The organism is Enterococcus sp. (assembly GCF_022711995.1).
GTDB lineage: Bacteria > Bacillota > Bacilli > Lactobacillales > Enterococcaceae > Enterococcus_D.
The window spans coordinates 1-57,671 of sequence record NZ_JALAHI010000075.1 but is presented as its reverse complement, the minus strand read 5'-3'; the positions used below and the strand labels follow the sequence as shown (position 1 = coordinate 57,671).

The window sequence follows — 57,671 nt, the reverse complement described above, 5'->3', positions numbered from 1 at the left end:
GCAATAACGAATGGCAGCATATGAGAAACACCATTCATCAAGTCTTTGTAGATTCGTTGACCAACGGTTCCATCAGCCGAAGCTTCTTCCGCCACTGTTTGACCAGTGCTATGAAAGACTGGGGCATCGCCGCTCAATGCTTCATTAATCAGTTGTTCCGTTTTACGAATCCCGTCACTCACCGGCCGATTCACTAGATGTTTGCCATTAAAGCGATCCATTTCAACTTTTTTGTCTGCAGCAACGATGACACCAGCTGCCCGAGAAATATCCTCTTCGGTTAAGCGATTTTTGATTCCTTCTGAACCATTTGTTTCAACCTTGATATCTACGCCTAGTTCTTTGGCTTTTTTCTTCAATGCATCTTCCGCCATATAAGTATGGGCAATTCCGGTAGGACAGGCAGTTACAGCAACAAGGTATGGCCGGTCACCGGCTGGTTCGGCGGCAGTATCAACTGTCGATTCTTCTTTTTGTGCTTCTGCATCGGCAAAGAGTTGTTGGACGGCCTCCGCAGTAGTGGCATTCTTTAATTGTTCAACAAATTCTGGATCCACCAGTTGACGAGAAAGAGCAGCCAATGCTTGTAGATGAGTATCATTCGCTCCTTCAGGTGCAGCAATCATAAAGAAGAGGTAAGTAGGCTGGCCGTCTAGCGCTTCGTAATCCACACCTTTTTTACTTTTAGCAAATAAAACAGTGGCTTCATTGACGGCTTGATTTTTGGCATGAGGCATGGCGATTCCATCACCAAGGCCAGTAGACGTTTGAGCCTCACGGGCTAAAATTCCTTCTTTGTAGACAGTTATATCTGAAATACGACCAACTTCATAAAGTTTGGCCACCATTTCGTCAATGGCTCCTTGTTTATCTGTTGCTTGCAGGTCCATGATCATGGCATCTTTTAATAGTAAATCATTGATTTTCATTGTTTATCCTCCTTAGATTAAGTCAAACGATCTTTTCAATGACGACTTCTGGTAATAATTCTTGAATGAATGCAGCAGTTGCTAAGTCATCTGAAAACGCAGTGGCACTTCCACAAGCGACGCCCCATTTGAAAGCTTCCAGTGCATTTTTTGTTGCTGTATATTGGCCAATAAAGCCAGCAATCATAGAGTCGCCTGCACCAACTGAATTTTTCAAAGGACGCTTCAGAACATTCGAGCGATAAATTTCATTTCCTGTAAAGAAAAGGGCCCCATCACCGCCAAGAGAAACGATCACATTTTTTGCGCCATCGGCGATTAGTTTTTGGCCATAAGGCAAAATATCCTCAAAAGAATGGAAGGTGGTTTGATACAGTTCTGCTAACTCATGATTGTTTGGTTTGATCAGCAGTGGCTGGTCCGGCAATGCGGCAATTAACTCGGATCCGGTTGTGTCAATAACGAATTCAGCACCAGCTTCTTTGACAATAGTGATCAATTCTTGGTAATAATCTGTGGTTAGCCCGTCGGGTTTGCTGCCAGAAAAAATCACGATATCTTCTTTTGTAAGTGCCGATAACTTCCGCTTCAATTGCTGGCTTTCAGCGTCTGTAATCGTAGGTCCTAACCCGTTGATTTCGGTTTCTTCACCGGATTTTAATTTAATATTGATCCTTGTATCGGCAGCAACTTGTGTAAAATCTGTCGTGATTCTTTCGTTGATCAACCACTCTTCGATAAAACGTCCCGTGAAGCCACCAATAAAACCAATTGCAGTGGAGGGAGTCTGGATTCGCTGTAAAATACGAGAAACATTGATTCCTTTTCCTCCGGGAAGCTTAAAGTCTTGTTTCATTCGATTGAGTTCCCCTAATTGTAATGCATCGACGTGGACGATATAGTCGATGGATGGGTTTAATGTAACAGTGTAAATCATTCGGATACCTCCATAACAGTTGTTTTTGAACGGAATTTTGCCAGATAGCTTTTTGGACAGAAATCTGTAATGATCTCTGCATTTTCAATCGTTGAAACTTGGGCAAAAGTAGTTTGCTGAAATTTAGAATGGTCGACTAATACATACGCTTTTTGACTATTCTCCAGCGCAATTTTTTTGATCATTGCTTCTTCAGGATCCGGGGTAGTAAAACCAGCCTCTAAGTGGGCACCATTCATACCAATAAAACAGCGATTGAAACGCAACTTTCTTAATTGCTCACTGGCACCACTTCCTAAAACCGCATTGGTGCTGATTTTGATGGTTCCTCCTAGAATCAGGGTCTCGATTCCTTGATCAATCAATAAGGATGCATGTTTGACAGAGTTGGTGACCACCTTCAAATCGGAGATAGTTGATAGAAAAGGAATCATTTCAAGCGTGGTTGTTCCGGCATCTAAGTAAATGACTTCTTCGTTTTTGATCAAAGAAACGGCATATTGGGCGATTTTTTGCTTTTCGGCTTGGAATTTTTGGGTTTTTTCTTTCATATTAGGTTCAAAACCGAGTTGCTGAACTTTTTTTGCCCCTCCATGGATCCTTACCAAGGCATTTTGGCCTTCAAGCTCTTGCAAATCACGACGAATCGTTGATTCAGACGCCTGTAATTGCTGAATCAACTCACTGACTTTGACAATTTCAGATTCTTCTAAAAGGGCCAAAATCCTTTGATGGCGCTCTTCTGTAAGCATTTACATCACCTCTTCAATTGTTATGATAGCACAAAAAACGGTCATAATCAATCACAAACAGTTAAAAACGGTCAAAATGTAAGGTGGTGAATGTTTGAAACGGTCAAAAATAGTCGGCGATTAGGTCAAACGAAGGATTAGATGAGCTAATGTTTGACAAGAATGACTATTATTTGGCTTAATTGATTTAAGGGGGGAATTATATGAAAAATGAAGTGATACTTCAAGGCTTCCAATGGGACTTGCCAGCAGATAGTCAACATTGGAACAAATTGAAAGAAATGAGTAATCAACTAAAAAATTATGGTTTTACAGCGGTATGGTTGCCTCCTGCGTATAAAGGCACAGCTGGCGCTGAAGATGTTGGTTATGGCGTCTATGACTATTACGATCTTGGAGAGTTTGACCAAAAAGGATCGGTGCCGACCAAGTATGGAACCAAAGATGAATACCTTGCAGCGATCAAAGCATTGCAAGAGCAAGGATTGAAAGTATACGCCGATATCGTGTTCAATCATCTAATTGGTGCCGATGAAAAAGAAACGGTGCCTGCGGTCAAGTACAGCTGGGACAATCGCAATAAACCAATAAGTGATGAAGAAGAAATCGAAGCTTGGACGAAGTTCACTTTCCCTGGAAGAAAAGGGAAGTACAATGATTATATATGGACATGGAAGAATTTTTCGGGGGTTGATTATGATGATCGGACCAATGATCACGCACTGTTCAACTTCGCCCAAAAAGGATGGGAAGACCAAGTAGATGACGAAATGGGCAACTATGATTACCTCATGGGGTGCGACTTGGATATGGAAAACCCCGAAACCATCGAGCAGCTGGATAAGTGGGGCAAATGGTATCAAGAGCTGACACAGGTCGATGGTTATCGATTGGATGCGGTCAAACACATTGAGTTTAATTATTATGTCAATTGGCTTTTAAATCGCCGGGAAGAAAAAGGCGAGGATTTGTTTGTGGTGGGAGAATATTGGTCCGGTGATCTGCCAAAACTAGAAGAGTATTTAGATTCTTCCGGAAATCTGATCCATCTGTTTGATGTGCCATTGCATTACAATTTTTACGAAGCATCTCATTCAAATGGTGCGTATGATATGAGTCAGATTTTCGCCGGCACATTGACCGCTTCTCGTGAAGACTATGCGGTGACTTTTGTTGACAATCATGACACACAAGTCGGGCAAAGTTTACAATCTTGGGTCGATGGTTGGTTTAAAGTGCATGCTTATGCGTTGATCTTGTTACGAAAAGCTGGAGTACCAGTTGTATTTTGGGGTGATCTATTCGGCATTCCTGAACAAGGTATTGAACCCGTTGGGGAAGATCTGGAAAATCTAATGAAATTACGGGAAAAAATCTCCTTTGGAAATCAAGTGGATTATTTCGATGACCCTAATTGTATTGGTTGGGTACTGACAGGCGATTATGAACATGAATTGTCTGGCTTGGCGGTGGTCATGACAAATGCGCAAGGTGCTGAAAAAGAAATGACCATCAGTGCATTTCATGGCGGGGAAACTTATGTGGATATTTTGAAAAATAATGAAGCAAAAGTCGTTTTAGATGAAACCGGTAAAGGGGTCTTCCCGGTCAACGATGGTCAAGTTTCTATTTATGTAAATGAACGCTTAGTGGAAAAATTTTATAGCTGATGTTCAATAAATGCTTAGCAGGATAGTCTTCTGCTATTGTACGGCAATCAGAGTCGAAGGGACAAAGCTGCAGATACCAGATCTGTTGCTTTGTCCCTTCGTTTTTTCGAATCTTGATCGTCGGATGTCCTTATTTCAGTTGTTGCTCGCGGTACTAAGTAAGCGGCCCATTCGCTAAATAGCTGATTTTTTTCTTTACTTCTGACACGCTGTTGGAATCTGTTAAGATCAGCAAGGCATCGCCGACCTTCATGATAGTGTCTCCGCGGGTCAGAAGTTCATTTTCGCCTCGACGGATCGAAACCAGCAACATGTTTTCTGGCCAAGGAAAGTCGCGAACAGCCATTCCGTCAAATAAGCTTTCAGCAGTCACAGGGTATTCAATCACTGTTTTGGTTCCTCGGATATTCACTGTTGGTTCTTTGTGCATTTTTTCCAGTAGGGATTCGTAGATTGGATGCCCCCCGAGGCCATCTACTACGATATAGGCAACTAAACTGACTAATCCTAAGGGCATCAAGTGATTGATGGAGCCCACCATTTCAGTGACTAGAATAATCGCTGTTAGCGGGGCTTTCCCAATGGCTGTAAAGTAACCAGCCATAGCTACGATCACAAAATTTTTGACATAAATAGGGTCCAAACCGAATGATTGAACCAAAAACGTGCCAAAGATCGCACCGATGATTGCGCCCAATGTTAAAATCGGTAAAAAAATGCCGCCGGGAAGACCGGCTCCATAAGAGATCATAGAAAAACAATAGCGCAAAATCAGCAACAGAATCAAAAACAGCAGAGGAGCCCCGGTTTCTCCTAACGTCAGAATAATTTGATTTCCACCGCCTAAATAGTCTGGTAAAAATAGACCGATTGGAATAATCAATACAAAAGGAATCAATCCATACCAGTCAGAGGGAATAGGGAGTTTCCCATACCATTTTGGCAAGGACAGCAATGTCCACTGATAAAATCTTCCCAAGACACCCAATAAAATTCCTAAAATCACTAACGTGCCATAGTATTTCAGCGGGAGGTCACTGATCTTTCCTTGATAAAGGACTGGTTTCAGACCAAAAAAATTCAAAGAGACAAAGTTAGCGGTAATCACGGAAGCAAAAGATGTCAGCCATACAAGAGGTGAAAAGGAATGATGGATCTCTTCTAAAATGAAAAGCAAACCAGCAATCGGTGCATTGAAAGCTGCAGAAAGACCAGCGCTGGCGCCGCTGGAAATCAAAATCTTTTCTTCTGACTTTGGTCCCTTAAAGAATTGGCTAAGACCTTGTCCGACTGCGGCACCCAGTTGGATGGATGGCCCTTCTCGTCCTAAGAAAAGACCGGAACCAACAGAGAGAATGCCCCCAACGAATTTTTTCCAAAGGACAGGAAACCAGGGGTAATCAATCTCGCCGCTTAATTTTCCTTCAACTTGCGGGATACCGCTGCCTTTGATCTGCGGCTCGGATTTTACTAATAAGATCACAATGATTGCTAGAATGATCGAAAATAATAGCCATAAGATAATTTGCAGTGGATGATCAGCAAGATACCGATAGAGGTCCACCACCTTTTCACTTACAAGCTCGATCGCCAAACGAAATAAACTAACGACGATCCCTACAAACCCACCGACTAGGATTCCTTTGCCAATAAATGCTAGACGGGTGGTATCTAAATAATGGATTTCATGTTTCTTCATCGAACTCCTCACTTTCCTTATTTAATTTAGCCCTTTTTTGAATAGATAACAAGGAATTTTTTTGAAGAACAAAAAGGAAAATTTTAGCAACTTTTCAATGCGTTCGGTTTTCCCTACAATCGGATAATGCTATAATTGAATGGATTGAGAAAGAAAGGATGGTTAAAACCATGTCATCCAAAAGTGAATTACTTGCGAACATGAACCCACGGCAAAAAGAGGCCGTGATGCAGACAGAAGGACCTCTATTGCTGATGGCCGGAGCCGGTAGTGGCAAAACGCGGGTCTTGACCCACCGAATCGCTTATTTGATTGAAGAAAAAAATGTCAATCCTTGGAATATCCTTGCCATTACTTTTACTAACAAAGCGGCAAGAGAAATGAAAGAACGGGTGAATCAGCTGCTGGGATCTGGCGGAGAAGACGTCTGGGTCTCGACGTTTCACTCGATGTGTGTCCGGATTTTACGAAGAGACGTTGATCGGATCGGCTACTCGAAAAACTTTACGATCATTGATTCCTCTGAACAAAATACGTTAATGAAACGAGTTTTAAAAGAGTTAAATATCGATCCTAAAAAATACGATCCTCGGTCTATCTTGGGAGCCATTTCCAATGCGAAAAATGAATTGTTGACACCGGCAGATTATGAAAATCAGCAAGGTAGTTTATTTGAGCAGATCGTGGGTCGTTGTTACGCACTTTACCAAAAGGAATTGAGAAACAATCAGTGTATGGATTTTGACGATTTGATCATGAATACCATTCGCTTATTTAAGGAAAATGAAGATGCACTGCAGTTCTATCAACGGAAATTCCACTATATTCATGTGGACGAATACCAAGATACCAACCATGCACAATACACCCTCGTTAATTTATTAGCGGCTCGCTTCAAAAATCTTTGTGTGGTTGGGGATGCGGACCAAAGTATTTACGGTTGGCGGGGTGCCAACATGCAGAATATTTTAGATTTTGAAAAAGATTATCCTGATACAGCGGTGATTTTGTTGGAACAAAATTATCGCTCCACACAGACAATTTTGAATGCGGCGAATCAGGTCATCAAAAATAACCGTAACCGTCCAGATAAAAACTTATGGACGGAAAATACAGCTGGTGAAAAAATCACTTACTATCGCGGCGACAGTGAACGGGATGAAGCACGGTTTATCGTCAGTGAAATGCAAAAACAGATCGCGGATAAAGGTCGAAAATATGGCGATTTTGCTGTCTTGTATCGGACCAATGCCCAATCTCGGGTGATTGAAGAGATGTTGTTGAAAGCAAATGTCCCTTATACAATGGTGGGGGGACGCAAATTCTATGATCGGAAAGAAATCCGAGATATCTTAGCGTACCTTTCGGCAATAGCCAATCCTAGTGACTCCCTCAGTTTGGAGCGAATCATCAATGTGCCTAAACGTGGTATCGGAGCGACTTCTGTTGAGAAACTTCGAGAGTTTGCTTCTCTTCATGAATGGTCGCTACTGGAAGCAGCGATGAATGTCGATTTAGCCAATATCTCAGGAAAAGCTGGGAAAGAGCTAGGTAGTTTTGGGGTGATGATGGATCAGTTTGCCCAAATGATTCCTTATTTATCAGTAACAGAACTAACCAAAGAAATTTTGGATAAAACCGGATATAAACAAGAGCTGATCAATCAAAACAATCTTGAATCTCAGTCCCGATTAGAAAACTTGGAAGAATTCCTGACGGTTACACAAGAGTTTGACAAACGCTTCGAAGCACAAAATGAAGATGATGCCGATGCACCGGAGGAAAAATTGAGTATCTTTCTTAACGATCTCGCATTGCTGTCAGACGTTGACTCCTATGAAGAAGAAAGCAGTCAAGTAACATTAATGACATTGCATGCGGCTAAAGGGTTGGAATTTCCGGTGGTCTTTTTAATCGGATTAGAGGAGAATATTTTCCCATTGTCTCGAGCCCTGATGGAAGAAAGCGAATTGGAAGAAGAACGTCGCTTAGCCTATGTGGGTATTACCCGTGCGGAAGAAGAATTATTCTTGACGAATGCATTTTCTCGAACCCTTTATGGGCGTACACAGTATAATCGGCCTTCTCGCTTTGTCGAAGAGATCGAGCAAGATCTCTTGCAGTCTTTAGGAGAAAGAAGCCAACCAAAGAAAGCAGCGACACCGTTTCAACCTAAAGTCTTCAAACCAACCTATACACAGCCCCGCCAAACCACTGTGTCGTCGAAACAAACCACGACGGCAGCGGGAAATCAATGGCAAGTGGGGGAAAAAGTCAATCATAAAAAATGGGGTATCGGTACGATCGTTCGAACCACTGGAGCAGCACAAGATCTTGAATTAGATGTTGCTTTTCCCCAACAAGGAGTAAAACGGCTGCTAGCTGCCTTTGCTCCAATCGAAAAACTATAAGGAGGAATCGAAATGGCTGTGCCATCAACTGAAGCGCAACAACGAGCGGAAGAATTAAGAACCACTTTGAATCAATATGCTTATGAGTATTACGTGAAGGATCAGCCGTCTGTCGAAGATTATGTCTATGATCAGCTTTACAAAGAACTGGTTCAATTAGAAACGGATTACCCTCAGCTGGTAACAGAAGATTCTCCAACGCAGCGGGTCGGCGGAATTGTGTTACCAGGATTTGAAAAAGTCGTTCACGATATTCCTTTATACAGTTTAAACGATGTTTTTGATAAGGAAGAAATCATTGCCTTTGATGCCCGGGTGCAAAAAGCTCTTGGCCGCGCAGTGGATTATGTCTGTGAATTAAAAATCGATGGGTTATCGATCTCGTTGAAATATGAGAATGGCCGGTTTGTCCGTGGCGCCACCCGGGGTGACGGAACAGTCGGAGAAAATATCACCGAAAACTTAAAGACAGTCAAATCGATTCCATTAAAGCTGAAAGAACCAGTCTCACTTGAAGTCCGGGGCGAGTGTTATATGCCAAAAGCCTCCTTTATTCGTTTAAACCAAGCACGAGAAGAAGAAGGACAAGAAGTTTTTGCCAATCCGCGAAATGCGGCTGCCGGGAGTTTGCGGCAATTAGATACGCGTATTGCTGCCAGCCGGAATTTAAGTACATTTTTATATACACTGGCAGATTTCGGCCCGATTGAGGCGCACGATCAATTCTCAGCGCTTGATGAATTGGACAGCTTAGGATTTCGCACAAATCATGAACGACGGTTATGCCGCACCATCGATGAAGTCTGGGCCTACATCGAAGAATTTCACGAGAAACGCAGTGAACTGCCTTATGAAATCGATGGTGTTGTCATCAAAGTCAATGCTTTTTCTGATCAAGATGCCTTGGGCTTTACTGTCAAAGCGCCTCGCTGGGCGGCTGCCTATAAATTTCCCCCAGAAGAAGCAGAAACAATCATTGAAGATATTGAATGGACTGTTGGCCGAACCGGAGTGGTGACACCAACTGCGGTCATGACACCGGTTCGAGTGGCTGGAACAACCGTGAGTCGTGCCAGCTTGCATAATGTCGACTATATTCGTACGAAAGACATTCGCTTGAATGATTCTGTGATTATCTATAAAGCAGGCGACATCATTCCAGAAGTAGCAAATGTATTGACAGACAAGCGACCAGCCGACAGTGAACCTTATCCGATTCCTACCCACTGTCCTATCTGTGACAGTGAATTGGTCCATTTAGATGAAGAAGTAGCATTACGCTGTATCAATCCGAAGTGTCCTGCACAAATGAAAGAAGGATTGAGTCATTTTGTCTCTCGGAATGCGATGAATATTGAAGGGTTAGGGCCACGAGTCCTTGAACAAATGTATGAAAAACATTTAGTGGCCGATGTGGCAGACTTGTATTATTTGACAGAAGAACAATTATTGACATTAGACAAAATCAAAGAAAAGTCAGCCAATAATATCTTGTCAGCCATTGAAGCCAGCAAAGAAAATTCCGTTGAACGCTTGATTTTTGGTTTAGGGATTCGTCATGTGGGGTCCAAAGCAGCAAAAATTCTGGCGGAGCATTATCGCAATTTGCGTAATCTAAGCAAAGCGGACGAAGAAGAAATCGTTTCTTTAGATACGATTGGACAAACCATTGCGGATAGTGTCGTCACTTATTTCCAAAATGAAGAAGTCCATGATCTTTTGGATGAGTTGGAGAATGCCGGAGTCAATTTCGATTATCTTGGTTTAAAAAATGAGGAGCTGGCCGCTGTTGACTCACCTTTTAAAGACAAGACCGTTGTCTTAACAGGAAAGTTGACGCATTTTACTCGGGAAGAAGCAAAAGAGAAAATCGAGAACCTTGGCGGCAAAGTAACAGGAAGTGTCTCGAAGAAAACGGATATCGTCGTAGCAGGAGAAGACGCCGGCAGTAAGTTGACCAAAGCGCAAAGCTTAGGCATCACCGTTTGGGAAGAAAATCAAATGGTGGCAGCGATCGAAGGGAGCCATACCCATGAAGATTAAACACTTATTGATCGTTGCGATGTCGTTAAGTGTTTTATCTGGTTGTGGGAATCTCAATAAAGGAATCACGAATATCAACGAAGGAGAAGAAACGGCCAGTGGCAATATTACTACAGGTCGTGTCGATAATTCGGTCTATCAAGCGTTGATGACCGATGGTAAGTACCAGCCCAGCACTGCCAGAGGGTTAAATGCTGAGCAATTGAACAGTGGCTTCAATCAAGCCAATTTTGAGAATGGCTTGCTGAGGTTGTCCAAGAAGACTTTTTCTGTCGATACGTGTTACTTCCAAGAAGGTCAAAAAATCCCTGCCGATACCATCAAGAGTTGGTTGAAACGAGTGTCAGATGATAACCCGCAAGGATTAAATCCTGCAGGTTCCGATCAGCCGCTTATTTTCCAACAATTGATGGAGCAGGATTTTATTAAAGAAGATGGCAAAACATTAGCAGGGATCAGTCTGGGATTTGCCTTTAACACTGTCTACTATGGCAGTGAAAAGACCATCAATATCTCTCGTGATGAATGGATGGCAAACGCCCGAAAAACGGTCAATGCTGTTTTGACACAAGTCCGAAAAATCAAAGGCTTGGAGCAGGTGCCTATTGTGATCGGTTTGTTTGAACAAGCGCCGAAAGATGATATCGCCGGCGGCAATTATGTATATCACGCAGTGAGTCAAGATGGAGGAACGACCATTGATCAATACGAGGAAGTAGAAGAAGCACACATCACGTTGCCGGTAGCGTCCGGAGATACCAATGATGCTACCGACGATGGTTTGGACAATAAATTCAAAACATTTCGTGATGCCATTCTCGGTTTCTTCCCCGACTTGAGTGGTGTGACCGGCAATGCCTATTATGTAGATGGCCAACTGCAAAAACTTGTGTTGAAAATCGAATCAAACTACTATAGTAGAACAGAGCTGACAAGTTTTACTCAGTACAGTGCCAAGCAAGTCGAAACAGTCTTTAAAGATGTTCCCGGTGAGATTGAAGTTCAGGTGGGCTCTTTAGGAAATCCGCAAGCTTTTATTTCCCGTAAGGATGGACAAGAGAAAATCGAGACCTACATTTTCAATTAAGTATGATAATTTTCAAAATGTATTTCATGATTGGCCGGAAAAGTGATACAATACATTGGAAAAACGTAAACGTATTTTTATGGATGCGAGAAAGAGGAGGATTTTATGGCGATAAGCGAAGAACAAGTCAAACACGTTGCCAAACTAGCAAAACTATCATTCTCAGATGATGAACTACATGAGTTTACCTCTCAGTTAGGGAAAATTATTGATATGGTAGAAACCTTAGAAGAAGTGGATACAGAAGGTGTACCATTTACATCAAACGTTGCGGAAACGATCAATGTGATGCGGGAAGATGTCGCAACTGAAGGCTGGGATCGTCAAGAATTAATGCGCAATGTACCGGAATCAGAAGATGGTTTCATTAAAGTACCAGCAATTATCGATAATGGGGAGGCCGGTGCGTAATGACAGAATTAGTAAGTAAAAGCTTAGAAGAACTCCATAACCTACTTGTCTCCAAAGAAATTTCTGCTGTCGATTTGACAACAGAAACTTTTGAGCGTATCAGAGTAACTGAACCAAAAGTGGATTCATTTATTACTTTAAATGAAACAAAAGCCTTAGAATTAGCCAAAGCCCTTGATGAAAAAGGCATTTCTGAAAGCAATGTTTTAGCAGGAATTCCAATTGGGATCAAAGACAATATCGTAACGAAAAATCTATTGACGACAGCTGCATCAAAAATCTTGGCTAACTTCGATCCGATATATAATGCAACAGTTATGGAAAAAGTCTACCAAGCAGATATGATACCTGTGGGTAAATTGAACATGGATGAATTTGCCATGGGTGCAAGTACGGAAACTTCTTACTTTAAAAAAACCAAGAATGCCTGGGATCATACCAAAGTTCCTGGCGGTTCTTCAGGTGGTTCTGCTGCTGCAGTAGCTGCTGGACAAGTACCAGTTTCACTTGGTAGTGATACTGGGGGTTCGATTCGCCAACCTGCTTCCTTCAATGGAATCGTCGGCATGAAACCAACTTACGGTCGCGTTTCACGTTTTGGTCTGATTGCATTTGCTTCTTCATTGGATCAAATTGGTCCAATGACCCGCACAGTCAAAGATAATGCTTTGGCACTGTCAGCCATTAGTGGATTTGATGCCAAAGACAGCACATCAGCTGGTGTTGCGGTACCAGATTTTGCGGCAGGATTGACCGGTGATATCAAAGGCATGAAAGTAGCATTACCTAAAGAATACATGGGTGATGGGATTCAGCCGGGGGTTCGTGAAGCGGTATTGAAAGCGGCAGAGACCTTCCGTGCATTAGGTGCAACAGTTGAAGAAGTCAGCTTGCCTCATTCTAAATATGGCGTTTCTGTCTACTATATTATTGCTTCTTCTGAAGCAAGTTCGAACTTGCAGCGTTTTGACGGGATCCGTTATGGCTACCGTTCAGAAAATGTCAAAAATCTAGACGATGTCTATGTCAACTCTCGCAGCGAAGGCTTCGGAGAAGAAGTAAAACGTCGAATCATGCTTGGAACATTCTCATTAAGTGCTGGTTATTACGATGCTTACTTCAAAAAGGCCGGACAAGTCCGTACATTGATCAAACAAGACTTTGATAAAGTGTTTGCGGAGTATGATTTGATCATTGGCCCTGCGTCGCCAACCGTTGCTTTTGGGTTGGGAGAAAACATCAACGACCCAATCACGATGTATATGAATGACATCTTAACAATCCCAGTTAATTTGGCTGGCTTACCAGGAATGTCTATTCCAGCAGGATTCTCTGAAGGATTACCAGTTGGGTTGCAAATCATCGGGAAACATTTTGATGAAGCAACGATGTATCAAGCGGCTTATGCGTTTGAACAAGCAACTGATTTTCATACGAAAAAACCAGTGATTTTAGGAGGGAATAACGCATGAACTTCGAAACAGTCATTGGGCTTGAAGTCCACGTAGAATTAAAAACCAACTCAAAAATCTTTTCACCGGCACCCGCACATTTTGGTGCCGAACCAAACAGCAATACAAATGTGATCGACTGGGGCTATCCTGGAGTCTTGCCAGTGATGAATAAAGCGGCACTAGAGTTTGGGATGAAAGCAGCACTTGCGTTGAACTGTGAAATTTCAAAAGATACTCACTTTGACCGCAAAAACTATTTCTATCCAGATAATCCGAAAGCTTATCAAATTTCACAATTTGATCAACCCATCGGTCATGATGGCTGGATCGAGATCGAAGTAGCAGGCAAAAAGAAAAAAATTCGTATCGAACGGGTCCATCTTGAAGAAGATGCCGGAAAAAATATGCACGGCATCGGCGGCTATTCCTACGTCGATTTGAATCGTCAAGGAACACCGTTGATCGAGATCGTTTCTGAAGCAGATATGCGTTCCCCAGAAGAAGCTTATGCTTATCTGGAAGCTTTACGCTCGATCATCCAATTTACCGAAGTCTCTGATGTTAAGATGGAAGAGGGCTCTATGCGTTGTGATGCCAATATCTCTTTGCGTCCTTATGGTCAAGAAGCATTTGGTACGAAAACCGAATTGAAAAACCTAAACTCCATGTCCTTTGTTAAAAAAGGCTTGGCATTTGAAGAAAAACGTCAAGCAAAAGTATTGCTTTCTGGTGGTGAGATCCAACAAGAAACCCGTCGTTTTGATGAGACCACCAATAAGACAATCTTGATGCGGGTCAAAGAAGGTTCTTCTGATTACCGTTATTTCCCAGAACCAGATATTCCTAAATTTGTCATTGATGATGAATGGATCGAACGGGTTCGTCAAACATTGCCGGAATTACCGCAAAAACGTCGCCAACGGTACATCAACGAGCTTGGGTTGCCGGAATACGACGCGATGGTCTTGACACTGACCAAGGAAATGTCCGACTTCTTTGAAGCAACCATCGATGCAGGAGCAGATCCAAAACAAGCCTCTAACTGGCTAATGGGAGAAGTTTCTGCCTACTTAAACAGCGAAAAATTAGAACTAGAAGAAACAAAATTAACGCCGGACAACCTTGCAGGAATGATCCAGCTGATTGCGGATGGAACAATCAGTTCGAAGATTGCTAAAAAAGTCTTTAAAGAGTTGATCACCAATGGTGGCGATGCAAAAGAAGTTGTCAAAGCCAAAGGATTGATCCAACTATCCGATCCAGCACAACTGCTGCCGATGATCAATGAAGTTTTGGATAAGAATCAACAATCTGTTGATGACTTTAAAAACGGAAAAGATCGAGCGGTTGGTTTCCTAGTTGGACAAATCATGAAAGCAACAAAAGGGCAAGCCAACCCAGGTGTGGTAAATAAATTACTCCAAGAAGAATTGGCAAAACGATAAGAGGCGAAATATGAAAAGAGCCAGAGTCATTTATAATCCGACATCAGGAAAAGAACTGATTCGCAAACAGCTTGCCGATATATTGGAAGTGTTGGAAAAAGCCGGCTATGAAGCTAGTGCTTTTGCCACCACTCCAGCACCATTTTCTGCTCGTGATGAAGCGAATCGAGCTGGGAAAGCAGGATTTGATCTTGTTGTTGCAGCTGGAGGAGACGGAACGATCAACGAAGTAGTCAACGGGATTGCTCCGCTAAAAAAACGTCCTAAGATGGCGATCATACCCGGCGGTACTACCAATGACTATGCCCGAGCACTGAAAATTCCCAGAAACGATGTCAAAGCGGCAGCAGAGGTCATTCTAAAAAGACAAACGATCAACATGGATATTGGAAAAACGGATCGGGATTACTTTATCAATATCGCTGCCGGTGGGCACTTGACTGAACTAACCTATGATGTCCCTTCAGAATTGAAGAGTGTGTTTGGTTACTTGGCTTATCTCGTCAAAGGGGCGGAATTATTGCCGCGGGTCAAGCCAATCAAGATGCACTTTAAGTATGATGACGGAGAATATATTGGTGGTGCTTCTATGTTCTTTCTAGGATTGACCAATTCAGTGGGTGGTTTTGAACAAATCGCCCCCGATGCGAAACTTGACGATGGGAAATTTTCGTTGATTATTGTAAAAACAGCGAATATCTTTGAAATCGTTCATCTGATCGCATTGATGATGAACGGCGGCAAACATATCAATGATCGCCGCCTGATCTATACCAAGACGTCTAAGTTGGAAGTGGATGCCCCCGAGGCAAAAGATCGGTTGATGATCAATTTAGACGGTGAATACGGTGGCGATGCCCCGATGGTCTTTACCAACTTGCATAATCATATTGAATTTTTTGCTAATTTAGATCAAATTCCAGATGATGCAGTCGTTGGCGACTCTTATGAAGAAGTCAGTCAAGGCTTTATCAAAGAAGTGGAACGCTTAGCAGATGAAGATATCAATGGGGATGGACTTATCGGAGGCAAACAAGAAAATCAGTCATAAACCAAAAAGAACAAGAAGCCTAGCTTCCTGTTCTTTTTTGAAAAGGTGAAAAAATTGCTGATGTGGACAAATCAGCCATGATTTTTTTCGTAAAGGCTATTGGATCAATCTTTTCTATTTTTCCAGAAGCAAAGAAACAAGGGGGATGTTTCACATTTAACTCTTGTTTCACGAGGTATGTGGAGAAATAGTCACAACAACTTTAGGAAAAAGCGAATGAAATTCAATTTTTTAAAAAAAATTAGTCGAAAATCCATTTCTTTTGCTAGCAGAATTTTTTTTATGTTCGTAATTTGTCCTTCGATTAAAGAAATCCTACTATGCCAAATCGCTTTAGAATATGCTATAATAATGAAACTAAGAAATGGGGGAACTAGAATGGGGCATATTGATTCAGAAATGGCATTGAATCTGCTTTTAGAAGATGCCGAACGAATCAAACGATTGATTCGCAATCAAGAAAATAGTTTGTGTATTGCTCAATGTAAAGCATTTGAAGAAGTTGTTGATACACAAATGTATGGCTTGTCACGACAAGTTGCCTTTGCAACACGCTTGGGCATCGTAGACAATGCAGTGGGCCAACAATTGATGGCTGATTTGGAAAAAGACTTAAATCAATTGTATAGTGAAGTCTATGAAGAGAAAAAATCTACTGAAATTGGCAAGGAGGCATAATCTTGCCAGAAAAAGTTAAAAAAAGACACCTTTTAGATTATAGCATTCTATTGCCTTACCTTATTTTGTGCGTAACTGGTTTGATGATGGTTTACAGTTCAACCTCCTATGTGGCAATGACCGCAAATCCACCGTCGACTTCATTGTCCTATTTGATCAATCAAAGCATTTTTTGGGTTTTGAGTCTGATCATCATCACGGTCATGTATAAGATGAAGACAGATGTTTTTCGTAATAAGAAATTTGTCCAAATCGCCATGATCGTCATTTTCTTTCTGCTGATCGCTGCCTTTTTCTTTGAAAAAAGAAATGGGGCTTATGGCTGGCTCAAAATTGCTAGTTTTTCCGTTCAGCCAGCAGAATACTTGAAATTTATTATTATTTGGTTTTTGTCGGTGACATTTTCCTATCGGCAAGAAGGCATTCAAGAAGACTTTCGTGGCACTGTCCAACGGCCTATGCTGATCGTGTTGGCCTATACAGCAATCCTAGCTTTTTATCCGGACTTCGGAAATGCGGTGATTATTGTCATGCTGGCGTTTGTCGTTTTACTGTCTAGTGGATTGAATTATCTCTATACATTGATATTGGGGGGCGCAACAGTCGTTTTTGGTTCGCTGGCGGTGATGCTCGTCAATTTGACGGGAGGGAAATTCCTGCCTGAATATATCTACAATCGTTTTGCTATTTTCACGAATCCTTTTGCCGATGAATTTGATAAAGGGCATCAAATGGTCAATGGCTATTACGCCATGTTTAATGGTGGGTTATTTGGCCGCGGATTAGGAAATAGTATTCAAAAGCGGGGCTTCTTGAAAGAAGCGCATACCGATTATATTTTTTCGATCGTGATGGAAGAACTTGGTTTGATTCCTTCAATCATTTTATTAGGAATTCTTTTTTATATGGTAGGCAGAATGTTCTTGATTGGGATTCGCTCAAGAGATTCTTTTAACTCGATGATGTGCATCGGGATCGGGACATTGTTCATGTCACAGATTTTTATCAATTTAGGCGGGATCACTGGATTGATTCCGTTGACCGGGATTACCTTTCCATTTTTGAGTCAAGGTGGATCAAGTTTGTTAATGCTGTCGATTTGTGTCGGCTTTATTTTGAATATCAGTGCAGAAGAAAAGAGGAAACAATATAGTTTGAATTATTGATCAATGGAATGGAGTGGTATGATGAAAAAAGTATTAGTCGCTAATCGTGGAGAAATCGCGATTCGAGTTTTCCGTGCCTGTGCGGAGCTGGGCATCAAAACAGTAGGGATCTATGCTGCCGAAGATGAGTATTCCGTTCATCGGTTTAAAGCGGATGAAGCCTATCTTGTTGGTAAAGACAAGCGCCCTATCGAAGCCTATCTAGATATAGAAGACATTATTCGCACCGCGAAAAAATCCGGGGCAGAAGCGATTCATCCCGGTTACGGATTTTTATCCGAGAATTTAGCGTTTGCGCAACGCTGTGAAGAAGAGGGCTTGATTTTTATTGGTCCTTCAACACACCATCTGGATATTTTTGGCGATAAAATCAAAGCCAAGACGGCAGCCATCGAAGCCGGTATCCAATCCATTCCTGGTTCAGACGGACCAGTCGACACCATTGATGACGTTTTGCTCTTTGCTGAAACCCATGGGTATCCTGTGATGATCAAAGCAGCTTTAGGTGGAGGCGGCCGCGGCATGCGGGTCGCTCACAATGAAAAAGAGGCTCGTGACGGCTATGAACGGGCAAAAAGTGAAGCAAAAGCGGCATTTGGCAGCGATGAAGTCTATGTAGAAAAATATATCAGTAACCCAAAACATATCGAAGTGCAAATTTTAGGTGACAGCCATGGAAATGTCGTTCATTTATTTGAAAGAGACTGTTCGGTGCAACGACGCCATCAAAAAGTAGTAGAAGTGGCCCCTTGCGTGTCAATGGATGCTGCGCAACGGGAAAAAATTTGTCAGGCTGCGGTCCAACTGATGAAACATGTCGGTTATATCAATGCCGGAACTGTTGAATTTTTAGTTGAAGGAGACAACTTCTACTTCATTGAAGTGAATCCTCGGGTTCAAGTGGAACATACGATCACTGAAATGATCACCAACTTGGATATTGTAACGACACAACTTTTGATTGCCCAAGGGAAAGATTTGCACAAAGAAATCGGCATTCCTAAACAAGAGGATATCCATTTTGAAGGAGTGGCGATCCAGTGTCGTGTAACGTCGGAAGATCCAGCCAATAACTTTATGCCTGATACCGGAAAAATCGATACCTATCGTTCACCCGGTGGCTTTGGTGTACGGCTAGATGTCGGCAATGCCTATGCCGGTGCAGTGGTCACCCCTTATTTTGATTCACTGCTGGTAAAAGTGTGTACCCATGCCGCTTCTTTTGATCAAGCAATTCAAAAAATGATGCGTTGCTTGAAAGAATTTCGGGTTCGTGGGGTCAAAACCAATATTCTCTTTATGCGTAATGTAGTTTCCCATCCACAATTTCGTTCCGGAGAAGCGAAAACAACTTTTATCGATAATACACCAGAGTTGTTTGAGTTTCCTCGCATTCGCGACCGTGGCAATAAAACCATGAAATATATTGGTGAAATCACTATCAATGGCTTTCCAGGCATTGAAAAGCAGAAAAAACCATTCTACAACGAGCCAAGAATCCCTCAGCAGATCGAAACACTGCCTGATTTTGTTTCGGCAAAAACGATTTTGGATACACAAGGTGCTGATGGGGTCGTTCGCTGGATCAATCAGCAAAAGAATGTCTTACTGACCGATACGACTTTCCGTGATGCGCATCAAAGCTTACTCGCTACGCGTGTACGTACGCAAGACTTCAAAAAGATCGCTGCATTGACAGAAGAGGGGATTCCTCAATTGTTCTCCAGCGAAATGTGGGGGGGCGCTACTTTTGATGTCGCTTACCGCTTCCTAACAGAAGATCCATGGGAACGTCTGCGAATGTTCCGTAAGAAAATGCCAAATACATTATTACAAATGTTATTCCGCGGCTCCAATGCAGTGGGGTATTCCAACTATCCCGACAATGTACTCGAAGAGTTCATCAAAGAATCGGCAGCACAAGGAATTGATGTTTTCCGCATTTTCGATAGTTTGAATTGGATTCCGCAAATGGAAAAAAGTATTCAAGCGGTCCGAGATGCTGGCAAAATTGCGGAAGCTGCAATTTGTTATACAGGGGATATCAATGATCCTACCCGTCAAAAATACTCTATCGACTATTACAAAAATATGGCCAAAGAACTACAAAATCTCGGAGCGCACATTATTGCGATCAAAGATATGGCAGGATTGCTGAAACCACAAGCGGCGTATCGTTTGATTAGTGAATTGAAAGCCAGCATTGATGTACCGATCCATTTGCACACCCATGACACAAGTGGAAATGGTATTATTACTTACTCGGCTGCCACCAAAGCAGGGGTCGATATTGTCGATGTCGCGATGTCTGCTGTCAGTGGAGCGACTAGCCAGCCAAGTATGAGCAGCCTGTATTATGCATTAGTCAACGGTGCCCGCTGTCCAGAGATCAATGTCGATAACATCCAACAGTTGAACCATTATTGGGAAGACGTTCGTATGTATTATCATCCTTTCGAGAATGGATTGAATGCCCCACAGACAGAAGTATACAAACACGAAATGCCTGGTGGTCAATATTCCAATCTGCAGCAACAAGCAAAAGCAGTGGGACTTGGCGAAAAATGGGACGAAATTAAAGAAGTCTATCATGAAGTCAACATGATGTTTGGTGATATCGTTAAAGTGACGCCTTCATCCAAAGTGGTTGGGGATATGGCTCTTTTCATGGTTCAAAATGGGTTATCTGAACAAGATATCTATGAAAAAGGCGAAACATTAAGTTTCCCAGAATCAGTGGTCACATTCTTCCAAGGTGAACTAGGTCAACCAGTCGGTGGGTTTCCAAAAGAATTGCAACGAATCATTCTAAAAGGTCGTCCGGCGTTCACAGAACGTCCTGGAGCCTTTGCTGAACCGGTAGATTTTGAAAAAGTCAAAGCTGAATTAGCAGAAAAAATCGGCTATCAACCAAAACCAGAAGAAGTTTTGAGCTATTTGATGTATCCGCAAGTCTTCTTAGACTACCGCAAAGCGTATGAACAGTTTGCGGATGTCAAAGTCTTAGATACGCCAACCTTCTTTAACGGCATGCGTTTGGGTGAAACCATCAACGTGGAGCTTGAAAAAGGAAAAATCTTGATCATTCGCTTAGATGAAATCGGCGAACCAGATATTGAAGGCAATCGGACCCTATTCTTTAACTTGAATGGGCAACGTCGAGAGATCTTAGTCAAAGATCATTCAATCATCAGTTCGGTTCAAACGAAGCGCAAAGCTGAACCAACTAATAAAGAACAAATTGGCGCAACGATGTCGGGATCTGTCCTACAAGTCTTGGTTAAAAAGGGCGATCGCGTAGCGAAAGGACAAACCGTGCTGGTGACGGAAGCAATGAAGATGGAAACAGCGATCGAAGCGCGTTTTTCAGGTGTAGTAGAACATATTTATGTCACAGAAGGAGAAGCAATCCAATCTGGTGATTTGCTGATCGAAATCAAAGAGAAGTAGGAAGTAGGTCTTGAAGATGAAACGAAGAGGAGTATTATTTTGCTGCATGTTTATTTTGGCGCTTGTTCTCGTCTATTTGCAGCCGGTATTTTTTCAACCCGTTTCACATTCAAGACCTGTTCTTGATAATCCGGTGAAAGCACCGACCAACTTAAATTATGAACCTATCAAAGCCGATGGCTTAGCAAAAGCCATCGGTGAATCTCTTTCTGATTTTGAAGAAGAGTTTGGCTCTCCAATCAGAACCTATCGTACAGGATATGATTTTGAAGTTCGTGTGTATAATCATCTGGATGACCAGCAATATCTTGAAATCAATACCGACGGCGAAAGTGTTCAAGCCATCAAAGTGATTGGTCAAGGCGGCGCCTCATTAGCCCCATTTTCAATTGGAATGACTATGACGGATCTGACAGAGATCACGATGATCTACCCGAATTTCACATTGAAACAAAATGATCGCTCGGTTAGTTTTGAACTGATGGAACAAGATATGAACTATCGCCCATTAGTGGCATTTGATAATGGGACTTTTGCCGTTTTGTTTTTTGATCAAACCAATTCTGAATTAGTGGCTGTTGCTTACCTAGATCAGGCGACATTGCTGAAATTGTCACCGTATCAATTAACAGAAGGGGAACTGTTGACGTTTCAAGAGTCGCAAACTGTAGATCAGGAAACAGCAGACCTTGAAAAAGAAACACTGGCCTTTGTCATCATCGAAAAGGTACGGAATCAAAAGGGACTGGAAAGTATGGGAATGTCATTAGACACCCATAAAGAGGCAAAAGAGCTTGTTCAAGAAATTACGAATAACCTTTCGGATCATTTAACCTCACAACGGATTCATGCTTACCAAAAAGCGTTAACTTCAGAGCGTACCAGTAACTTCACGTTGACCCCAGAAGAGTGGCGAGACATTCTAAAAGAAAAAGAGATCGACACGACGTCAACGATCTTTGAAGCACCGGTCTATGATCCAACATTTACGATTCTTTCTTGGTACAGTGATCCTACGATCTATCCTGCGTTGTCCAATCAAACCCAGAAGATAGGAATTGCTTTTTCTAAAGAAAATATGGTAGTCTTAATCCAAGAAGACGAGAATGAACACACAGAGGATAGCACATCAGATGATTTATAATGACCATTTATATGCAATTGAAGACCAAATTGAACAATTAGTTGATCGTATCAAGGATTGTCAGCTATTTCACTCTTATTGCACCAACAAAGAAGTGATGTATCAAGACAAAGAAGTACAGGAATTAATTGATTCATTTGTACATAAAAAGGCTGATTTTGAGAAAATTGCTGCTTACGGTACTTTTGCCCCCGGGTATAAAGAGCAGCAGCGCGCTTTACGCAAAGCAAAAAGGGCGCTGGATCTGCATCCGACTGTCGGTGAATTTCGACACAGTGAGAATCAGCTGCAAACTTTGCTTGATGAGATCACTGTGTCAGTTGCTGATTGTTTCTCCGCAGAAATCAAAGTGGATGCGGGGAGTCCTTTTTTTCAAGCAAAATCAACATGTGGAGGAAGTTGTCATGCAAGAGGAGACGAAAGAAACATTTGAGATCCAAAAACGGCGAGGGTTGATCGTCTGGGTCTACAGTTTACGCCAACTAAAAAATTTACGCAGATTCGGATTTGTTCATTATGTGTCACGTAAAATGAAATATGTAGTCATGTATTTGAACGAAGAAGACTATGAAATGAAAAAAAATAAAATCGAACAATTTCATTTCGTTCGGCAAGTGGAACCTTCGTATCGCCCAGATGTCGAAATGAATTTTGCGGAAAAAATCGGTACCAATGCTGCATATCAAGTTAAGGACGATGGCTTTGATGTAGAAGAAAAAAATACGACGATTCGACTGGCAGAAAATGTATAACGAAAATCAGGGTGCCAATCGCACCCATTTTTGTTGCACAAAAAATGCCGACTGTCGGAAACAATGATTTTTGTAAAAGAAACTTTGGTACATTGGAGGAACGCTTATGCGTGTTGTTGCAGGAGAGTATCGCGGAAGAAAACTAAAGAGTTTGAGCGGGGACAATACCCGACCAACTACAGACAAAGTAAAAGAATCGATTTTCAATATGATTGGCCCATATTTAGATGGAGGGCAAGTGTTGGATTTGTTTGCAGGCAGTGGTGGACTAGCTATTGAAGCTGTCTCTCGGGGAGCTGAACACGCCATTTGTGTCGACCGCAGTTATCCAGCCATCAAGATCATACGGGAGAATATTGCCATCACAAAACAGCCTGAGAAATTTACTGTCTTAAAAATGGATGCCAAGCAAGCACTAAAAGAGTTTGCTGCAAATCAGCAGCAGTTTGATTATCTCTTTTTGGATCCCCCTTATGCCAAGCAAGAACTGGTTTTACAACTGGAACAAATGCTGGGAGATGGGATCTTGGCCCCTCAATCAGTGGTGGTCTGTGAGACGGCAAAAGAAGTCGATTTGCCGGAAACTGTTGGCACATTGGTCCAAAGTAGACGACAAATCTACGGCATTACTGCAGTCACGATCTATAGAAATGAGGGATAAGATGAAAAAAATAGCGTTATTTCCTGGCAGTTTTGATCCATTGACTGCAGGTCACGTCGATCTGATCGAAAGAGGTGCGCCGCTTTTTGACGAGTTGATCATTGGTGTTTTCGTAAATACCAATAAGGTCAATTTCTTTACTGGTGTGGAAAAAGTGGAACTGATCACTGAAGCACTGGCACACATTCCCAATGTACGAGTTGTGGCGCAAGAAACGGAATTGACCGTTACTGCCGCCAAAAAAATGGGGGCGCAATTTTTGCTGCGAGGGATCCGAAGTGTCAAAGATTATGAGTACGAACGGGATATCATGGAAATGAATCACCACTTGGATCCTACACTGGAAACAGTCTTTTTATTGGCAAATGCCAAATACAGTTATATTAGTTCTAGTCTCCTAAAAGAAATCCTGCATTTTGGCGGCGATGTGGAAGCCTATCTGCCACCGAATATCTACCAAGCAATCGTAAAGAAGCGTGATGTCCATGAATCTTAAATCAACCGTTAAATATACCTTATTACTTGTTTTAGCATTAATCATTGCCACCTGTGCCTTTTTACCAATCCCCTATTACATTGAACAGCCTGGGGCAACCATCAATTTGAAAGAACTGATTACAGTCAATGACCAAAAAGACCACCAAGACGGGTCCTTTTCTTTGACCAGTGTGGGGATTCGGCAGGCAACCGTCTTTACGGCAATTGGCAGTAAGTTTAATCAATTCCAAGACCTCGTTTCTGAGAAAGAACTTTTTGGCGGCGCCACCGATGAAGAATACAATCGGATCCAGCGTTATTACATGGAGTCCTCTCAAAATAGTGCCATTGAGCAAGCACTGAAACTGGCAGACATGCCCTACAAAATGAACTACAAAGGTGTCTATGTCATGGGGGTGGAATCTAATTCCAGCTTCAAAGGGAAAATTTCTGTTGGCGATACAGTAGTAGCTGTCAACGGCAAGCGCTTTGACAACAGCAAAGATTTTATTGATTATGTGCAAAGCCAAAAAGTGGGAGATAAGATCCAAGTAACCTACCTCCAAGATGACAAAGAAAAAGAGGCAACCGGTTCGCTGATTGAGCTTTCATCAAACAAAAAAGCCGGCATCGGCATCTCCTTAGTGGACCATACAGAAATCAGTTCAGATCAAGATATTGTCATTGATGCAGGAAATATTGGCGGCCCATCGGCTGGTCTGATGTTCACACTGGAAATCTATGAGCAATTAACACAAAAAGACCTGCGAAAAGGGCATAATATTGCCGGAACAGGGACGATATCCAGCGATGGAACAGTAGGTCGCATCGGAGGAATCGATAAAAAAGTAGCCAGCGCAAGCGAAAGTGGTGCTGAAATCTTTTTTGCTCCTGAAGATGAAATCACGAAGGAAGAAAAAGAAGTTGATCCGACGATCAAAACCAATTATCAAGAAGCGTTAGCAGCTGCCAAAAAACTTGGGACGGACATGAAAATCGTACCTGTCTCCAATGTTCAAGACGCATTAGATTACCTTAAAACCCTCAAATAACGGATTTATTGCCAAGAAAACGGAAGCACAAGCTCGTTGAGTAAAAGAGATTCGTCGTGTAGCCAGCGTGTAGCAAGGATGCGGCAGCGATTAAGGAATCTTGATTGCTAAAATCAACGAGGCGGTGCTTCTTTTTTGTCTGGATTTGTTTAATCAAGGTAGGCTGGATGTCAGCATTATGCTATACTTTTAATCAAGGAGTGTGAAGACTGTGGAAATCAAACGACAACAACCAATCGTCGAAGCGTATCATTTCGATTTGAAGCCCAAAGACAAAGAAATGGAAACCAAGTTGAATGTTGGCTTTGCGCCATTGAAGGTAGAAGACGAAGAGTATATGAAACAAAATAGTATTATTGGTGCCCGCTTGGAATTTCAGCTGGTTTTTCCTGAATATGTGCTATCCGGTCGGGTAGGTCAAGTCAATCATATCTTGAATCGACAAGTTCGTACAGGGGAAGATTTAAGTAAAGCAGAAACCGATCAATTGGTGGAACCATTATTTGATATCATCAAACGTTTAACCTATGAAGTCACTGAAATCATTACTGACAAACCTGGTCTGAAATTGAACTTCAATACCTCAGATGAAGCTTCAGAAAATCAAGATTAGACAAACAAAGAGGAGCAAAAAAATGTTTACGAACCAAATGCAGATTATGCTATATGTCGACGATGTGCCTAAATCTGTGGCATTTTGGCAATCATTGGATTTTGAAATCATTGATGAACAAACGGTAGATGGAACTTCCGTAGTGGAAATAGCGCCAAGCAAGGAATCAGCTGCCCGCTTTGTTCTTTATGACAAAGGCTTCATTGAAGCACATTCACCTGAAGTGGCGTTGAACTCACCATCAATCATGTTCTTTTCAGAAGACATTACAACACTTTATAAGAAATTATTAGCTACCAATGTAGAAGTTGGCGACTTGATTCAAATGGAAGAGCAAATGGTCTTTAATTTTGCCGATCCAGATGGAAATTACTTTGCTGTTTCCGGAAACTAAAAAAACATACTAAGATTAGAGGGTAGAGTCAGTGACGGCTGATTCTACCCTCTAATCTTAGTATGTTTTTATTTTCAATCAATTCATTCCCAAATAGGCTCATTTCTTCCCATGGGTAGCGATTGCTCCAGTGTCAAACGCTTCTTGCATCTCTTTTTTAAAATGGATCCATTGTTGACACAACCAATTCATCGTCTCGCTCCTTTAACTGCTTTCATTATAAGGAAAGGGCTAACTGTTGTAAAGTCATCTAGGCTTTTTTATAATAAAGAAAGAAGGGAATGAACCCAAATGAAAAAAATGGTATATGTCATTAGTGATATCCACGGGATGTATGATCTTTTTAAAAAACTTCTGCTGGATTACGATCCACAGCAACATCAGTTAGTCCTGATTGGCGACCTGAATGACCGGGGGCCAAGAAGTAAAGACTGTCTTTTATTGGGAAAACAATTGGTAGAAGAAACTGGAGCGATTTACTTGCGAGGCAATCATGAAGAATATTTTCTGCAATTTTTGAACGCCCCGGAAGACTGGTATCCAGCTTATGTGCGTAATGGTGGGAAAGAGACGATGGAAAGTCTTTTGCATCCTGGGGCGACCGAAGAGTATTCACCAACTGAAATTGCATTGATGATTCGCAGTCGCTATCCAGACTTAATTGAGTTTTTGCTGGCGCGGCCGCTTTCTTTTGAATGGCAAAAGTATCTTTTTGTTCATGCAGGGGTTGATTTGACAAAGAAGCATTGGCAGGATACTTCAGATCGCGATTTTATTTGGATTCGGGAGCCATTCCATACCGGAGAAAACCACACAGGAAAAACGATCGTTTTTGGCCATACGATCACACCGATGCTTCATGGGGATATGGAAACCACTGATTTGTGGATCCATGACAACAAGATTGGTATTGACGGTGGTGCAGTGTTTGGTGGTTCAGTGCATGGGGTGATTTTTGATGAGAATGGGATCTTACAGGATATCGAATATCAGAATATGAACGGTCCTTGGGTTCCAGACTTTTAAAAAACTTTTCTTGAAAAAAACTCAAAATACAAGGGAGATCAAGAGATCTTTCGCTGCTGAAAAATTGAAAAAGACTTCACGGACAAGATTCTTGTACAAATGAGTATTAACAGCGCCGGATGCCATTAATGCTGAAGGAAGTATGGGCTTCTTGCCGCTGACACACCTCTGTCTTCAGAGATCAGGTGATATTTGTTTCATTTACGACTCTTTTCCGGGTCGTCTTTTTTATGTTAAACTTAGGAGAGTACATTTGAGAGAGTACAATTGAAAGGTGAGCGAATATGGCAGAATTAAATCATGACGTCTTGCAATTATTCTTGCAAGAGACCACGTCTTACAATCAACGACAAATCACGAAAGTGTTGGAACTCCTTCACGAAGGAAACACGGTTCCTTTTATCGCTCGCTACCGCAAAGAAATGACTAGTGGTTTAGATGAGGTACAGATTCGTGAAATTGAAGAACGATACCAATACTTAGAAAACTTAGAGAAACGCAAACAAGAAGTGACTCGATTGATCGATGAGCAGGGGAAATTGACCAGTGAATTAGAACAAGCGATTCATCAAGCTGCAAAAATGCAACAGATAGAAGACCTGTACCGTCCTTACAAACAAAAACGCCGCACGAAAGCGACGATTGCAAAAGAAAATGGCTTACAACCATTGGCTGACTGGTTAGCTACTCTTCCAGCTGAAGGAGATGTCTATGCCAAAGCAGCAGAATATCTAAATGAAACGGTTCCGGATCCAGAGTCTGCTCTTCAAGGAGCTCATGAGATCCTTGCGGAAACGATCGGTGACGAGCCTAAGTATCGCTCATGGATCAGAAGCTACTTTGCCAATAAAGGAACTTATACGAGTACACTCCGTGATGCTGAAAAGGATGAAAAAGGTGTCTATGAAATGTATTATGATTTTCAGCATCCCATCAGCAAAATGGTTTCCCATCGGATTTTAGCTACCAACCGCGGCGAAAAAGAAGAGGTCCTGAAGGTTACCTTAGTGGTAGATGAAGCAAAGATCACTGATTATTTTGAACGGCAACTCATTAAGCACACAAATTCTCCAGCAGCGCCATTTGTTCGTGAAGCGTATCTTGATGCTTACAAACGATTTATTGCGCCAGCCATCGAACGAGAGATCCGTAATGAACTAACCGAGAAAGCAGATGAGCAAGCCATTGCTATTTTTGGCGAAAACTTGCGAAATCTTTTGCTGCAGCCACCACTGAAAGGAAAAATCGTTTTAGGCTTTGACCCTGCTTACCGGACAGGCTGTAAATTAGCGGTGATTGATGAGACTGGGAAAGTATTAGCCATTGAGGTCATTTATCCTCATAAGCCAGCACCAATGAATAAACGGCAAGCCGCTGGTCCTGCATTGCAACGCTTGATCAATCGGTACGGTGTTCAGATGATCGCGATTGGGAATGGTACAGCCAGCCGTGAATCTGAACAATTCGTCGCAGAACAGCTAAAACAAATCGATCACGAAGCATTTTATGTGATTGTGAATGAAGCCGGTGCTTCCGTGTATTCAGCTAGCACAATCGCTCGACAAGAATTCCCCGAGCTGCAAGTGGAAGAGCGCAGTGCCATCAGTATCGGCCGCCGTCTTCAGGATCCGTTAGCAGAACTAGTCAAAATCGATCCTCAATCCGTAGGAGTGGGGCAATACCAGCATGATGTTTCACAAAAACGATTGAGTGAACAACTTGATTTCGTGGTGGAAACTGCCGTCAACCAAGTAGGGGTCGATGTAAACACAGCAAGTCCGCAACTTTTGCAGCATGTTTCAGGATTGAACAAGACGACTGCACAAAATATCGTTGCTTTTAGAGAAGAAAATGGCAGCTTTACACAACGGAGCCAATTAAAGAAAGTCCCTCGCTTAGGACCAAAAGCTTATGAACAAGCGATCGGCTTTTTACGGATCCCTGGTGGGAAGAACATTTTAGATAATACGGGAATCCATCCGGAAAGCTATGGGGCAGCCAAAGAAATTTTAGCAGTCGCAGGAGTCAAGTTAGCGCAACTAGGAACGGAAACAACAGAAGTCAAAGAAAAATTAGCGCAATTAGATGTTGCTGATCTCGCACAGCAGCTCTCAATCGGGAAAGAAACGATTACGGATATTTTGAAATCTTTGATGCAGCCGGAAAGAGATATGCGGGATGAGATGCCGGCACCTTTGTTGCGTAAAGATGTTTTAAGTATGGATGACCTTAAACCCGGTATGGAATTAATGGGAACTGTGCGAAATGTGATCGACTTTGGTGCGTTTGTTGATATTGGGGTCAAGCAAGACGGGTTGGTCCATCTATCCAAATTAAGCCGCAGTTTTGTCAAACATCCGAAAGATGTCGTAGCAGTAGGGGATATCGTGACAGTATGGATCGAGCAAGTCGATACAGCAAAGGGGCGTATCAGCCTAACAATGGTTGATCCGACACAAGGAAAATGACGAACAGCGAATTGCAGCAACTCGTTGAAAAAATTTCACTTGAATCCTTTGGCAAACCGTTTCAGCATGAAGCGTATTTCAATGGGCGGCTCAAAACCACTGGCGGACGTTATCACTTAAAGGATCACCATTTAGATTTCAATCCATACTTACTGACCGAATATGGTAGTGAGACATTCATTAAGATCATCAAACACGAGTTGTGTCACTACCATCTGCATCTAGCTGGCAAAGGATACCAACATCGAGACCCAGAGTTCAAAGCACTGTTAGCAGCTACTGGTGGCCTCCGTTATGCACCAAGCATGATGAAAAATGTGAAGCATCAGTACCAGTGTCAACAATGTGGAGCCGTGATCAAGCGAACGAGACGGCTGAACGTTAAACGTTACGGCTGTGGAAAGTGTCGTGGTCTGTTGAAGGAAATAGCGAATTGAGCAAAATGTCAAGCCCAAAAACAAAACTCGTTGCTATTTTTTTCGTTTTGTATGATAATGTAGGACGTGCAACAAATCTAAACGCAATAAACATGCGTTTATTGTAATGTGAACTTGAGAAAAGAGGATTTTATAAAATGGAAAATCAAGACAAAGTATATCATTTTGTTGGAATCAAAGGTTCCGGCATGAGTTCATTGGCTTTGGTTCTGCATGAAAAGGGCTATCATGTACAAGGTTCAGATGTGGAAGAGTATTTCTTTACCCAGCGTGATTTAGAAAAAGCTGGCATCACATTGTTACCTTTCAATAAAGAAAATATTCAACCAGAAATGGTGATCATTCAAGGAAATGCTTTTCCAGATACCCACGAAGAAATTGTTCGTGCCAAAGAATTAGGGTTAGAAATTACGCGTTACCACGATTTTATTGGTAAATTCATTCAACCTTACACAAGTATTGCAGTCACTGGCTCCCATGGAAAAACCAGCACGACTGGATTATTGTCCCATGTATTGAGCGGTGTCCGTCCAACTAGTTTTCTGATTGGGGATGGAACGGGGCATGGAGACCCCAATGCAGAGTTCTTTTCCTTTGAAGCCTGTGAGTACCGTCGTCACTTTTTAGCTTATTCACCTGACTATGCGATTATGACGAATATCGACTTTGACCATCCCGATTATTATCAATCGATCGACGATGTTTTCTCAGCGTTTCAATCGATGGCTAAACAAGTCAAAAAAGGAATCTTTGCGTTTGGAGATGACGCTTATTTGAGAAAATTGGAAGCCGATGTTCCCATCTATTACTATGGCGTAAATGATGATGACGATGTGCAAGCAAAAAATATCCAACGGACCACGACAGGTTCTGAATTTGATGTGTTTATTCACAATGAAAATGTCGGTCATTTCGTTTTGCCGGCATTTGGTCAACACAATATCAATAACGCATTAGGTGTGATCGCTGTCGCATACAAAGAAGGCTTGGATATGGCAGAAGTTGCAGAAGAAATGTTGTCATTTCCTGGTGTTAAACGACGTTTCAGCGAAAAGAAAGTCGCAGATATGACCATCGTTGACGACTACGCTCATCATCCAGCTGAAATCAGAGCAACGATTGATGGCGCTCGTCAAAAATATCCGGAAAAAGAGATTATTGCTGTCTTTCAGCCCCATACCTTTACTCGGACGATTGCATTGATGGATGAATTTGCGGAAGCATTAGATTTAGCAGACAATGTGTATCTATGCGACATTTTCGGCTCTGCCCGGGAAGCCCGTGGCGATGTAAAAATTGAAGACTTAGGCAACAAGATTCAAAAAGGCGGACAAGTCATTAAAGAAGAGAACGTCTCACCATTACTAGACCATGAGAATGCTGTGATTATTTTCATGGGTGCCGGAGATGTTCAAAAATTTGAGTTGGCGTATGAAAAACTTTTAAGTAACACTACGCGAAACGTTTTATAACACTTGGAAACGAAGCGATGACATAAATTGAATCACCAAAGCAATGACAAAAGATGTTTGGGGAAAATGATGGTTAGACGTAATTTTCCCTTGTAATCTCAACAGCTCTAATAAGCTGTCTTGTGATTTCCACTGCTTGGGGTGAGTTGATACCTGTCAACGCTTTGTTTTTTATTTTTTTACTAACTGGGCATCGCGAACTTGCACTTTTGTCCGCATCTGATAAAATGAAATCAGAATAAAATTATTCATTTTGGAGGAAATAAATTTGAACATAGGTAAACCGCGAAAATTAGGTAAGACGATTGATGAAATCGAGGAAGGCGATTCGTTATCTTTAACAGAATCGATCGAAGACAGTCAGCTTTTGCTGTATCTTGGTTTGACAAATGATGCCAATCCGCTTTATATTCAGCATGACTATACCCAGAAGACAGAATACCAACGGCCGATCGTGCCATCGGTGATGTTGATGGGAATCATTACAAGTGCGATTTCTAAACATTTGCCAGGACCAGGTTCTCATGTGGTGAATTTTTCGGTGAACTTTATTGAACCCGTTTTTCATTATGAAACATTGACCTTCGATTTTGAAGTGATCAAAGTTGATAAAATGAAAGACGTTGTGACGATCTCAGTTGAAGCGGTCAATACACAGGAAGATCGTGTGTTGGATGCTGTGGTGATGGTCCAACCTCCAAATATTATAGAAGAAGGTGAAGAAAATGAACACTGAAATTGTTAATGCGCAAGGGCTCAATCGTTTTTATTCTAAGGTCTATCTGTTTTTTGCAGTTGGACTAGGAATCAGCGCAGTATCTGCCTACTTTTTCGGACAGGTATTTGCACAGCAGACATTGAATTTTATCAATAGTTTTCCATTAGGCTTTACGGGATTATGGATCCTTCAAATCATTTTGGTCTTGGTATTAGGTGCAAAAGCACAAAAGAATCCTTCGCTGACCATAGCAGGGTATCTGGTTTACTCCCTATTAAATGGAGTGACGTTGTCAGTTACCCTAATGTATTACGAATTTGGATCAATCGCAGGTGCGTTTGTTTCCGCAGCGATTACCTTTGGTGTAATGTCAGCATTTGGTATCATGACGAAGCGAGATTTAAGTGTTGTGGGCCGAATCGGCTACGGCATATTGATCGGGATCATCATTTCGACTTTGCTGAACGTATTTATTTTACGTAGTCAGCCAGTTGACTTTTTCCTATCGATCGTCACGGTGTTTGTCTTTATGGGAATCACCGCCTATGACAACCAACAGATTCGCAATTTATACCAAGCATCGAATGGTCAAGCAAATACAGGAATGGCTGTCTTCATGGCATTGCAGTTGTACCTTGACTTTATCAACTTGTTCTTAGCGATTTTACGAATCTTTGGTAAAAACAACTAATGAGAAAATGCGAGGAAACTCGCATTTTTTTTGCAATTGGCTCAATCGAGCAAAGGCAATCCATCGCTTTTCATGGATTTCTTTGATAGAATAAGAGAGAACTTTTGAGGTGAGGAGTTATTCAAATGACAAAAAATAAATTATTACTGGTTGACGGAAACAGTGTCGCATTTCGTGCGTTTTTTGCACTGCACAACTCATTGGAACGTTTTAAAAACAACAATGGTCTGCACACAAATGCGATTTATGCCTTTCATACGATGTTTGAAAATGTGATGGCAAAAGAACAGCCAACTCATGTTCTAGTTGCTTTTGATGCAGGAAAAACCACTTTTCGGACGGCGATGTATGAAGATTACAAAGGTGGACGATCAAAAACCCCTGGCGAATTCAAGGAACAAATGCCCTATATTCGCGAATTGATCACCGCTTTAGGTGTACAGTATTATGAATTGGACAATTATGAGGCCGATGATATTATTGGCACTTTAGCCCATAAAGTCGACAAAGAATTATTTGATGTCGTGGTACTATCCGGAGATCGCGATCTAACCCAATTAGCAACCGATCATGTGAAAGTTGATATTACGGTGAAAGGTGTTAGTGAGATTGAAAGCTATACGCCCGAACATGTTGCAGAAAAATATGATGGTTTAGCGCCATTACAGATCATTGACATGAAGGGGTTAGCAGGGGATGCCTCCGACAATATCCCTGGTGTGACAAAAATCGGTGAGAAAACGGCCATCAAGCTGTTAAAAGAATATGGTTCAGTAGAAGGAATCTACGAGCATATCGATGAGATGAAACCTAGCAAGATGAAAGAAAACTTGCTCAATGATAAAGAGACTGCTTTCTTGTCAAAAAAATTGGCAACGATTGATGTAGATGCGCCAGTGGAGGTAGCCATTGATTCATTGAAGTACGAAGGAAAAGATTTGAATAAATTGATTCCTTTCTATCAAGAAATGAACTTCAATTCATTCTTGGAAAAATTAAACGTAGTGGCAGATCCGGAAGAAATGGAAGACATTCTTTTTGATGTCGTGACAGAAGTGACACCCGAAATGTTTACTGAAGATATGGCACTTTATGTTGAAATGCTCGGGGATAATTATCATTTAGAAGATATTGTCGGCGTTGCTTGGGGCAATCAACATAAAATTTATGTGACCAATCAAGATGATCTTTTTGAAAATGAACATTTTATTGCTTGGCTGAAAAGTTCCTCTTCCCAAAAGAAGGTTTATGATGCAAAACGGACGTATGTGGCGTTGAACCGTTATGCAACAGCCCCTCAAGGGATTGTTTTTGATACCTTATTAGCTGCTTACTTGCTGGATACCAATGATTCGAATAATGATATTGCAGGTGTTGCCAAACATTATGAGTTTGATGCGATTCAGTCAGACGAAGCTATCTATGGCAAAGGGGCGAAACGTGGACTACCGGCAGATGAAGAAGTCTTCTTCGCTCATTTAGCTCGAAAAGTTGCGGCGATCAACTATCTTTCTGTCCGTTTGGCGAAAGAGCTAGCAGAGAAAAATCAGACTGCCCTCTTTACCGATATGGAATTGCCATTATCAAAAATTTTAGCAGAGATGGAAATCACTGGGATTCGCGTGGACGCTTCTCGTTTGCATCAGATGAAGGGCGAGTTTGCAGAACGTTTGCATGAAATCGAACAAAAGATTTATCAAGAAGCTGGCGAAGAGTTCAATTTAAATTCGCCAAAACAATTAGGCGTGATTTTATTTGAAAAAATGGGGCTGCCAGTGATCAAGAAAACTAAGACTGGCTATTCAACGGCAGTGGATGTTTTAGAACAGTTGAAGGAACAGGCACCGATTGTTGAAGATATTTTGGTTTATCGTCAAATTGCCAAAATCCAATCCACCTATGTGGAAGGACTGCTTAAAGTGATTCAAGGAGATGGCAAAGTCCATACCCGTTACGTGCAGACCTTAACGCAAACCGGTCGTTTAAGCTCGGTTGATCCAAATCTGCAAAATATCCCTATTCGCTTAGAAGAAGGCCGGAAAATTCGCGAAGCCTTTGTACCACGAGACAAAAATTGGGTTATTTATTCTTCGGACTATTCTCAAATTGAGCTGCGGGTTTTGGCTCATATTTCGAATGACGATCATTTAAAAGACGCCTTTGTGGAAGGACAAGATATTCATTCAAGTACTGCTATGCGGGTCTTTGGAATTTCCAGTCCTGAAGAAGTAACGCCAAATATGCGTCGTCAAGCCAAAGCGGTCAACTTTGGGATCGTTTATGGGATTTCTGATTATGGGCTCTCTCAAAACTTGGGAATCACTCGTAAAGCGGCACAACAATACATCGATACCTACTTTGAAAAGTATCCAGGCGTCAAGACCTATATGGAAGAAGTCGTCCGTGAAGCCAAAGACAAAGGCTATGTGGAAACATTGTATCATCGCCGTCGCTACTTGCCAGAGATCAATTCCCGCAACTTTAACTTGCGGACATTCGCGGAACGCACAGCGATCAATACACCGATTCAAGGCAGTGCCGCAGATATTTTGAAAATTGCCATGATCGATTTGGATCGTCGCCTAAAAGAAGAAAAATTACAAGCAACGATGCTTTTACAAGTCCACGATGAACTTGTCTTCGAAGTACCAGAAGATGAGTTGGAACGGTTAGATGCCCTTGTCAAAGAAGTCATGGAAAATGCGGTCTCGCTGCAGGTGCCATTGTTGACGGATAGTAACTGGGGCAAAACGTGGTATGAAGCAAAATAAATGAGGTGAAATGTTGTGCCAGAATTACCAGAAGTAGAAACAGTTCGCAGAGGGCTAGAGAAACTGATTTTAAATAAAACCATCAGCGAAATGGAGATCCGTTGGCCCCGGATCATTGAATCACCAGAAGTACCGATTTTTGTAGCGATGCTAAAAGGACAACAATTTCTAGCTTTTGATCGTCGAGGCAAATTCTTGATTTTCAAATTGACGGATTATGATTTGATTTCCCATTTACGCATGGAAGGCAAGTATGAATTTTTTGAAAAAGATGCGGTACCAGGTAAGCACACCCATGTGATTTTTCATTTTACGGATGGCAGCCAGCTGCATTATCGGGATGTTCGCAAATTCGGTCGGATGACCTTAGTAGAAAAAGATAAGAGTAGCAAGTATAAAGGAATCATGCAGCTAGGACCGGAACCATTGCCAGAATTATTCTTGCTGGCAGACTTTTCCCGAGACCTAAAAAAATCCAAAAAAGCCATCAAACCATTGCTTTTGGATCAAAAACTTGTGACAGGACTAGGCAATATCTATGTTGATGAAGCCTTATGGGAAGCAAAGATCCACCCCGAACAACCGGCAGCGACACTGAATGAAGCAGAAATTGCATTGCTGCATCGGGGGATCATTGATGTCTTAGCACGAGCAGTGGAAGCAGGAGGTACAACGATTCGGACCTATTTGAATGCGTTAGGTGAGGCTGGGCATTTCCAAGTTTCTCTACACGTTTATGGACAAACAGGCAAACCTTGTGTTCGTTGCGGTACCCCCATTGTGAAAACAAAAGTCGCTCAGCGCGGGACTCATTATTGTCCCACTTGTCAACGATTGCATATGGAGGCTGAAAGATGAGTTTGGTTTTAGGGATAACTGGCGGGATTGCTACAGGGAAGAGTACTGTTGTGAAGTGTTTTGCGGAAGCAGGTATCCCAATCATTGACGCGGATATCGTTGCTCGCGAAGTGGTGGAGCCAGGGATGCCCGGACTTGAAAAAATCAAAGCTGTTTTTGGCTCAGAGATCATCAATCCCGACGGCACACTAGCTCGAAAAAAATTAGGGAAAATCATTTTTGCGGATGACAAGCAACGAGAATTGTTAAACCGCACATTGGGGCCATTTATCCGTAAAGAAATCTTACGACAGATTGAAGAAGTGAAAGCAAAAGCCGATCTAGTGATCGTAGATATTCCTTTATTGTATGAAACAGGTTATGAGACACTGCTAGATCAAGTAGCGGTGGTCTATCTTCCGGAAGCGATCCAGCTGCAGCGACTAATGAAGCGAGACCACTTAACAGAAACCGAAGCCCAGCAGCGAATACGCAGTCAAATGCCCATCGAAGAAAAGCGCAAACGTGCAGATATCCTTTTTGATAATCAAGGAAGCAAGGAAGAGACGCGAGGGCAAGTTCAGAGTTGGTTGGCAAAAAGAAAAAAATAAAGAAGAACCAAGTACATTCAAAAAAGACATCGGCTGGAGCCAACGCATTCCTATTCAACCACTCTCAGCACGCTTTGTTTGGACAGCCAAATAAAGCGTGCTTGGAAATGATTTTTAGGAGAAAGGGGCTGTCGGTGTCTTTTTATCTTGAAGTCTTAGGTAAAACGGCTAAACGGTGGGAAGACATAGGATAGAAAGCGACTGGTTTTTCATAAAAAGCTGACAACGTCTTTTCATTAAAAATTTGCTGGCGCTTACCAGCAGCATGGATTTTCCCGTTTTTTAGCATCATGAGGTGATCAAAAATCGGCAGAATCTCTTCTGTATGATGCGTCACATAAATCAATGTGAGTGATTGGTTGCTTGCCATTTCGTTGATTCGACTTAGCAGCTCTTCACGAGCAAAAAGATCCAATCCATTACAAGGTTCATCTAAAATCAACAACTCCGGATTAGCCATTAATGCACGACTGATGAGAACCAACTGCCGTTCACCTTGAGACAACTGCTGAAATGCCTTGCCGATCAATGAACTGTCGCCTGTTGAACAAAGAATGTCCTTGGCCTGATTCAAGTCTTTTTCTTGATAGTCTTCATAAATACCGATACTAGCAAATTTTCCTGATAAAACCACCAATTCTGCGGCTTGTTTTGCCGGAATCTTCTCTTGTAAAGTCGAACTTACCCAGCCAATACGCCGCTGCAGATCAGGTACAGACGTTTTGCCATAGACTTGGCCTAGAACCTGCCGCTTCCCAGAAGTTGGCCAAATCATCCCATTGATCAGTTGGAGCAACAACGTTTTGCCGGCACCATTTAATCCTAGCAGCGCCCAATGTTGATTCTTACAAATTTGCCAGTTGATATCTTGTAATAGCACAGTTTCTTTTCGGATCAACTGGATATCTTCAAATTTTAAAATGTCCATAAGAAACTCCTTTTAGCGAATATTCTGAAAATTATGGTTAAGTATACCATAGCGGGTAATGAAGCGCATACGTATCTTTTGTCAATCGCAGGAATTCTTGCTATGCTAATAAAAAAGGAGGAATCATCATGGGAACATTGAAAGACGAAAAAGATGTAATTGTTGGTTCTGCTAAAGAAAAAATTGGTGAATGGATCAATAACGAAAAAATGGAACATGCAGGAAAAGAACAGGCAGATGAAGCCAAAGCCAAAAAAGATCATCGACAACAACGGGTAGATGAAATTGAAGACCGACATGATGAATTAGATGCTCAACCTGGAGATAAAACACCGGAAACTCTCGGTGCGGATCGTCTGTTAAATGAAAACGAAGACACAGATGCTGCCCAAATCTCTTCTAACGAACGACGAGATGCGGACCATTTGAAACACTATACAGGAATCGAAGAAAAACTCTAGACAGGTTCTAGAGTTTTTTTCTGCAAAAAAGAATGCTTCTTTTAGAAATTGCCATTCTTTTCCATGGAAAGTAAATAAGGCGCATGGATTTGGCCAAGCAGTGGATTCATCTGCTTTAGAAAGTTTGACATTTGTAGAAGGAAAAACTATAATAGCGGTTGTCTTTCCATAAAAAAAGGAAAGCTTAGGAGGTGGTCAACAAATGCTGAATTCTGCATTGTCCTTGACTGTGGTCAGAGGTTATTATCAGTAGAAATCTTTTGTTTATTAAAGAGAGGAATGAGATCCATCATGACCACCATCGAACCCTATCAGTTTAATTTCATTAAGCATCAAATCCAACAACTAGTCCGGACCTATCAGTCTGTCAATGATTGTCATACGATTCGAACGGTTGAACAATTGACCGAAGAAGCTATTCAACCCTTTTTTTCAGCAGATGACGAAAATGCCCAATCCTTGATCCGTCAGTTCTTTGATTCTTCTATGACGATGTCAAAAAGTATGGGGGTTCTTGATCAGCTAAAAAGCTATGTTCAACCTTTCCAAGTGCCTTCAGTCAAACAAACAGAGAAACTCTTTCGAAAAGTAAAAAAATTGAAAGTTCCTGATTTCTCTCAAATGGATCTTCGCGATTATACTTATCTTGCTTGGGATGATATTGGGAGTCAAAGCAAACTGTTGATTGTAAAAGGACAAAAAGGCTATCAAGGTCTTTATGGCCATTTATCAACGGAAGTAAAAAAAGGCATCTGTCCAATCTGCCAGCATGAGTCAACGGTTTCTATGTTTCTTTCCTTGACAAAAAGCAGCGGCGACGGAACGTATACGAAACGGGGCAACTATATTTGTCGAGATAGCGAACAATGCAACCATCAAATGGAGCAACGGGAAAAACTTGACGAATTCGTGACTCTCCTACAAATGAGATAAGGCGACGGCAGAATTTGATTCTGCCGTTTTTCTATTATAGCGAAAAAAACAACAGTCACATTATTTAAATTTGTATTATTTCTTTCGCTTGAAAGACTTTACCTATTAGATAAAAGAATTTCATGTTATAATTAACCATATGAATCACCGCTGTCTCGCCATTATTCGAGACACGGAAGAGAGAACGGGGTGGAACTATGCAATGTCCAAAATGTCATCATAACAATTCTCGAGTGATCGATAGCCGCCAAGCCGACGATGGTCGCGTGATTCGCCGCCGCCGCGAGTGTGAAAACTGTGGTTATCGCTTTACTACATTTGAACGAATTGAAGAAGCGCCTCTATTAGTGATCAAGAAAAATGGCGCTCGTGAAGAATTTAATCGTGAAAAAATATTAAGAGGGTTGATTCGCTCAGCCGAAAAAAGACCTGTTACAATGGAACAAATGGAAACAATCGTTGATCACGTGGAGAATCGTGTGCGTGGATTAGGTGAAAATGAAGTTTCAACAACAATGATTGGTGAATATGTCATGGAAGATTTAGTCGATTTAGATGAGATCGCCTACATTCGTTTTGCGAGTGTCTACCGTCAATTCAAAGATATGTCAGTCTTCTTGAAAGAATTGCAAGACATTGTTGAAAAAGCCAAAGATCCGACCGAACCACAAGAAACAACAGAGAATCAAGAGGAATAGGAGGTCCCTGAATGGTGGGCAACATCTTACCAAATCAGCTCTATCGTGTTTTCAAAAGTCGTCCACTAACAACTGAAGGGAAGGATGCACTGATTCATCTCTATCAGCCAATCATCGAAAGTGATGCATTGGCACTTTATCTGACACTCGTGGCTGATCAACAGGATCCACAAGAAAGCGAGTTTATTCATTTAGATATTTTAAATGCGATGAATGTTGGCTTACAACGTTTTATCCAAGCACGTAATAAGTTAGAGGGGATTGGCTTACTCAAAACATTTGAAAAAGACGATGCTGAATTAGGCATGACCTTTTTGTATCATTTGCAAGAACCGGTCCATGCCAGTGATTTTTTTCAAGATGAACTATACAGCTTCTTATTGTTGAATCACGTGGGAGAGCGAAAGTTTCGGCAACTCGTCTCATTGTTTCAACCAGCGAAGTGGCAAGAAGCAGGCTATCAGGAAGTAACCGCATCTTTTATGGATGCTTATCGCTTGGATACGCAACAATTTTCAGCAAATGAAGAAGAGCTGCAACAGATCAGTCAGAAATTCCAAGATACCAGCAGCGGGCTTGTGTTGGATGAGCAACTTCTTGATTGGGATTTTCTTCTTTATGAAGCCCAACGCCGCTATATCCGTGCAGATAATTTTGATAAACCTTTCCGGCAAAAGATAACTCTTTACCATTCACTCTATGGCTATGATGTGCTGGAACTACTAGATTTGATGGCAGATTCAGTTTCATTGACCACTGGAAAAATTGATCAAAAGGCATTGGAACAACTGGTTCTGCAAAAAGCACGGACACGTTTTACTAAGACGGCCACCAAGCAAGATCCTAATTCGGATGAAGAAATTCGCCGATTTAATACTCTCAAACAAAATGGGTATAGCGACAATGATCTAGCTTTGATCCGCGAAAGTGAGAACAATGCGCCAATGGCTTTTTTGAAAGCAATCAAAGACGAAAAGAAGAGCTTTGTGACAGACTCCGAGCAGTGGCTGCTAAAAAGCTTAGTGGAACGCTCCCCATTATCCAATAGTGTAATCAATGTATTGATTCATTATGTATTAGTGGTCCAAAACAATGCAGCCCTATCCGCCAATTATGTCAATAACATTGCAGCGCAATGGTCAGAACTGCAAGTGAAAACTGCTGAGGAAGCGATCAAACATGTGCGGGATCTAGTTAAATCAGCCAAAGAGAAACGCACACGGCCGCAAACGGCTGCCAAAAAAATTATTCGCGAAGAAAAACTGCCGAGCTGGGCTGAAAAACCAGTCGAAGAAACGAGATTATCCCCAGAACGTCAGGCAGAAATCGATAAAAAACTGCAAGCCTACTTGCAAAAGAAAGCAGGTGACAATTAATGGAAGATGTTGGGAAAAATCTATCAAAAATTTTAGACAAGCGAAACTATCGTGATCGTTTTTCAGAGATGATGGATGATGTCTTGAAAGATTTGGATGTACAAGAATTTATCTCAGAACATCGAGACGAGCTGACAGATGCAGATATCCAAAAAAGCTATGCCAAACTTTACGAATTTGTTCAAGAAAAACGCAAGTTTCGTTTGAACGATCCCACAATGATCGCACCTGGTTATGAGCCTCGACTGGCATTGAACTTTCACTTTATCGATGTCACTTATGTACCGACCCAAGAACTTTTGGCTCATCAAAGACAAGAAGAGATCCGCAGTCGCATCAAAGCAATGGATATGCCCAAAGATATCCAAGAAGCCAGTTTTTCTCAGTACGAAAGTACGCCTGGACGAGGAGAAGCTTTGATGGCCGCGGTCGAGTTTATTGAAAATCTTAAAAACGATCCCCGAGCCTTTCACAAAGGATTATATCTCGTGGGAAGTTTCGGAATCGGCAAAACTTATTTGCTCGGGGCGATCGCTCGAGACTTGGCAGAAGCCGGCTACACGACGACACTCGTCCACTTTCCAACGTTTGCAGTAGAAATGAAACAAGCCATTGGTAAAGACTTAGTAGGTGACAAGCTCAGTGCCGTAAAAAAAGCACCTATTTTAATGATGGACGACATTGGTGCGGATGCCATGAGCAGTTGGATCCGAGATGAAGTCTTTGGTGTTATCTTGCAATACCGAATGCAAGAACAGCTACCAACATTTTTTTCTTCAAACTTTACCATGCAAGAATTAGAAAAACATCTATCCGTTACCCAACGAGGAGAATCAGAGCCATTAAAGGCCAAGCGGATTATGGAACGTATTCGTTACTTGACAAAAGAGATCCAAATGACTGGCAAAAATCGCCGGAATTCAGAAATGTAGAAGAGAGGATAACTTCTTATGAAGAAATTGACGATTTTAGGTTTGGCTTTGACAGCCACCGTGCTATTAGCATCCTGCGGATCGCACTCAGATAGCGGCACGAGCAAGACAACCAAAAACAGCGAAAGTACAGCAAATAGTACCGTCGAAAGCGAGGCAACGACTATTTTTACAGGAGTACTTCAAGAAAATGCCAAAGCTGGCGACAATGAAACGATTCAGTTATTCTTAAATGACATCGAAGCAATCGATGATCAAGAAACGATTGTCCCAAACTTTCAAACAGACGGCGTGATCCTACATGCACCACAAGAATCATTTGACGGAGAAGTCTCCGACCTGACCAAAGGAAAAACCGTTCAAGTCACATTGACAGGCCTCCCAGTAATGACCATGTCAATCCCCCCACAAGTCCCTGGCAATTCAATCAAAACAGTTGAAATCCTGCAATAACCCCACGCGTTGTCCCAACAGACAACGCGTTTTGCTGCGAATCACTGCGATTGGTTTGCGAAGCAAGCCAGAGCAGATGATGAGCAGTACTAGGCGACCAAGGGGAGCGTAGTAACCTTCGTATGAATCACTGCGATTAGTTTGCGAAGCAGAGTGTGGCAGATGATGAGCAGCGGCGACCAAAGGGAGCGTAGTAACCTTCAGAATCACTGCAATTGGTTTGCGAAGCAAGCCATGCAAGTTCTGCGTGAAGCTAGAAGCAACTATCGGCGAAGCAAAGCCGTAAACGAAGGGAGCAAAAACTCTTCCTTTTAAAACAAACAAAGAATGATATACTATTTCTGAAGGAGTGACGTTATGAACGAACAATCATTATCCCTACGATTGACTCGTGTTGGCGAACAGATTCCGGATCAAGCCCGATTGGCAGATATTGGATCAGATCATGCCTATTTACCTGTAGCATTAATGCTGCAAAATAAAATTCAATATGCAGTGGCAGGTGAGGTTGTAAAAGGACCTTTTGAATCTGCTTCACGGCAAGTGGAAAAAAATGGCTTAAGTGACAAAATCACTGTTCGCTTGGCAGATGGATTAGCAGCTATTAAGCCTGAAGATCAGATTGACACGGTGGTTATCGCAGGTATGGGTGGTACTTTGATTCGGAAGATTTTAGAAGATGGAAAGTCCCAGCAACGTATTTCTGGGCAAGAACGACTTGTCTTGCAACCCAATGTGGGAGAGCGGACTTTGCGAGAATGGCTGCAAGAAAATAGCTATACGATCGTTCACGAAGAATTGATTGAGGAAAACCATAAAAACTATGAAATCATCGTAGCGGAAGCAGGCGACAACGCCTATACACCACAAGAGCTATTTTTTGGCCCATGTTTATTGAAGGAAAAAAATCTTGTTTTCTATAAAAAATGGACCCATGAATTACAACAGCGGGAAATTGTTTTACAAGAATTAGAAAAAGCTGCAGTTCCTCCGCAAGAAAAAATGAGTGAACTAAAAGAACAGATTGCTTGGATCAAGGAGGTGCTGGATTAATGTTAGCTAAAACGTTTATTGAACGTTTCGAAAGGTATTGCCCGCAATGGCTGGCAGAAGAGGGGGATCCAGTCGGCTTACACATTGGAACGCTGGACAATGAGATTCAGCGGGTAATGATGACACTAGATGTTCGTCCGGAAGTTGTTGCTGAAGCAATCGAGAAGGAAATAGACTTGATTGTTGCCAAACATCCGCCGATTTTCCGCTCCATTCGGCGCCTAAGAGCCGATGATCCGCAACAAAAGATGTATATGGATTTGATCAAACATAACATTTCCGTTTATGCTGCCCATACGAATATGGATATTATTCATGATGGATTGAACGACTGGTTTTGCGAAATGCTTGGAATAGAACAAACTACGTATCTCGTTCCTACCCATACAATCAAAATGAAGAAATTGGCTGTTTTTGTCCCAATTGAGCATAGTGCGTCGATGCGAAAAGCACTGGGAGCAGCAGGGGCTGGTCAACAAGGGAATTATCAAAACACTAGCTATTCTTTGATTGGTACCGGCCGCTTTACACCTGAAGGAGATGCCCATCCTGCGATTGGCGAGATCGGCAAAGAAGAGTCGGTACAAGAAGCGAAAATTGAAGTGATTTTCCCGGAAACAATTACAGAAACTGTCCTACAAGCAATGCTTGCAGCGCATCCCTATGAAGAGCCGGCCTATGACCTTTATTCTTTAGAAAATTTGGCTAAGCAATACGGCATTGGGCGAGTAGGACAATTAAAAGAACCTGTTTCACTGGAAAAGTTCATTGACGAGGTCAAAGCTGTTTTTCAATTGGATGGATTACGGTTGATTGAGCCAGCCCTCAAACGACAAAAGGTTCAACGAATCGCCATTTGTGGCGGTAGTGGTGAAAAGTTTTATCAAGAGGCAGTCAATGCAAAAGCAGATGTTTATATTACTGGAGATATTAGTTACCATACAGCCCACGACATGCAAGCAAACGGCTTGACGGCAATCGATCCAGGTCATAACATTGAACGGGAGTGTATTCCTCGTTTTATCAAAAAATTCAATGAATGGAAAGCGGAAGAAAACTGGCAGGTAGATTTTATCCCTTCAGAGACTTCTACGAATCCATTCCAATATAAATAGGAGTGATCAATCATGTATGAAAATTTATTGCCGCGTTTTTTGAGATATGTTAAAACAGAAACTCGTTCGGATGCGACAAGTCAAACGACACCATCCACACAAACACAAGTTGCGTTTGCAAAAACGTTACAAAAAGAAATGGAAGAGTTAGGACTTAGTGATGTCCATTATAATGCTGACAATGGTTTTGTAATCGGGACACTGCCAAGCAATGTCTCCGAACCTGTTCGTTCCATTGGTTTTATTGCCCATATGGATACAGCTGACTTCAATGCGGTCAATGTCGATCCGCAAATCATTGAAAACTATGACGGAGAGTCAACGATCAAATTGGATAAAGAGGGCAAATTCACTCTGAATGTCAAAGACTTTCCTAATTTGAAAAATTATCGCGGCGAAACATTGATCACCACAGACGGCAGCACGCTATTAGGAGCCGATGATAAAGCAGGGATCGCAGAAATTTTGACAGCTATGGAAATTTTGTTGAATCATCCTGAAATCAAACATGGAGAAATCAAAATCGCCTTTGGACCCGATGAAGAAATTGGTGTGGGGGCTGACAAATTTGATGTGGCTGATTTCGCTGTTGATTTTGCTTATACAATGGATGGTGGTCCAGTGGGTGAATTGCAATATGAAACTTTCAATGCAGCACAAGCTGAATTGACGATTCAAGGAAAAAATGTCCACCCAGGAACTGCAAAAGATACCATGATCAACGCATTGCAACTAGCTATCGATTTCCATAATCAATTGCCAAAAGATCAAGTGCCGGAAAAAACCGATGGTGCGGAAGGCTTTTTCCATTTGATGGCGTTGAACGGAACGGTGGAAGAAGCGAAAATGGCCTATATCATTCGTGATCATGACCGCGAAACTTTTGAAAACCGTAAAAAACAATTGCTTACAATCCAAGAACAAATGAATGCGCAATTTGATGAAGCAAGAATTCAAATGAATTTATATGATCAATACTACAACATGAAAGAAATCATTGAAAAAGACATGAGTATTATTGAATTAGCGAAGTCCGCGATGGAAGATTTAGGCATCGAGCCAGTGATTGAACCCGTTCGCGGCGGAACTGATGGCTCCAAAATCTCCTACTTAGGGATTCCGACACCAAATATTTTTGCCGGTGGCGAAAATATGCATGGACGGTATGAATTCGTTTCTCTAGAATCAATGAAGAAAGCAACCGATGTGATCGTTAAGATCGTCGAAAAAAATGCACAGTAAGACAATCGATTTGTTTCATATTTCAGTGAAGCAAGAGATTACTTGATAAGAAGTAGTTGATTAATGGGCTGAGACTTGCTGCAGAAGTCTGCACAATTCGCAGCCCTATTTTTGATTAGGAAGTGAAAAAGATGAAGATCATGGTTTTATATAATGATACGGCTGGCAAAAGCGATGCCAAGGATACTGCAGAAGCTTTTAAGAACTATCTAAAAGAGCATGATCCTGAAAGTAAAGCAGTTTTGCAACCCTCCAATCCCGATATTGAGCCGGAAACGATCCAGAAAAATGCGAAAGAACACCAAATCGATACCATTGCAATCATTGGTGGTGATGGAACGATCCATCACGTGCTGCAAACATTTGTGGATCAGTTAGATAAGCTGACGGTAGCAATTATTCCTGGCGGAACAGTCAATAATTTTGCCCGGATGTTAGGGATTCCCCTCAAACCCGAAGAAGCATTTGAAACAATCTTAAATGGGGCAGATCGACAAATCGATTATGGATTGGTCAATGATTCCATGATGATTTCGACGATGACTATCGGATTATTAGCCGATACGGCAGCTAATACTTCACAAGAAGAAAAGCAGCAGTTTGGGCCACTCGCTTTTACCAAGCGGTTTTTCCATTATTTATTCAAAAAGAAACAGTATAAATTGGAAATCATTGCCGACGGGAAACGTTGGCGGGGCAAGAGTCAACTGTTAACAGTGGTGATGTCCAATTCGGCAGGTGGATTCACCAATTTTGATGAACTAGCACGACCCGATGACGGATTGTTCCATATGATTTTATTGCCGAAACTCAATCTATTGAAATTCATTCTTTACTTGCCTCGTATCATCCGTGGGCGTATTGCGCAAGTGCCAAATGTTGAATATTTTACAGCGAATGAAATCGAGATTCGTGCGCAAGAAAAGAAAGTCTATACACGAACCGACGGCGATCCGACAGATAATCTACCTGTTAAAATGAAGGTGATGAAACAAGCACTTCGTGTCCGTGTTCAAGAAGAAGACATGGAGGCTAAATAACAGCAACTAAGGGAGAAATGATGACAGAATTGATCCAAAATCCATTGTGGTTTTATTTACTTATAGCAAATCTTTATCTTTTTGGCTTGATGGGGTATGATAAGTACCAAGCCGTAAGAAAAAAGTGGCGGGTCCCTGAATGGAATCTTTTATTTATGGGCTTGATCGGTGGCGGCATTGGTGGACTGATCGCACAGCGCGTTTTTCATCATAAAACCCGCAAACGTAAATTTTATGTGTTTTTTGCTTTCGGTGTAATTGTCGATCTCATATTGTTTATTAAGTTTGCCTAAGGAGCTAAAAATGAAAGCAAAAGTGAAATTTGCCTTAAATCTGTTATTGATGGTCGTCATTCTTGGTGTTATGTATTATTTTATTCGTAGTTCTATGACGGACATTTTAGCAGAATTGAGACAAACCAGTTTAACGATCGTTACTGCAGTGATGGCATTAGGAACGATTTACTTATTTATTGAAGGCCGTTCCGTAAAAGAAATCGCCGTGGGATTTCAGCCAGACTTTACGACAAAAGATGGGTTGTTTACCGTTTGTTATTCTGGATTTTATCGAATCATTACTTTTGGCGCCGGAACGTTGATTTCAGAAGTCAATTTTTACCGCAAAAACGGACTGAAGCTATCACAAGGAGTCGGAGTAACCACATTGCACATGGTCATGTACAAGCTAGCCGTATTAACTTATGCTGTTGCTGGATTAGTGATTCAGTTTTCACTTTTCTATGAAAAAGCACCAAATATGATTTGGTTGATCTTGGCTGGTATGGTGATTACATTTTTGATCATTGCCTTTTTACTTGCACTTTCTGTAAGTGTCAATGTCCAAGTGGCTTTTGTGGTGATCAGCAACAAACTCTTCAAAAGTAAAGGAATGCGGAATATCATCGATAAATGCAATACGCAAATTTATTCCTTGCGAGAAACGGTTTATTCGATTCTTCATGATCGCACCGCTTTTTTGCGAATCTATTTCTGGAATGTCGTTAAATTAGCTGCTTGGTATGTGATTCCTTATGTCGTATTAGCACCAAAGCATCCGGAGATTGACTTCTTGCTGACTCTTTCTTTTGTTAGCTTCGCAGTCATTCTGTCTGGAGTACTTCCAACTCCAGCAGGAATCGGATCCTTTGAGTTTGTCTATATGTTGCTGTTTGGTCCATTAGTAGGCACCGTCGATGCCGCATCTTCCATGCTGCTTTATCGATTTGCTACATTTATTTGGCCGTTCGTCATTGGTTTTGTCTATGTCATGTTGGAAAAACGCAAAACAATGAGTGCAGAGCTGGAAGAATTGAAAAACGAAAAAGCATGAGGACAATCTTCGCTTGTATCGAATGAAATCAAAAAAATCTCACAGAAGTGCTAAGATTTCAGCCAAATAGCTGAAATTTTACGGCATTCCTGTGAGATTTTTCTTATTCGTTCTTATCCTAATTACTCGCTTAGTTCAATGATGCGATCCGCAAAGTCTTCATAAAAATCGGCTTCGTGGGAAACAACTAAGACGGTTCCTTCAAAATCAGCTAATGCGGCATTCAAATTGTCTTTGGTGGCTTGGTCGATATGATTCGTAGGCTCATCTAATAAGAGAAAATTACTCTTGATCATCATCATTTCAGCCAGTTTGACTTTTGTTTGTTCGCCACCACTCAAGGATTTTAAAGCTTCTTGTGCCAACTGACTGGGCAATCCTGCGCGGGATAGTTGGCGTCGTAGTTCTTTAATAGTAGCTTTAGGAAATTTGTCGCTCAAATATTGCAAAGGGGTCTGTAACGGTTGGTCCCAGGTCAAATCTTGCGAGAAATAATTGAATTCTGTGTGTTGGGGAAAAGAAACCGATCCATTGATGGCGGGTATCTGACCTAATAGTGTCTTGATCAATGTTGATTTCCCAATCCCATTAAAGCCTCGAATAGCAATTTTTTCACCGTAGCGTACAGTCAAATCAATCGGCGACAATAGGGGCTTTTCGTAGCCAATTTCTAAGCGAGTCGTTTCTAATGCCAATGTGGTGACGATAGGGGCATAAGGAAAAGCAATATGCGGTACCGGTGCATCTGTAGGTGGTGTCAATCGTTCGATTTTCGCTAATTGTTTTTCTCGGCTTTTGGCCATCGTCGAACGCGAACCTGCTTTGTATTTGCGAATATACGCTTCTGTTTTCTTGATATGCGCCTGTTGGGCCTCGTATTGTTTCAAATAACTTTCATTTTGCAACGCTTTGAGTTTCAAGGCTTTTTCAAGATTACCAGTATATTTTGTCAGTTTGCCAAACTCGATATCGATGATATGCGTCGTGATTTGGTTTAAAAATTGTTGATCGTGGGAAACCACCAAGTAGGTGCCGTTAAAATCCTGTAAAAACTGTACCAGCCATTTGATATGCTCATCATCTAAGTGATTGGTTGGTTCATCCAAGATCAGCATATCGGGTTTTTCCAATAACATTTTTGCTAAGATCAATTTTGATCGCTGCCCACCACTTAAATTGACCAGTGGGGTTTCCATACCAAGAATGGCAATGCCCAGACCTTCCGCTAAGTCAGCAATCAGTGTGTCCATTTGATAGAAGGAACCTTGATCCAATTGATTTTGTAATTCACCGGCTTTTTCAAGTAATTGATCATCCAATGTTTCAGCATATTCACCATATAGTGAAGCAATTTTTGCCTCTTTTTCAAAATCAGCAGCAAAGGCTGAGCGTAAGAAATCGCGAATGGTTTGAGTTTCGTCCACATTGACATATTGATCCAAATAGCCCATTTTCAGATTTTTTGGGAAAGTGACCTGGCCTTCATCAGGAAGAATCTCCCCAGTAATAATTTTGATCAGTGTACTTTTTCCGGCACCGTTTCGTCCAATCAGTCCGACTTTCTCGCCACGATTGATTTGAACGCTGACTTCTTCATACAAGATTTTGTCGCCGAATTGTTGTGATAGATTTGATAGTGTTAACATGATTTTCCTCCATATAAAAAAGCCATAGACAGTCATTGTCTACAGCTTACAATCTTTTTAGTATCCATCAAAAACCAGGGCATGAGAAAAAAACCTCACTCCGAGTCTTTGATGAAGCAGATGCGCTAGGCGCTTGTAGGCTCTTAACAATGCTTCATCCTTCTCTTGTTAAGAGCAGATTTTCTGATAAATTTAAAATAATAGCGAGACATCTGCTTTTCCTCCGTTGAAATGGTTTATTAAGCATACCATCTTAGCTTTCCTTGTGTCAACTTTTGCTGATAGTTTGCTAAAAAAGAAAGTCAAAAAGTGCTTGCATATCTTTTGACCATTACTGACCAAAGTGGTATACTACAATGTAGGAGAAATCCTAGAAATGACGGGGAGGTAGAACAATGAACCCAGAAAAAATGACAACAACTTTACAAAGTGCCATTGCAGAAGCACAACAAGTAGCGGTAACACGCCATCATCAGGAGATCGATATCGCTCATTTATGGAAAATTTTATTGCAAGCCAATCAATTTGGCCGCAATTTTTATACGGACGCTGGTCTTGATGTCGATGCTTTCGAGAAGGAAGTTGACCGACTATTGGATGAAATTCCATCTGTTGAAGGTGGTAATGTTCAATACGGACAAAGCATGAGTCAAAACTTATTTCGTTTGCTTTCTGAAGCAGACCAACTAAAAAAAGAGTTCAATGATGAGTATTTATCCACCGAAGTCGTGCTATTAGCATTAATGAAACTAAAAAACCATCCATTGACCAATTATTTAAAAGGTCAAGGAATCAATGAAAAAGAATTAAAAGCAACCATTGAATCTTTGAGAGGGGGAGAACGTGTGACATCTCAAAACCAAGAAGAACAATACAAAGCCTTAGAAAAATATGGTGTGGATCTCGTTCAACAAGTCCGCAGTGGAAAAATGGATCCGATCATTGGCCGGGATGAAGAGATCCGCGATGTGATTCGTATTCTTTCACGAAAAACCAAAAATAATCCTGTTTTGATCGGTGAGCCTGGTGTCGGTAAAACAGCAATCGTTGAAGGATTGGCGCAACGAATCGTTAGAAAAGATGTACCGGAAAACTTAAAAGACAAAACGATTTTCTCTTTAGATATGGGCGCATTGATCGCTGGAGCAAAATTCCGTGGTGAATTTGAAGAACGGTTGAAGGCGGTCTTGAAAGAAGTCAAAAAATCTGAAGGCCGGATCATCTTATTTATTGATGAAATCCACAATATCGTCGGTGCTGGTAAAACAGAAGGCAGCATGGATGCTGGTAATTTGTTAAAACCAATGTTGGCTCGTGGCGAACTTCATACCATCGGTGCCACAACACTGGATGAATACCGCCAATATATGGAAAAAGACAAAGCATTGGAACGTCGTTTCCAAAAAGTTTTAGTCAAAGAACCGACAGTGGAAGATACCATCTCAATTTTGCGGGGATTAAAAGAGCGCTTTGAGATCCACCATGGGGTCAATATCCATGACAATGCCCTCGTTGCTGCAGCGACATTGTCTGATCGATATATCACCGATCGCTTTTTGCCAGACAAAGCCATCGACCTAATTGATGAAGCAAGTGCTACGATTCGTGTAGAAATGAACTCCATGCCAACAGAATTAGACCAAGTCACTCGGCGTTTGATGCAGTTGGAAATTGAAGAAGCCGCATTGAAAAAAGAAACCGACGATGCTTCTAAAAAACGATTGGCAAACTTGCAAGAAGAATTGGCTGAGTTGCGGGAAGAAGCCAATACCATGAAGATGCAATGGGAAACCGAGAAAGACGAAGTCAATGCGGTTTCCAATAAACGGGCAGAAATCGACAAAGCCAAACATGAATTAGAAGATGCCGAAAACAATTATGATTTAGAGCGTGCAGCTGTTTTACGCCATGGTACGATTCCGCAATTAGAAAAAGAACTTGCCGAATTGGAAGCAAAAAATCAAGCGGAAGGCGTTCGAATGGTGCAAGAATCTGTGACCGAAAATGAAATTGCGCTGGTTGTTGGCCGTTTAACAGGCATTCCGGTGGCGAAATTGGTAGAAGGCGAACGGGAAAAATTACTGAAACTGAATGAAACGCTCCATCAACGTGTGATTGGTCAAGACGAAGCAGTGGATGCTGTCAGTGATGCCGTGATTCGCTCTCGTGCAGGTCTTCAAGATCCAAATCGACCTTTAGGTTCTTTCTTATTCTTAGGTCCTACAGGCGTCGGTAAAACCGAGTTAGCCAAAGCATTGGCCGTCAATTTGTTTGATTCAGAAGATCATATGGTGCGGATCGACATGAGTGAGTACATGGAAAAACATTCTGTGTCGCGTTTAGTCGGAGCACCTCCAGGTTATGTTGGTTTTGAAGAAGGCGGCCAACTGACAGAAGCCGTGCGCCGAAATCCATATACGATCGTCTTATTGGATGAGATCGAAAAAGCCCATCCAGATGTGTTCAATATTTTACTGCAAGTATTGGATGACGGTCGATTGACGGACTCAAAAGGCCGAGTAGTAGATTTCAAAAACACGGTCTTGATCATGACAAGTAATATTGGCTCCCAATTGCTGTTAGATGGTGTAACCAGTGAAGGAACGATTCCAGAAACCGTTGCGGAAAATGTTCGTTCCCTATTACGAGGACATTTCAAACCAGAATTTTTGAATCGTATTGATGACACGATTTTATTCACACCACTAAGTTTAGCTGATGTGACAGGGATCGTAGATAAGATTATCGCTCAATTGTCACAACGATTGGAAAACCAAGACATTCAATTGTCCATTACAGAAGATGCCAAAAAATGGATCGCCGAGCACTCCTATGAACCAGCTTATGGGGCACGACCATTGCGACGCTTCATTACCCGGGAAGTAGAAACCCCTCTTGCCAAAGAAATCATTGCAGGCCGTGTGTTGCCAAAAACTAAAGTGACCATTGAAGTGCTGAATGACCAGCTTGTTTTTGAAAATACACCGATCACTGAATAACTCTTTATGGGAAAAACAACCCATCAAGATTACTAGCAGCTAATCCCAATTAGATACCTGAAGCATTTTCGGAGACTTTCGATGATGTTTCAGGTATTTTTTTTGATAAAGCTTGAATAGTGCTTGCGGTATTTACCAGAAAGCTGATTTTCTTCAGGAAAAAAATAGGTAAATTTTCGCAAATAAAATGAGTTCCAAAAAGATTTTACTTGCCGAAATGTCAAATTACACGTAAGATTGAGAAGTAAATGGAAAAATGCAAGTCCATTTTCTGAAGGATAATTAGAGAAAATGGTTGAAGGAGCAAATAAAATAAGATGCAGAAATTTTTAAAAGAGAATTGGTTTATTCTCGCTTTCATTGTTGTTATTGTTGTCGTTCGATTGTTTGTATTAACGCCTGTCAAAGTAAGCGGCCATTCAATGGATCCGACTTTGGCTGATGGTCAACGTTTGATTGCTTCCAAGATTTCAAGTTATCAGCGACAAGATGTAATCATTTGCGTAGAGCCTGACGATACCAGCAAAATTGCAGTGAAACGCTTGATTGGTTTACCTGGGGATAAAATCGAGATGAAGAATGACGTCCTAACAATCAATGGCAAAGAATACCAAGAGACGTATTTAGATGATTTCAAGAAGCAATTCGCCGAGGATCAACTGCAAAAGGAATATAGTTATCGTGAGATGTTCCAACAAATTGCTGCTGCTGCCACGCAATTCACCGATGAATTTTCAATCACAGTCCCTGAGGGCAAATACTTTGTTATGGGGGACAATCGTCTCATCTCAAGAGATAGTCGTTCCTTTGGTGTAGTGGATACCGAACAAATGAAGGGCAAAGTTATCTTGCGCTACTGGCCACTAAGTGAATTTTCATTATTCTAAAAAAAAGCATTCTTGCACAGGCACGAGTTTACACTCGGAAACATGCAAGAATGCTTTTTTATATGACCCAAGCCACAAGGGCAATAACAGAAAAGAACATTGTCCAAACAGCGATCGCCGCAGAACTGATAAAAATGATTTTAATAGATATGGGTTGGACGAATTTTCGTGCGTCTCTGGAAAAGGCATAGGTGATGGATAAAAAAATCATACAACACAAAAGAAAAAATACCGTCAAGATCATGGCGCGCTCCTTACTGACTGCTAAGTCAACTTTCTGTTAAATATTATAACAGACCTTTTAGAAATCTGGAAATCAAATACACTTTATTTTAGGCATTTTATTTTGCGATTATTGACAAAAGTCTCACTTCCTATAACAAAAAAACGTAACGAAAAGTTATTTTTTTATAAAATGTAAACGGATTCGTAAAAATGAAAGGATTTTGGGAAAAAGCCAGCAATTTTCTCAAAGACACTAAAAGAAGTGCAAGAAAAAAACTGCATAAACAGGTTTTAGCCCGTTTACGCAGTCAAAAATCAATGACGGGTAATTTTTTCGATTCGATAACTCTCAAAATAATCTGGTTTGCCGCTTCCTTGGAAGTAGGCGAAAATACCCATCAAAAGGGCCCCGATGGTATTCGTCAACAGATCACCCATGGTATCCATCAGAGCAGCGCGGCCAATAAATGGGGTGCCATCCAACGTCGCGTAGCGCTGAAGGTTCATGCCGCCAAGGGAGTCGCAGATAAACTCCCAAAATTCCCAAAAGACACCACATAGACCAGCAAAGGCAAAACCCATTAGTAGAAAGAGCCATGGCGAGACTTTCCGCACGGGAACCTCTTTTAGGAACATACAGATCAATCCATAACCGACTGCTGTCAGAACCATTGGACTCACGGTGTGAAGCACTTTATCCCAGAAAGAAATAATTTCAATTAGATGCAAGATCGTGCCCATAAAGACAGAAATCAACAAAAAGAACCAGTAAAAGTAAACTGTCGCATTGGGTAACTGAATGCGAAATAATTTTTTGCTATATTCAGGAACATAGATCAATAGGATACCTAATAATGCCTGCACAAGAAAAATCAGTGCTTGTTGTTTAGGGTAGACACCTTGAAAGAATTCCCAAACAGAAAATGCGAATACCAGTAATCCGAAAACCGTAAATCCCTTCAATAATCGTTTATAGTTTGTGCCCATTTAATTTTCCTCCGAAAGATAATTGGCTAAGCCTGCGAGTAAAGCAGATTCCGAGGAATAAATCTCTCCATTTAGCTTGATCAATCCGACCGTATAGAGATTCAAGTAATGGAATTGGTTTTCTGCCACAGTTTTTAGGGCCGAAAGTTTCTGCTGATTCTCCGCTCCTTGTTGACGGCTATCGGTATACAACCCCAAAACAGGGATTCCTTTGGCATAAGCGACGCCGATTTCTGAAGCCACACCAGGATCGATGGTTAGACCATCCAATAAGGCAATCATCAGATCACTTTCTAATACTTTTTCAGTATCTGCTTGAGCAATCATGGTGCTATCGGCATAAGCAGATTTATCATTGATCGCCGCATTTTCTTGGGGCAAATAAATCGTCACTTGCGGGTAGGTTGCTCTAATTTGGTTCACGATCTCTGCATTGTAAAGCAGATCACTTTTAGCAAAGAGGGGGGCAGCAAAGTAAATATTCATGTTCATTCTCCTTCAATTATCCATAATGTTAAAAATAGTCGCCAAAATAAGCCTCCATATCAGGAATGATCGACTCTAGCAATTGTAATGTATCGGAATCAGTATGAAGACGTTCAATGCGAGCCAAATAGGCAGGTCTTCGATAATTCATCAACACACAAGTTAATGTTTGAATATCTAATTGGACCGCTTTTCCTAGCGGCTCATTCGAAACGATGACTTCACCGTTAGCATAGCTCAATCCAAAAATACCATTGTTCCATTCCGCAACCGGATCAGAAACGATAAAATGAAAAGGTTGATCAAAAGCTTTAAACGGAAAATTTTTCAAAAATTCTGCGACATCAACAATTCGTGCCATATAATAGGGCTCAATCGTTTCTTTGATTTGGCTATCTTCCAATAGGAAAGCCAAAGGCTCGTTTTTGTAAATATCTCCTTTGACCCAATAAATCATAGAAAAATGCGCAGAAATAAAGTTCCATAAACCATTACGTGCTTCTTGATTCAAGTAAAACATTTCTTTGACGTGAAAAACTTCCTCGGCAACCCAGTAAAAGAGCACACCGGTTGGATGACCACTCTCATTATAATAGATCGCAGCTGTTCGGCTTTCTTCATTTTCATAACGCCAATATTCTTCCCAGTGAAAGGCTGTCCGCTGCAATGCACCATGATTTTCTCTTGAAAATTGATTATAGACAGTAAAGACGTCAGGATCGTCGACTTCTCTTCGTTCAACAATGCCCGGAACATCCACCGTTTTTGGCAGCTGAGTATCCCGGATCTTGAAAGATAATTTATCCGACATCATTTCCCAACCTTTACGCCGGTAATAAGGGACATTGTAAGGATAGAGATAAGAAATCCACTGTTGATCTGCCCGCATTGTTTCAAGAGCGAGTTTGATCAAATCTTTCATCAACCCATGTCCCGCATATTCAGGATAAGTGCCGACACCTGTCACACCGCCCATCTTATACAGCGTTCCATGGATGTTCACTTCACAGGGGTAGACCGCAATCTGCGAAACAAGCTGATCACCATTGAACCACCCAAATACTTTTGATAACTCAAGGATCGGGCGTTTTGATTTGATCATTTCCCGTTTACTTTCATAACCACTTTCCTCGATGTCAGACTCAGTGATTTGGAAAACATAGCTTAACAGCTCGTTGAACTGATCAACATCTTTTTCTTCCACAGGTCGAATATGCAAATCTTGATGAAAATTATTGTCCATTCTTTCAACTCCAATTTATTTACTAGCTATAGTATAGCAAAACCTGAACAAATTTGTTTAGATAACGGTCAAGAAAAATACTTTAATTATCCCCATTTCGTTGGTATAATAGAAAAGCTGACTAAAAGAAATGAGGAACGTATCCATGAATATAGAAGAAATGAAAAAACGACAGGAAAAGATTCGTAACTTTTCCATTATCGCCCATATTGACCACGGGAAATCGACTTTGGCCGATCGGATTTTGGAACAGACCCATACCGTTACTTCAAGAGAAATGCAAAATCAATTATTGGACTCCATGGACTTGGAACGTATTCAACGATTTGTT

General features: G+C 41.5%; 52 protein-coding genes (1 of these 52 running past the window's edge). 43 read left to right on the top strand and 9 right to left on the bottom strand.

The annotated features are described in order from the left end of the window. The 3 genes in view from Q0A12_RS07460 to Q0A12_RS07450 are tightly spaced (at most 22 nt apart) and all read right to left on the bottom strand, a layout consistent with a single transcriptional unit that may run on beyond the window. On the bottom strand, positions 1–929 hold the 5' portion of the coding sequence (locus tag Q0A12_RS07460) for a fructose-specific PTS transporter subunit EIIC (RefSeq protein ID WP_291292035.1). Its footprint begins 976 nt before the window's first position; only the first 929 of its 1,905 coding nucleotides appear in the window; its start codon is at positions 927–929; its stop codon lies beyond the left edge, outside the window. Between the two features lie 22 nt (positions 930–951). Further along, positions 952–1,866, bottom strand: a complete 915-nt coding sequence (gene pfkB, locus Q0A12_RS07455; RefSeq protein ID WP_291292034.1) for a 1-phosphofructokinase — start codon at positions 1,864–1,866, stop codon at positions 952–954. Beyond that, positions 1,863–2,618: a DeoR/GlpR family DNA-binding transcription regulator gene (locus Q0A12_RS07450; RefSeq protein WP_291292033.1), complete on the bottom strand. Its 756-nt coding sequence runs from the start codon at positions 2,616–2,618 to the stop codon at positions 1,863–1,865. The genes pfkB and Q0A12_RS07450 overlap by 4 nt, the downstream gene beginning before the upstream one ends. A 203-nt stretch (positions 2,619–2,821) precedes the next feature. On the opposite strand from Q0A12_RS07450, the gene Q0A12_RS07445 reads away from it, so the two are divergent. After that, a complete protein-coding gene (locus Q0A12_RS07445; RefSeq protein WP_291292032.1) occupies positions 2,822–4,288 on the top strand; it encodes an alpha-amylase in 1,467 nt (488 codons plus the stop codon). Positions 4,289–4,442: 154 nt separating this feature from the next. Here the strand turns inward: Q0A12_RS07445 and Q0A12_RS07440 are convergent, their stop codons facing one another. Then, positions 4,443–5,987 (bottom strand): ClC family H(+)/Cl(-) exchange transporter, encoded by a 1,545-nt coding sequence (locus Q0A12_RS07440; protein WP_291292031.1) that lies wholly within the window; start codon positions 5,985–5,987, stop codon positions 4,443–4,445. A gap of 170 nt (positions 5,988–6,157) precedes the next feature. On the opposite strand from Q0A12_RS07440, the gene pcrA reads away from it, so the two are divergent. The 27 genes from pcrA to coaE all read left to right on the top strand — a co-directional run bounded on the left by pcrA (position 6,158) and on the right by coaE (position 37,307). Beyond that, complete coding sequence (gene pcrA, locus Q0A12_RS07435; protein WP_291292030.1) at positions 6,158–8,398, top strand: DNA helicase PcrA; 2,241 nt, start codon at positions 6,158–6,160, stop codon at positions 8,396–8,398. A gap of 12 nt (positions 8,399–8,410) precedes the next feature. Continuing rightward, positions 8,411–10,441, top strand: a complete 2,031-nt coding sequence (gene ligA / locus Q0A12_RS07430) for an NAD-dependent DNA ligase LigA (RefSeq protein ID WP_291292029.1) — start codon at positions 8,411–8,413, stop codon at positions 10,439–10,441. After that, the gene (locus tag Q0A12_RS07425) at positions 10,431–11,528 is read left to right on the top strand and encodes a CamS family sex pheromone protein (protein ID WP_291292028.1); all 1,098 of its coding nucleotides are present in this window, start codon (positions 10,431–10,433) and stop codon (positions 11,526–11,528) included. Before ligA ends, Q0A12_RS07425 begins: the two co-directional genes overlap by 11 nt. Before the next feature lie 105 nt (positions 11,529–11,633). Continuing rightward, the gene (gene gatC / locus Q0A12_RS07420) at positions 11,634–11,939 is read left to right on the top strand and encodes an Asp-tRNA(Asn)/Glu-tRNA(Gln) amidotransferase subunit GatC (RefSeq protein WP_291292027.1); all 306 of its coding nucleotides are present in this window, start codon (positions 11,634–11,636) and stop codon (positions 11,937–11,939) included. Then, positions 11,939–13,411 carry an Asp-tRNA(Asn)/Glu-tRNA(Gln) amidotransferase subunit GatA gene (gene gatA / locus Q0A12_RS07415; RefSeq protein ID WP_291292026.1) on the top strand — a complete coding sequence of 491 codons (1,473 nt, stop codon included), beginning with the start codon at positions 11,939–11,941 and terminating at the stop codon, positions 13,409–13,411. Before gatC ends, gatA begins: the two co-directional genes overlap by 1 nt. After that, on the top strand, positions 13,408–14,838 hold the full coding sequence (gatB, locus tag Q0A12_RS07410) for an Asp-tRNA(Asn)/Glu-tRNA(Gln) amidotransferase subunit GatB (RefSeq protein WP_291292025.1): 1,431 nt from the start codon (positions 13,408–13,410) through the stop codon (positions 14,836–14,838). The genes gatA and gatB overlap by 4 nt, the downstream gene beginning before the upstream one ends. A gap of 10 nt (positions 14,839–14,848) precedes the next feature. Then, the gene (locus Q0A12_RS07405) at positions 14,849–15,889 is read left to right on the top strand and encodes a diacylglycerol kinase (protein ID WP_291292024.1); all 1,041 of its coding nucleotides are present in this window, start codon (positions 14,849–14,851) and stop codon (positions 15,887–15,889) included. A 378-nt stretch (positions 15,890–16,267) separates the two neighbouring features. After that, positions 16,268–16,567 carry a YlaN family protein gene (locus Q0A12_RS07400; protein WP_291292023.1) on the top strand — a complete coding sequence of 100 codons (300 nt, stop codon included), beginning with the start codon at positions 16,268–16,270 and terminating at the stop codon, positions 16,565–16,567. A 2-nt stretch (positions 16,568–16,569) separates the two neighbouring features. Beyond that, positions 16,570–17,733, top strand: coding sequence for an FtsW/RodA/SpoVE family cell cycle protein (locus Q0A12_RS07395; protein WP_291292022.1), 1,164 nt, complete (start codon positions 16,570–16,572; stop codon positions 17,731–17,733). Positions 17,734–17,754: 21 nt separating this feature from the next. Next, complete coding sequence (locus tag Q0A12_RS07390; RefSeq protein WP_291292021.1) at positions 17,755–21,183, top strand: pyruvate carboxylase; 3,429 nt, start codon at positions 17,755–17,757, stop codon at positions 21,181–21,183. A 16-nt stretch (positions 21,184–21,199) separates the two neighbouring features. Beyond that, positions 21,200–22,327, top strand: a complete 1,128-nt coding sequence (locus tag Q0A12_RS07385; RefSeq protein ID WP_291292020.1) for a CAP-associated domain-containing protein — start codon at positions 21,200–21,202, stop codon at positions 22,325–22,327. Continuing rightward, positions 22,317–22,760 carry a YlbF family regulator gene (locus Q0A12_RS07380; RefSeq protein ID WP_291292019.1) on the top strand — a complete coding sequence of 148 codons (444 nt, stop codon included), beginning with the start codon at positions 22,317–22,319 and terminating at the stop codon, positions 22,758–22,760. Before Q0A12_RS07385 ends, Q0A12_RS07380 begins: the two co-directional genes overlap by 11 nt. Further along, on the top strand, positions 22,732–23,079 hold the full coding sequence (locus tag Q0A12_RS07375) for a YlbG family protein (RefSeq protein WP_291292018.1): 348 nt from the start codon (positions 22,732–22,734) through the stop codon (positions 23,077–23,079). Before Q0A12_RS07380 ends, Q0A12_RS07375 begins: the two co-directional genes overlap by 29 nt. Positions 23,080–23,185: 106 nt before the next feature. Beyond that, the gene (rsmD, locus tag Q0A12_RS07370) at positions 23,186–23,740 is read left to right on the top strand and encodes a 16S rRNA (guanine(966)-N(2))-methyltransferase RsmD (RefSeq protein ID WP_291292017.1); all 555 of its coding nucleotides are present in this window, start codon (positions 23,186–23,188) and stop codon (positions 23,738–23,740) included. A 1-nt stretch (position 23,741) separates the two neighbouring features. Further along, on the top strand, positions 23,742–24,236 hold the full coding sequence (gene coaD, locus Q0A12_RS07365; RefSeq protein ID WP_291292016.1) for a pantetheine-phosphate adenylyltransferase: 495 nt from the start codon (positions 23,742–23,744) through the stop codon (positions 24,234–24,236). After that, on the top strand, positions 24,226–25,269 hold the full coding sequence (locus Q0A12_RS07360; RefSeq protein ID WP_291292015.1) for a SepM family pheromone-processing serine protease: 1,044 nt from the start codon (positions 24,226–24,228) through the stop codon (positions 25,267–25,269). Before coaD ends, Q0A12_RS07360 begins: the two co-directional genes overlap by 11 nt. A 211-nt stretch (positions 25,270–25,480) precedes the next feature. Then, the gene (locus Q0A12_RS07355; protein WP_291292014.1) at positions 25,481–25,882 is read left to right on the top strand and encodes a DUF1149 family protein; all 402 of its coding nucleotides are present in this window, start codon (positions 25,481–25,483) and stop codon (positions 25,880–25,882) included. A gap of 22 nt (positions 25,883–25,904) precedes the next feature. Continuing rightward, positions 25,905–26,276 carry a VOC family protein gene (locus Q0A12_RS07350; RefSeq protein WP_291292013.1) on the top strand — a complete coding sequence of 124 codons (372 nt, stop codon included), beginning with the start codon at positions 25,905–25,907 and terminating at the stop codon, positions 26,274–26,276. 291 nt (positions 26,277–26,567) lie between these two features. Beyond that, positions 26,568–27,302: a metallophosphoesterase family protein gene (locus Q0A12_RS07345; RefSeq protein ID WP_291292012.1), complete on the top strand. Its 735-nt coding sequence runs from the start codon at positions 26,568–26,570 to the stop codon at positions 27,300–27,302. Positions 27,303–27,586: 284 nt separating this feature from the next. Then, complete coding sequence (locus Q0A12_RS07340; protein ID WP_291292011.1) at positions 27,587–29,770, top strand: Tex family protein; 2,184 nt, start codon at positions 27,587–27,589, stop codon at positions 29,768–29,770. Further along, the gene (locus tag Q0A12_RS07335; RefSeq protein WP_291292010.1) at positions 29,767–30,207 is read left to right on the top strand and encodes a SprT family protein; all 441 of its coding nucleotides are present in this window, start codon (positions 29,767–29,769) and stop codon (positions 30,205–30,207) included. The genes Q0A12_RS07340 and Q0A12_RS07335 overlap by 4 nt, the downstream gene beginning before the upstream one ends. 137 nt (positions 30,208–30,344) lie before the next feature. Further along, a complete protein-coding gene (gene murC, locus Q0A12_RS07330) occupies positions 30,345–31,679 on the top strand; it encodes a UDP-N-acetylmuramate--L-alanine ligase (protein ID WP_291292009.1) in 1,335 nt (444 codons plus the stop codon). Positions 31,680–31,947: 268 nt separating this feature from the next. After that, entirely contained in the window at positions 31,948–32,415 is a 468-nt protein-coding gene (locus tag Q0A12_RS07325; protein ID WP_291292008.1) for a MaoC/PaaZ C-terminal domain-containing protein, read from the top strand. Continuing rightward, the gene (locus Q0A12_RS07320; protein ID WP_291292007.1) at positions 32,405–33,088 is read left to right on the top strand and encodes a Bax inhibitor-1/YccA family protein; all 684 of its coding nucleotides are present in this window, start codon (positions 32,405–32,407) and stop codon (positions 33,086–33,088) included. The genes Q0A12_RS07325 and Q0A12_RS07320 overlap by 11 nt, the downstream gene beginning before the upstream one ends. A gap of 125 nt (positions 33,089–33,213) precedes the next feature. Next, positions 33,214–35,859: a DNA polymerase I gene (polA, locus tag Q0A12_RS07315; protein WP_291292006.1), complete on the top strand. Its 2,646-nt coding sequence runs from the start codon at positions 33,214–33,216 to the stop codon at positions 35,857–35,859. Between the two features lie 15 nt (positions 35,860–35,874). Next, positions 35,875–36,717, top strand: coding sequence for a DNA-formamidopyrimidine glycosylase (gene mutM, locus Q0A12_RS07310; protein ID WP_291292005.1), 843 nt, complete (start codon positions 35,875–35,877; stop codon positions 36,715–36,717). Next, positions 36,714–37,307 (top strand): dephospho-CoA kinase, encoded by a 594-nt coding sequence (gene coaE, locus Q0A12_RS07305; RefSeq protein WP_291292004.1) that lies wholly within the window; start codon positions 36,714–36,716, stop codon positions 37,305–37,307. Before mutM ends, coaE begins: the two co-directional genes overlap by 4 nt. A 142-nt stretch (positions 37,308–37,449) precedes the next feature. Here coaE and Q0A12_RS07300 read toward each other — a convergent pair whose 3' ends face one another. Beyond that, a complete protein-coding gene (locus Q0A12_RS07300) occupies positions 37,450–38,235 on the bottom strand; it encodes an ABC transporter ATP-binding protein (protein WP_291292003.1) in 786 nt (261 codons plus the stop codon). 128 nt (positions 38,236–38,363) lie between these two features. On the opposite strand from Q0A12_RS07300, the gene Q0A12_RS07295 reads away from it, so the two are divergent. The 12 genes from Q0A12_RS07295 (at position 38,364) to Q0A12_RS07240 (ending at position 48,867) form a co-directional block, all read left to right on the top strand. Beyond that, positions 38,364–38,696 (top strand): CsbD family protein, encoded by a 333-nt coding sequence (locus Q0A12_RS07295; RefSeq protein ID WP_291292002.1) that lies wholly within the window; start codon positions 38,364–38,366, stop codon positions 38,694–38,696. A gap of 279 nt (positions 38,697–38,975) precedes the next feature. Continuing rightward, the gene (locus tag Q0A12_RS07290; RefSeq protein WP_291292001.1) at positions 38,976–39,629 is read left to right on the top strand and encodes a FusB/FusC family EF-G-binding protein; all 654 of its coding nucleotides are present in this window, start codon (positions 38,976–38,978) and stop codon (positions 39,627–39,629) included. Positions 39,630–39,826: 197 nt separating this feature from the next. Continuing rightward, on the top strand, positions 39,827–40,327 hold the full coding sequence (gene nrdR, locus Q0A12_RS07285; protein WP_291292000.1) for a transcriptional regulator NrdR: 501 nt from the start codon (positions 39,827–39,829) through the stop codon (positions 40,325–40,327). A 14-nt stretch (positions 40,328–40,341) separates the two neighbouring features. Next, positions 40,342–41,703, top strand: coding sequence for a DnaD domain protein (locus Q0A12_RS07280; RefSeq protein WP_366031022.1), 1,362 nt, complete (start codon positions 40,342–40,344; stop codon positions 41,701–41,703). Beyond that, entirely contained in the window at positions 41,703–42,635 is a 933-nt protein-coding gene (dnaI, locus tag Q0A12_RS07275) for a primosomal protein DnaI (RefSeq protein ID WP_291291998.1), read from the top strand. Before Q0A12_RS07280 ends, dnaI begins: the two co-directional genes overlap by 1 nt. Positions 42,636–42,653: 18 nt before the next feature. After that, the gene (locus Q0A12_RS07270; protein ID WP_291291997.1) at positions 42,654–43,088 is read left to right on the top strand and encodes a hypothetical protein; all 435 of its coding nucleotides are present in this window, start codon (positions 42,654–42,656) and stop codon (positions 43,086–43,088) included. Positions 43,089–43,445: 357 nt separating this feature from the next. After that, positions 43,446–44,141 (top strand): tRNA (adenine(22)-N(1))-methyltransferase TrmK, encoded by a 696-nt coding sequence (locus Q0A12_RS07265; RefSeq protein ID WP_291291996.1) that lies wholly within the window; start codon positions 43,446–43,448, stop codon positions 44,139–44,141. Further along, complete coding sequence (locus tag Q0A12_RS07260) at positions 44,141–45,256, top strand: Nif3-like dinuclear metal center hexameric protein (protein WP_291291995.1); 1,116 nt, start codon at positions 44,141–44,143, stop codon at positions 45,254–45,256. Before Q0A12_RS07265 ends, Q0A12_RS07260 begins: the two co-directional genes overlap by 1 nt. A 12-nt stretch (positions 45,257–45,268) precedes the next feature. Next, positions 45,269–46,498 carry a peptidase T gene (gene pepT, locus Q0A12_RS07255; RefSeq protein WP_291291994.1) on the top strand — a complete coding sequence of 410 codons (1,230 nt, stop codon included), beginning with the start codon at positions 45,269–45,271 and terminating at the stop codon, positions 46,496–46,498. 131 nt (positions 46,499–46,629) lie between these two features. After that, positions 46,630–47,538 (top strand): diacylglycerol kinase family protein, encoded by a 909-nt coding sequence (locus Q0A12_RS07250; protein ID WP_291291993.1) that lies wholly within the window; start codon positions 46,630–46,632, stop codon positions 47,536–47,538. 20 nt (positions 47,539–47,558) lie between these two features. Next, positions 47,559–47,831 (top strand): DUF1294 domain-containing protein, encoded by a 273-nt coding sequence (locus Q0A12_RS07245; protein ID WP_291291992.1) that lies wholly within the window; start codon positions 47,559–47,561, stop codon positions 47,829–47,831. Positions 47,832–47,841: 10 nt separating this feature from the next. Further along, on the top strand, positions 47,842–48,867 hold the full coding sequence (locus Q0A12_RS07240; protein WP_291291991.1) for a lysylphosphatidylglycerol synthase transmembrane domain-containing protein: 1,026 nt from the start codon (positions 47,842–47,844) through the stop codon (positions 48,865–48,867). Between the two features lie 122 nt (positions 48,868–48,989). Here the strand turns inward: Q0A12_RS07240 and Q0A12_RS07235 are convergent, their stop codons facing one another. Then, positions 48,990–50,513 carry an ABC-F family ATP-binding cassette domain-containing protein gene (locus Q0A12_RS07235; RefSeq protein ID WP_291291990.1) on the bottom strand — a complete coding sequence of 508 codons (1,524 nt, stop codon included), beginning with the start codon at positions 50,511–50,513 and terminating at the stop codon, positions 48,990–48,992. A gap of 395 nt (positions 50,514–50,908) precedes the next feature. Here Q0A12_RS07235 and clpB point away from each other — a divergent pair, with 395 nt between their 5' ends. Together clpB and lepB are read left to right on the top strand one after the other, a co-directional pair. Next, positions 50,909–53,512, top strand: a complete 2,604-nt coding sequence (gene clpB, locus Q0A12_RS07230) for an ATP-dependent chaperone ClpB (RefSeq protein WP_291291989.1) — start codon at positions 50,909–50,911, stop codon at positions 53,510–53,512. A 317-nt stretch (positions 53,513–53,829) separates the two neighbouring features. After that, complete coding sequence (lepB, locus tag Q0A12_RS07225) at positions 53,830–54,399, top strand: signal peptidase I (RefSeq protein WP_291291988.1); 570 nt, start codon at positions 53,830–53,832, stop codon at positions 54,397–54,399. A 540-nt stretch (positions 54,400–54,939) separates the two neighbouring features. On the opposite strand, the gene Q0A12_RS07220 is transcribed toward lepB, so the two are convergent. From Q0A12_RS07220 to Q0A12_RS07210, 3 genes are read right to left on the bottom strand one after another with little or no spacing between them, the layout of a single operon-like run. Further along, positions 54,940–55,611 (bottom strand): hypothetical protein, encoded by a 672-nt coding sequence (locus tag Q0A12_RS07220; protein WP_291291987.1) that lies wholly within the window; start codon positions 55,609–55,611, stop codon positions 54,940–54,942. Continuing rightward, positions 55,612–56,097, bottom strand: a complete 486-nt coding sequence (locus tag Q0A12_RS07215) for a nucleoside 2-deoxyribosyltransferase (protein WP_291291986.1) — start codon at positions 56,095–56,097, stop codon at positions 55,612–55,614. A gap of 28 nt (positions 56,098–56,125) precedes the next feature. After that, positions 56,126–57,340, bottom strand: coding sequence for a GNAT family N-acetyltransferase (locus Q0A12_RS07210; protein ID WP_291291985.1), 1,215 nt, complete (start codon positions 57,338–57,340; stop codon positions 56,126–56,128). Between the two features lie 145 nt (positions 57,341–57,485). On the opposite strand from Q0A12_RS07210, the gene Q0A12_RS07205 reads away from it, so the two are divergent. Beyond that, a partial coding sequence (locus tag Q0A12_RS07205) for a GTP-binding protein (RefSeq protein ID WP_291291984.1) occupies positions 57,486–57,671 on the top strand: 186 nt, incomplete at its 3' end.

Excerpts from the sequence above, each read along its gene's own strand:
- pfkB (WP_291292034.1), bottom strand. The coding sequence starts at position 1,866 with ATGATTTACACTGTTACATTAAACCCATCCATCGACTATATCGTCCAC.
- Q0A12_RS07450 (WP_291292033.1), bottom strand. The coding sequence starts at position 2,618 with ATGCTTACAGAAGAGCGCCATCAAAGGATTTTGGCCCTTTTAGAAGAA.
- Q0A12_RS07445 (WP_291292032.1), top strand. The coding sequence starts at position 2,822 with ATGAAAAATGAAGTGATACTTCAAGGCTTCCAATGGGACTTGCCAGCA.
- Q0A12_RS07440 (WP_291292031.1), bottom strand. The coding sequence starts at position 5,987 with ATGAAGAAACATGAAATCCATTATTTAGATACCACCCGTCTAGCATTT.
- pcrA (WP_291292030.1), top strand. The coding sequence starts at position 6,158 with ATGTCATCCAAAAGTGAATTACTTGCGAACATGAACCCACGGCAAAAA.
- ligA (WP_291292029.1), top strand. The coding sequence starts at position 8,411 with ATGGCTGTGCCATCAACTGAAGCGCAACAACGAGCGGAAGAATTAAGA.
- Q0A12_RS07425 (WP_291292028.1), top strand. The coding sequence starts at position 10,431 with ATGAAGATTAAACACTTATTGATCGTTGCGATGTCGTTAAGTGTTTTA.
- gatC (WP_291292027.1), top strand. The coding sequence starts at position 11,634 with ATGGCGATAAGCGAAGAACAAGTCAAACACGTTGCCAAACTAGCAAAA.
- gatA (WP_291292026.1), top strand. The coding sequence starts at position 11,939 with ATGACAGAATTAGTAAGTAAAAGCTTAGAAGAACTCCATAACCTACTT.
- gatB (WP_291292025.1), top strand. The coding sequence starts at position 13,408 with ATGAACTTCGAAACAGTCATTGGGCTTGAAGTCCACGTAGAATTAAAA.
- Q0A12_RS07405 (WP_291292024.1), top strand. The coding sequence starts at position 14,849 with ATGAAAAGAGCCAGAGTCATTTATAATCCGACATCAGGAAAAGAACTG.
- Q0A12_RS07400 (WP_291292023.1), top strand. The coding sequence starts at position 16,268 with ATGGGGCATATTGATTCAGAAATGGCATTGAATCTGCTTTTAGAAGAT.
- Q0A12_RS07390 (WP_291292021.1), top strand. The coding sequence starts at position 17,755 with ATGAAAAAAGTATTAGTCGCTAATCGTGGAGAAATCGCGATTCGAGTT.
- Q0A12_RS07385 (WP_291292020.1), top strand. The coding sequence starts at position 21,200 with ATGAAACGAAGAGGAGTATTATTTTGCTGCATGTTTATTTTGGCGCTT.
- Q0A12_RS07380 (WP_291292019.1), top strand. The coding sequence starts at position 22,317 with ATGATTTATAATGACCATTTATATGCAATTGAAGACCAAATTGAACAA.
- Q0A12_RS07375 (WP_291292018.1), top strand. The coding sequence starts at position 22,732 with ATGCAAGAGGAGACGAAAGAAACATTTGAGATCCAAAAACGGCGAGGG.
- rsmD (WP_291292017.1), top strand. The coding sequence starts at position 23,186 with ATGCGTGTTGTTGCAGGAGAGTATCGCGGAAGAAAACTAAAGAGTTTG.
- coaD (WP_291292016.1), top strand. The coding sequence starts at position 23,742 with ATGAAAAAAATAGCGTTATTTCCTGGCAGTTTTGATCCATTGACTGCA.
- Q0A12_RS07360 (WP_291292015.1), top strand. The coding sequence starts at position 24,226 with ATGAATCTTAAATCAACCGTTAAATATACCTTATTACTTGTTTTAGCA.
- Q0A12_RS07350 (WP_291292013.1), top strand. The coding sequence starts at position 25,905 with ATGTTTACGAACCAAATGCAGATTATGCTATATGTCGACGATGTGCCT.
- Q0A12_RS07345 (WP_291292012.1), top strand. The coding sequence starts at position 26,568 with ATGAAAAAAATGGTATATGTCATTAGTGATATCCACGGGATGTATGAT.
- Q0A12_RS07340 (WP_291292011.1), top strand. The coding sequence starts at position 27,587 with ATGGCAGAATTAAATCATGACGTCTTGCAATTATTCTTGCAAGAGACC.
- Q0A12_RS07335 (WP_291292010.1), top strand. The coding sequence starts at position 29,767 with ATGACGAACAGCGAATTGCAGCAACTCGTTGAAAAAATTTCACTTGAA.
- murC (WP_291292009.1), top strand. The coding sequence starts at position 30,345 with ATGGAAAATCAAGACAAAGTATATCATTTTGTTGGAATCAAAGGTTCC.
- Q0A12_RS07320 (WP_291292007.1), top strand. The coding sequence starts at position 32,405 with ATGAACACTGAAATTGTTAATGCGCAAGGGCTCAATCGTTTTTATTCT.
- polA (WP_291292006.1), top strand. The coding sequence starts at position 33,214 with ATGACAAAAAATAAATTATTACTGGTTGACGGAAACAGTGTCGCATTT.
- coaE (WP_291292004.1), top strand. The coding sequence starts at position 36,714 with ATGAGTTTGGTTTTAGGGATAACTGGCGGGATTGCTACAGGGAAGAGT.
- Q0A12_RS07300 (WP_291292003.1), bottom strand. The coding sequence starts at position 38,235 with ATGGACATTTTAAAATTTGAAGATATCCAGTTGATCCGAAAAGAAACT.
- Q0A12_RS07295 (WP_291292002.1), top strand. The coding sequence starts at position 38,364 with ATGGGAACATTGAAAGACGAAAAAGATGTAATTGTTGGTTCTGCTAAA.
- Q0A12_RS07290 (WP_291292001.1), top strand. The coding sequence starts at position 38,976 with ATGAGATCCATCATGACCACCATCGAACCCTATCAGTTTAATTTCATT.
- nrdR (WP_291292000.1), top strand. The coding sequence starts at position 39,827 with ATGCAATGTCCAAAATGTCATCATAACAATTCTCGAGTGATCGATAGC.
- dnaI (WP_291291998.1), top strand. The coding sequence starts at position 41,703 with ATGGAAGATGTTGGGAAAAATCTATCAAAAATTTTAGACAAGCGAAAC.
- Q0A12_RS07270 (WP_291291997.1), top strand. The coding sequence starts at position 42,654 with ATGAAGAAATTGACGATTTTAGGTTTGGCTTTGACAGCCACCGTGCTA.
- Q0A12_RS07265 (WP_291291996.1), top strand. The coding sequence starts at position 43,446 with ATGAACGAACAATCATTATCCCTACGATTGACTCGTGTTGGCGAACAG.
- Q0A12_RS07260 (WP_291291995.1), top strand. The coding sequence starts at position 44,141 with ATGTTAGCTAAAACGTTTATTGAACGTTTCGAAAGGTATTGCCCGCAA.
- pepT (WP_291291994.1), top strand. The coding sequence starts at position 45,269 with ATGTATGAAAATTTATTGCCGCGTTTTTTGAGATATGTTAAAACAGAA.
- Q0A12_RS07250 (WP_291291993.1), top strand. The coding sequence starts at position 46,630 with ATGAAGATCATGGTTTTATATAATGATACGGCTGGCAAAAGCGATGCC.
- Q0A12_RS07245 (WP_291291992.1), top strand. The coding sequence starts at position 47,559 with ATGACAGAATTGATCCAAAATCCATTGTGGTTTTATTTACTTATAGCA.
- Q0A12_RS07240 (WP_291291991.1), top strand. The coding sequence starts at position 47,842 with ATGAAAGCAAAAGTGAAATTTGCCTTAAATCTGTTATTGATGGTCGTC.
- Q0A12_RS07235 (WP_291291990.1), bottom strand. The coding sequence starts at position 50,513 with ATGTTAACACTATCAAATCTATCACAACAATTCGGCGACAAAATCTTG.
- clpB (WP_291291989.1), top strand. The coding sequence starts at position 50,909 with ATGAACCCAGAAAAAATGACAACAACTTTACAAAGTGCCATTGCAGAA.
- lepB (WP_291291988.1), top strand. The coding sequence starts at position 53,830 with ATGCAGAAATTTTTAAAAGAGAATTGGTTTATTCTCGCTTTCATTGTT.
- Q0A12_RS07220 (WP_291291987.1), bottom strand. The coding sequence starts at position 55,611 with ATGGGCACAAACTATAAACGATTATTGAAGGGATTTACGGTTTTCGGA.
- Q0A12_RS07215 (WP_291291986.1), bottom strand. The coding sequence starts at position 56,097 with ATGAATATTTACTTTGCTGCCCCCCTCTTTGCTAAAAGTGATCTGCTT.
- Q0A12_RS07210 (WP_291291985.1), bottom strand. The coding sequence starts at position 57,340 with ATGGACAATAATTTTCATCAAGATTTGCATATTCGACCTGTGGAAGAA.